Origin of the sequence: Shimia sp. Alg240-R146 (assembly GCF_947331465.1) — a bacterium.
In the GTDB taxonomy this organism is placed as follows: Bacteria; Pseudomonadota; Alphaproteobacteria; order Rhodobacterales; family Rhodobacteraceae; genus Shimia.
Genome location: NZ_CAMZOK010000001.1, coordinates 568,831 through 626,501 on the forward strand (window position 1 = coordinate 568,831; position 57,671 = coordinate 626,501).

At 57.8% G+C, this 57,671-nt stretch carries 51 protein-coding genes (2 of these 51 only partly in view); 30 read left to right on the forward strand and 21 right to left on the reverse strand.

Going from position 1 to position 57,671, the window contains the following annotated elements; genetic code table 11:
* From PG871_RS02720 to PG871_RS02750, 7 genes are all read left to right on the forward strand, one after another.
* Positions 1–816: the 3' portion of a hypothetical protein gene (locus PG871_RS02720; RefSeq protein ID WP_270725706.1), read on the forward strand. Its footprint begins 306 nt before the window's first position; the window shows 816 of its 1,122 coding nt (coding positions 307–1,122); the start codon falls outside the window, past its left edge; the stop codon is at positions 814–816.
* Positions 817–899: 83 nt separating this feature from the next.
* Positions 900–2,837 (forward strand): AAA family ATPase, encoded by a 1,938-nt coding sequence (locus PG871_RS02725; protein ID WP_270725708.1) that lies wholly within the window; start codon positions 900–902, stop codon positions 2,835–2,837.
* Positions 2,838–3,218, forward strand: a complete 381-nt coding sequence (locus PG871_RS02730) for a hypothetical protein (RefSeq protein ID WP_270725709.1) — start codon at positions 2,838–2,840, stop codon at positions 3,216–3,218. It begins immediately after the preceding gene.
* Between the two features lie 55 nt (positions 3,219–3,273).
* Entirely contained in the window at positions 3,274–4,125 is an 852-nt protein-coding gene (locus PG871_RS02735; protein WP_270725710.1) for a putative phage abortive infection protein, read from the forward strand.
* The gene (locus PG871_RS02740) at positions 4,122–5,471 is read left to right on the forward strand and encodes a DUF6638 family protein (RefSeq protein ID WP_270725712.1); all 1,350 of its coding nucleotides are present in this window, start codon (positions 4,122–4,124) and stop codon (positions 5,469–5,471) included. The genes PG871_RS02735 and PG871_RS02740 overlap by 4 nt, the downstream gene beginning before the upstream one ends.
* 2 nt (positions 5,472–5,473) lie before the next feature.
* Entirely contained in the window at positions 5,474–5,740 is a 267-nt protein-coding gene (locus PG871_RS02745) for a hypothetical protein (protein WP_270725713.1), read from the forward strand.
* A 13-nt stretch (positions 5,741–5,753) separates the two neighbouring features.
* Positions 5,754–6,404 (forward strand): DUF1523 family protein, encoded by a 651-nt coding sequence (locus tag PG871_RS02750; protein ID WP_270725715.1) that lies wholly within the window; start codon positions 5,754–5,756, stop codon positions 6,402–6,404.
* On the opposite strand, the gene PG871_RS02755 is transcribed toward PG871_RS02750, so the two are convergent.
* The 4 genes from PG871_RS02755 to PG871_RS02770 form a co-directional block, all read right to left on the reverse strand.
* Positions 6,405–7,277 carry a dimethyl sulfoxide reductase anchor subunit family protein gene (locus PG871_RS02755; protein ID WP_270725716.1) on the reverse strand — a complete coding sequence of 291 codons (873 nt, stop codon included), beginning with the start codon at positions 7,275–7,277 and terminating at the stop codon, positions 6,405–6,407.
* The gene (locus PG871_RS02760) at positions 7,277–8,038 is read right to left on the reverse strand and encodes a 4Fe-4S dicluster domain-containing protein (protein ID WP_270725717.1); all 762 of its coding nucleotides are present in this window, start codon (positions 8,036–8,038) and stop codon (positions 7,277–7,279) included. The genes PG871_RS02755 and PG871_RS02760 overlap by 1 nt, the downstream gene beginning before the upstream one ends.
* A 151-nt stretch (positions 8,039–8,189) precedes the next feature.
* Positions 8,190–11,000 carry a molybdopterin oxidoreductase family protein gene (locus tag PG871_RS02765; protein ID WP_270725718.1) on the reverse strand — a complete coding sequence of 937 codons (2,811 nt, stop codon included), beginning with the start codon at positions 10,998–11,000 and terminating at the stop codon, positions 8,190–8,192.
* A gap of 81 nt (positions 11,001–11,081) precedes the next feature.
* Entirely contained in the window at positions 11,082–12,215 is a 1,134-nt protein-coding gene (locus tag PG871_RS02770) for a citrate/2-methylcitrate synthase (RefSeq protein WP_270725720.1), read from the reverse strand.
* 33 nt (positions 12,216–12,248) lie between these two features.
* Here PG871_RS02770 and PG871_RS02775 point away from each other — a divergent pair, with 33 nt between their 5' ends.
* Positions 12,249–13,100 (forward strand): phosphate acyltransferase, encoded by an 852-nt coding sequence (locus tag PG871_RS02775; RefSeq protein WP_270725722.1) that lies wholly within the window; start codon positions 12,249–12,251, stop codon positions 13,098–13,100.
* A 198-nt stretch (positions 13,101–13,298) separates the two neighbouring features.
* Here PG871_RS02775 and xsc read toward each other — a convergent pair whose 3' ends face one another.
* The 3 genes from xsc to PG871_RS02790 form a co-directional block, all read right to left on the reverse strand.
* Positions 13,299–15,080, reverse strand: a complete 1,782-nt coding sequence (gene xsc / locus PG871_RS02780) for a sulfoacetaldehyde acetyltransferase (protein WP_270725724.1) — start codon at positions 15,078–15,080, stop codon at positions 13,299–13,301.
* 114 nt (positions 15,081–15,194) lie between these two features.
* Positions 15,195–16,655 carry a MocR-like pyridoxine biosynthesis transcription factor PdxR gene (gene pdxR, locus PG871_RS02785; protein ID WP_270725726.1) on the reverse strand — a complete coding sequence of 487 codons (1,461 nt, stop codon included), beginning with the start codon at positions 16,653–16,655 and terminating at the stop codon, positions 15,195–15,197.
* A 90-nt stretch (positions 16,656–16,745) separates the two neighbouring features.
* Positions 16,746–18,146, reverse strand: coding sequence for an aminotransferase family protein (locus PG871_RS02790; protein WP_270725728.1), 1,401 nt, complete (start codon positions 18,144–18,146; stop codon positions 16,746–16,748).
* 403 nt (positions 18,147–18,549) lie between these two features.
* On the opposite strand from PG871_RS02790, the gene PG871_RS02795 reads away from it, so the two are divergent.
* The 3 genes from PG871_RS02795 (at position 18,550) to PG871_RS02805 (ending at position 21,812) form a co-directional block, all read left to right on the forward strand.
* Positions 18,550–19,545: a taurine ABC transporter substrate-binding protein gene (locus PG871_RS02795; protein ID WP_270725729.1), complete on the forward strand. Its 996-nt coding sequence runs from the start codon at positions 18,550–18,552 to the stop codon at positions 19,543–19,545.
* 121 nt (positions 19,546–19,666) lie between these two features.
* A complete protein-coding gene (locus tag PG871_RS02800; protein WP_270725730.1) occupies positions 19,667–20,473 on the forward strand; it encodes a taurine ABC transporter ATP-binding protein in 807 nt (268 codons plus the stop codon).
* Position 20,474: 1 nt separating this feature from the next.
* Entirely contained in the window at positions 20,475–21,812 is a 1,338-nt protein-coding gene (locus PG871_RS02805; protein WP_443020458.1) for an ABC transporter permease subunit, read from the forward strand.
* 90 nt (positions 21,813–21,902) lie between these two features.
* Here the strand turns inward: PG871_RS02805 and PG871_RS02810 are convergent, their stop codons facing one another.
* Positions 21,903–23,330, reverse strand: coding sequence for an aldehyde dehydrogenase family protein (locus tag PG871_RS02810; RefSeq protein ID WP_270725732.1), 1,428 nt, complete (start codon positions 23,328–23,330; stop codon positions 21,903–21,905).
* A 254-nt stretch (positions 23,331–23,584) separates the two neighbouring features.
* Between PG871_RS02810 and PG871_RS02815 the strand changes: the two genes are divergently transcribed.
* The 3 genes from PG871_RS02815 (at position 23,585) to PG871_RS02825 (ending at position 26,250) form a co-directional block, all read left to right on the forward strand.
* Entirely contained in the window at positions 23,585–24,232 is a 648-nt protein-coding gene (locus PG871_RS02815) for a peroxiredoxin (RefSeq protein ID WP_270725733.1), read from the forward strand.
* 141 nt (positions 24,233–24,373) lie between these two features.
* Entirely contained in the window at positions 24,374–24,685 is a 312-nt protein-coding gene (locus tag PG871_RS02820) for a hypothetical protein (protein WP_270725735.1), read from the forward strand.
* Positions 24,682–26,250, forward strand: coding sequence for a methyl-accepting chemotaxis protein (locus PG871_RS02825; RefSeq protein ID WP_270725737.1), 1,569 nt, complete (start codon positions 24,682–24,684; stop codon positions 26,248–26,250). Before PG871_RS02820 ends, PG871_RS02825 begins: the two co-directional genes overlap by 4 nt.
* Positions 26,251–26,497: 247 nt before the next feature.
* Here PG871_RS02825 and PG871_RS02830 read toward each other — a convergent pair whose 3' ends face one another.
* Positions 26,498–27,043 carry a hypothetical protein gene (locus PG871_RS02830; RefSeq protein WP_270725739.1) on the reverse strand — a complete coding sequence of 182 codons (546 nt, stop codon included), beginning with the start codon at positions 27,041–27,043 and terminating at the stop codon, positions 26,498–26,500.
* 969 nt (positions 27,044–28,012) lie between these two features.
* A complete protein-coding gene (gene pnp, locus PG871_RS02835) occupies positions 28,013–30,145 on the reverse strand; it encodes a polyribonucleotide nucleotidyltransferase (RefSeq protein ID WP_270725741.1) in 2,133 nt (710 codons plus the stop codon).
* Positions 30,146–30,504: 359 nt separating this feature from the next.
* Between pnp and PG871_RS02840 the strand changes: the two genes are divergently transcribed.
* A complete protein-coding gene (locus PG871_RS02840) occupies positions 30,505–31,296 on the forward strand; it encodes an SGNH/GDSL hydrolase family protein (RefSeq protein WP_270725742.1) in 792 nt (263 codons plus the stop codon).
* 19 nt (positions 31,297–31,315) lie between these two features.
* On the opposite strand, the gene PG871_RS02845 is transcribed toward PG871_RS02840, so the two are convergent.
* Entirely contained in the window at positions 31,316–31,537 is a 222-nt protein-coding gene (locus PG871_RS02845) for a hypothetical protein (RefSeq protein WP_270725744.1), read from the reverse strand.
* 33 nt (positions 31,538–31,570) lie between these two features.
* Here PG871_RS02845 and PG871_RS02850 point away from each other — a divergent pair, with 33 nt between their 5' ends.
* Complete coding sequence (locus tag PG871_RS02850) at positions 31,571–31,837, forward strand: glycine zipper domain-containing protein (RefSeq protein WP_270725746.1); 267 nt, start codon at positions 31,571–31,573, stop codon at positions 31,835–31,837.
* Positions 31,838–31,947: 110 nt separating this feature from the next.
* On the opposite strand, the gene PG871_RS02855 is transcribed toward PG871_RS02850, so the two are convergent.
* The 5 genes from PG871_RS02855 to truB form a co-directional block, all read right to left on the reverse strand.
* Entirely contained in the window at positions 31,948–33,003 is a 1,056-nt protein-coding gene (locus PG871_RS02855; protein ID WP_270725748.1) for an AraC family transcriptional regulator, read from the reverse strand.
* Positions 33,004–33,161: 158 nt separating this feature from the next.
* Complete coding sequence (rpsO, locus tag PG871_RS02860) at positions 33,162–33,431, reverse strand: 30S ribosomal protein S15 (RefSeq protein ID WP_270725750.1); 270 nt, start codon at positions 33,429–33,431, stop codon at positions 33,162–33,164.
* Between the two features lie 138 nt (positions 33,432–33,569).
* Positions 33,570–34,556: a calcium-binding protein gene (locus tag PG871_RS02865; RefSeq protein ID WP_270725752.1), complete on the reverse strand. Its 987-nt coding sequence runs from the start codon at positions 34,554–34,556 to the stop codon at positions 33,570–33,572.
* A gap of 113 nt (positions 34,557–34,669) precedes the next feature.
* A complete protein-coding gene (locus tag PG871_RS02870; RefSeq protein ID WP_270725754.1) occupies positions 34,670–35,179 on the reverse strand; it encodes a DUF1643 domain-containing protein in 510 nt (169 codons plus the stop codon).
* Positions 35,176–36,090 (reverse strand): tRNA pseudouridine(55) synthase TruB, encoded by a 915-nt coding sequence (truB, locus tag PG871_RS02875; RefSeq protein WP_270725756.1) that lies wholly within the window; start codon positions 36,088–36,090, stop codon positions 35,176–35,178. The genes PG871_RS02870 and truB overlap by 4 nt, the downstream gene beginning before the upstream one ends.
* A 137-nt stretch (positions 36,091–36,227) precedes the next feature.
* Between truB and PG871_RS02880 the strand changes: the two genes are divergently transcribed.
* A complete protein-coding gene (locus PG871_RS02880; protein WP_270725758.1) occupies positions 36,228–37,133 on the forward strand; it encodes a heparin lyase I family protein in 906 nt (301 codons plus the stop codon).
* A gap of 3 nt (positions 37,134–37,136) precedes the next feature.
* On the opposite strand, the gene PG871_RS02885 is transcribed toward PG871_RS02880, so the two are convergent.
* The gene (locus PG871_RS02885; protein ID WP_270725760.1) at positions 37,137–37,862 is read right to left on the reverse strand and encodes a phosphodiester glycosidase family protein; all 726 of its coding nucleotides are present in this window, start codon (positions 37,860–37,862) and stop codon (positions 37,137–37,139) included.
* A complete protein-coding gene (gene rbfA / locus PG871_RS02890; RefSeq protein ID WP_270725762.1) occupies positions 37,859–38,281 on the reverse strand; it encodes a 30S ribosome-binding factor RbfA in 423 nt (140 codons plus the stop codon). The genes PG871_RS02885 and rbfA overlap by 4 nt, the downstream gene beginning before the upstream one ends.
* An 83-nt stretch (positions 38,282–38,364) precedes the next feature.
* Between rbfA and dapB the strand changes: the two genes are divergently transcribed.
* From dapB to PG871_RS02910, 4 genes are all read left to right on the forward strand, one after another.
* Positions 38,365–39,174, forward strand: coding sequence for a 4-hydroxy-tetrahydrodipicolinate reductase (dapB, locus tag PG871_RS02895; RefSeq protein WP_270725763.1), 810 nt, complete (start codon positions 38,365–38,367; stop codon positions 39,172–39,174).
* Positions 39,175–39,362: 188 nt separating this feature from the next.
* A complete protein-coding gene (locus PG871_RS02900; protein WP_443020463.1) occupies positions 39,363–40,325 on the forward strand; it encodes an ABC transporter substrate-binding protein in 963 nt (320 codons plus the stop codon).
* Between the two features lie 6 nt (positions 40,326–40,331).
* The gene (locus tag PG871_RS02905) at positions 40,332–41,402 is read left to right on the forward strand and encodes a quaternary amine ABC transporter ATP-binding protein (protein WP_270725764.1); all 1,071 of its coding nucleotides are present in this window, start codon (positions 40,332–40,334) and stop codon (positions 41,400–41,402) included.
* Positions 41,399–43,465 carry an ABC transporter permease gene (locus PG871_RS02910; protein ID WP_270725766.1) on the forward strand — a complete coding sequence of 689 codons (2,067 nt, stop codon included), beginning with the start codon at positions 41,399–41,401 and terminating at the stop codon, positions 43,463–43,465. Before PG871_RS02905 ends, PG871_RS02910 begins: the two co-directional genes overlap by 4 nt.
* Positions 43,466–43,547: 82 nt before the next feature.
* Here PG871_RS02910 and PG871_RS02915 read toward each other — a convergent pair whose 3' ends face one another.
* A complete protein-coding gene (locus tag PG871_RS02915; protein ID WP_270725768.1) occupies positions 43,548–43,727 on the reverse strand; it encodes a DUF1674 domain-containing protein in 180 nt (59 codons plus the stop codon).
* 116 nt (positions 43,728–43,843) lie between these two features.
* Between PG871_RS02915 and PG871_RS02920 the strand changes: the two genes are divergently transcribed.
* From PG871_RS02920 to PG871_RS02950, 7 genes are all read left to right on the forward strand, one after another.
* A complete protein-coding gene (locus PG871_RS02920) occupies positions 43,844–45,112 on the forward strand; it encodes an RsmB/NOP family class I SAM-dependent RNA methyltransferase (protein ID WP_270725771.1) in 1,269 nt (422 codons plus the stop codon).
* A gap of 155 nt (positions 45,113–45,267) precedes the next feature.
* The gene (locus tag PG871_RS02925) at positions 45,268–47,004 is read left to right on the forward strand and encodes a heparinase II/III family protein (RefSeq protein ID WP_270725772.1); all 1,737 of its coding nucleotides are present in this window, start codon (positions 45,268–45,270) and stop codon (positions 47,002–47,004) included.
* A 26-nt stretch (positions 47,005–47,030) separates the two neighbouring features.
* Positions 47,031–48,620: a bifunctional phosphoribosylaminoimidazolecarboxamide formyltransferase/IMP cyclohydrolase gene (purH, locus tag PG871_RS02930; RefSeq protein ID WP_270725774.1), complete on the forward strand. Its 1,590-nt coding sequence runs from the start codon at positions 47,031–47,033 to the stop codon at positions 48,618–48,620.
* Between the two features lie 147 nt (positions 48,621–48,767).
* Complete coding sequence (lspA, locus tag PG871_RS02935; RefSeq protein WP_270725776.1) at positions 48,768–49,238, forward strand: signal peptidase II; 471 nt, start codon at positions 48,768–48,770, stop codon at positions 49,236–49,238.
* A gap of 52 nt (positions 49,239–49,290) precedes the next feature.
* Positions 49,291–49,806: a DUF3035 domain-containing protein gene (locus PG871_RS02940; protein WP_270725777.1), complete on the forward strand. Its 516-nt coding sequence runs from the start codon at positions 49,291–49,293 to the stop codon at positions 49,804–49,806.
* A 118-nt stretch (positions 49,807–49,924) separates the two neighbouring features.
* Positions 49,925–51,259 (forward strand): M16 family metallopeptidase, encoded by a 1,335-nt coding sequence (locus PG871_RS02945; protein WP_270725779.1) that lies wholly within the window; start codon positions 49,925–49,927, stop codon positions 51,257–51,259.
* Positions 51,256–52,554 carry a M16 family metallopeptidase gene (locus PG871_RS02950; RefSeq protein ID WP_270725781.1) on the forward strand — a complete coding sequence of 433 codons (1,299 nt, stop codon included), beginning with the start codon at positions 51,256–51,258 and terminating at the stop codon, positions 52,552–52,554. Before PG871_RS02945 ends, PG871_RS02950 begins: the two co-directional genes overlap by 4 nt.
* A 114-nt stretch (positions 52,555–52,668) precedes the next feature.
* Here PG871_RS02950 and PG871_RS02955 read toward each other — a convergent pair whose 3' ends face one another.
* Both PG871_RS02955 and deoC read right to left on the reverse strand, forming a co-directional pair.
* Complete coding sequence (locus tag PG871_RS02955; protein ID WP_270725783.1) at positions 52,669–55,014, reverse strand: aldehyde dehydrogenase family protein; 2,346 nt, start codon at positions 55,012–55,014, stop codon at positions 52,669–52,671.
* A 13-nt stretch (positions 55,015–55,027) separates the two neighbouring features.
* The gene (gene deoC / locus PG871_RS02960; protein WP_270725784.1) at positions 55,028–56,020 is read right to left on the reverse strand and encodes a deoxyribose-phosphate aldolase; all 993 of its coding nucleotides are present in this window, start codon (positions 56,018–56,020) and stop codon (positions 55,028–55,030) included.
* Between the two features lie 188 nt (positions 56,021–56,208).
* Between deoC and PG871_RS02965 the strand changes: the two genes are divergently transcribed.
* Positions 56,209–57,180: a metal ABC transporter solute-binding protein, Zn/Mn family gene (locus PG871_RS02965; RefSeq protein ID WP_443020464.1), complete on the forward strand. Its 972-nt coding sequence runs from the start codon at positions 56,209–56,211 to the stop codon at positions 57,178–57,180.
* A gap of 10 nt (positions 57,181–57,190) precedes the next feature.
* On the forward strand, positions 57,191–57,671 hold the 5' portion of the coding sequence (locus PG871_RS02970) for a metal ABC transporter ATP-binding protein (protein WP_270725786.1). The gene runs 326 nt beyond the window's last position; the window shows 481 of its 807 coding nt (coding positions 1–481); its start codon is at positions 57,191–57,193; its stop codon lies beyond the right edge, outside the window.

A 57,671-nucleotide genomic window follows, 5' to 3' on the forward strand; every position in this document is an offset into this window, starting at 1 on the left:
GCCAATGACGCGCAGCAGGCCGAGAGCCATTTGCGCAATATGCCGGACACAGAAACGCTCAAAGATGAGATGCTACGCGTGATTGTGGGGGAGCAGGAAATTCCCACAAAGTTGCAATTCGCGCTGAGCCAGCGGCTGTATTACGAGGAGTTGCTGAAGGGACATTTGTTCTGGGCGCAAAACCATCCCGAAGTGCAATGGCAGGGCAACCTGTCAGAGCGGCGGCGGCAGTACATGATCCATTGGGCGGTCTATGACAGTCAAAACAACCTGCCGACGATTTATCTGATGGATGTGGAGGACACCGGACGGCGGGCCTTGCCCAAGGATGAGCGACGCTGGCCAGAAGTGCAGGCGCACCTGATGGCACAGGCGGTGGGCGGGTTGAAGCTCGTGACCATTGCCAAGGGGTTTGACGAGAGTTTTGACGATCTGCACCCCAAGCGGCTGCGGCGCATTCATGTGGGGCCGATGTATTCCAGTGCCTTTACCCGTCAAAGCGGGCCGATCCGTGAAGTTCTGGAAGCGGCGCGTGCGCCGGAAGGCGAGGATTGGACGCTGGCCTGGACCACCGAGGATTTGCACTCCGAGCAGGTTAAGGACGAGCGGTCCGGCTGGTTTGGCACCGTGGAGCGGCAGGTGTTTGCGCTTGATCCATTCTCAGGGCGGGGCGCGGATTTGGGCGCGACCAGCATGGAACGGTCGATCATTCTGCCACAGCGGCCGTTTCAGGCGCTGGAGGAGCTGAACCCGCGGGGGTTTGGCTCGGTTACGAAATATGTGGTGAGCCCGCAGGGGCGGGTGTTGAGGTATTAAGTCGGCTGCAAGTGATCGGCCCCTTGGGCCAAGCCTGCGGCGCGGATATTTGAAGCAAGAGGAAAATTGAGGGTGTGGAATAGATGAGCGTGACCGGTGATTTGATGGAGCTGCGCGAAGAGGATATTCGCAAGCATTATGAGGCGGCTGTTGGGATGCTCGACGGCTTTGATCATACGCCTCGGATTGCGAAAGGGCGAGAGGTCGCCGCGGCGCCGGAACGGTCCAGCGGGATTGGCACGCGGAGGCGGTTTCGCAGCACCACGCCGGGCTTGGTGACACGCTCAACTGCGCGGCCCGAAGGCGTACATCTGGTTGAGCGGATTGAGGGCGCGGGCGGGGACGATCCGTTGGTGTCGCCGACGCAGGCCAATGTGCAGCATGCTCTGCGGCGGGCTTTGGCGATTGCGCTGGCGGTGGGTGAGAATTTCGCCGAAGCGTCGGGACTGGCCGCGTTGAAGCGGGACAATCTGGCGGGCGCGCTGGGCGCGGATAAAAAGGCGTCGTTTTCCGAGCTGTTGGCGGCTGAGGCTTTGGCCGTGAGCTATGTCTTTGCCAATGCCACGTCGTTTCTGTTGGCGCCTTTGTTGGGTGAGACACAGGTTGAGGTTGGCGAGGTTGAGGAGGTCCTGACGGACAATGCGCAGCTTGCGTTGCATGGCGCGCTTTGGGAGTTGGATCAGGATATCGCAGCCTTGGTGACTGACGAGGATCGGCTTGTGGCTTGCGTTTGTGCCTTTGCTGAGCAGTTGATGGAGAAGGTGGCGTTGCGGGCGCAAAATGCGCCGCAGTTGGCGGCATTTGTGGGCGCGAGTTGGAAGGTTGAGGCGGATGATCTGACGATCAATGGCTTTACGCCAGCGCGGGCGGCCAAGGGCAGCACACTGACCATGCAGTTCAAAAAGCCCAACGAAGTGGTCGGCAACCATATCGCTAAATATCAGGCCATGAAGCTGGCGAAGATGCTGATGGCCTATGATTTTGATCGACGGCTCAATCCATTTGCCGAGTTGGGCGGGTTCATCTTTACCTTCATGGGGGATGGCGCGCCGGGGACGGGAAAAACCACGCTTATTCAGATGATGGCGGGCTTGGTGAATGACTATTGTCAGGTGGCGGGCTATCCGTTCCGGTATCAGAACTTTGGCATCGACAATATCGACAGCTATCAGGGCAAGTCGGGACAGAATGCCAAAGCTTTTGTGCAGAATGTGCTGGACCCGCAGGTGATCGGTTTTGGCACGATTGATGACATCGACCAGATCGCGGGCAAGCGCGGGGATCGGCAGAGTTCAGCGGGTCAGCAGGAGGTCACGGCGGTCTTTATGGAGGCCTTTGCGGGCGCCAATACGGTGGTGCGCGGCAACTGTACGTTTGGCATGTTTTCGAACTATCCCGAGAACGTGGACGACGCGCTGCGCCAGCGGGCAGGGGCGCGGTTCTTGGTGGACGGGCCACAGACGCGGGAGGATTACATCGACATCCTTGCGCTGTTGATGGGCAAGAACCATGACATTGCGCTGGGCGCGCATGAGCTGTTTGAAGCGCAGATGATCCAGAAGGCTGTGGCGGCCTCGTTTGAGAGCCACAACAAGCCGCATGAGGCGGGGTTGCTGAACGTGTTTGATCGCGTGCATGGGCAGGTTGGCGATCTGGACACCATTGCCAAGATGGGCACGTACCTGAAGGCAATTCAAGAGGCTGATCCTCGGTTCACGGGGCGGGCGATCAAGAACATCACGGATGCCGTGAAGGTGCGGGCGATGGACTTTGAATTGCCGGACGCGTGGATGGAGCAGCCAGAGCTGTTTTTGCAGAAAGATTACGACACCAAGAAAGACATGATTGGCGAGCTGCGGGTGCCGATTACCACAGAGATGGTGGTGCAGGAGATCAACCGCTATGCGGATTCAGAATTCCGGTATGCCGACAAATCCGATGAGGTCGCGATTGAGAATATGGTGCGGGATATGCAGCGGTCTGAGGCGGCGAAGCGGCGATATTTGGAGGGGAAAGCTTAGGTGTTTGTGCTCGACAGCATTGGGTTTGTGAACACGGGGTTACCGTTGATTGTGCTTGGCGTGCTCGCGGTGATGATCCCGCGTTTTGTGGTGGATCACGAGACGCGGTCGCACGGCAAAGTGATGCTGGGGATTGCTGTGTCGGCGGTGATCCTGTTTGGCGTCGGCTACGGGATCTCCGTGGTTTTGACCAACGCACGCGGTGTGCACGCTATGGCGCTGGGGTCGAGGCCGGAGCTTGGCACAGCACTTTGGATGCATTCACGGCTGTCGCTGATGGCGGCGATTGTCTGGGCGCCGATCTTGGGACTGGTTTGGTTTGGCCAAGCGCAGGGCGTGGAAGCGCGGCGCGGACGGGATTTGGCCTTGGAGGGGCAGTGATGATGGCGATGAGGGTCGCGCCCGACCTGGTGGGCGCTTTGAAATGAGGATAAATATGCGAAATACCCCCCCCAAACACGTTTGGAAGTCAGGACCGATGGTCTTGGGATACGTTTTGACAATCTTAATTGGATTGTTCTGGGCCTTTTCGTTTGTGCACATTGGATCTTCTGACAGTGAATGCGCTTCCAATTTCTGTGTTCTATGGAACTCGGCGCCAAACGAGATAGGCGACTCCTTTGCAGGGCTTTTTGGGTCTTTGGCGTTTGTTTGGATAGTTGTGACTGTTCTGATTCAAAGTTTAGAACTGCGGGAGCAAAGGTTAGAGTTTTCGAATATGACCTCCCAAATGGAGTTGCAGAGATTTGATAATACTTTTTTTGCTGCCTTGGATGGAATCGAAACGGCAATCCGTGACATCGATCTAAATTCCGCAAAACATGGACAGACGGTGGGAAGAGATTGTTTCCGCGTGTTCTACACGCGCTTCAAGAAAGATTTTCGCGAACGTCAATCGAAAGGCCATAAACCTGATTTGGCATTGGAGTTGGCCTACAGGTCGTTTTGGAACTCCCACCAGTTGGAACTAAGTCAATACTTCCGTGTGCTGGAAAGTGTATTGAAACTTGTCGCCGAACAAAGAAGCGAGCACAGGAAAATTTACTTTGACATCATTCGGTTCAGGCTGTCCGATCAAGAGTTGTTGTTGACGTTTTACCACGTCATTTCTGGACAATCCGCAGATTTAAAAGTGCTTTGCGAGCAAGCTGTGTTCTTTGAACATCTGCCGACTGTTCGACTTCTTGAATATGATCACTACAAAAAAGTTGATTCGAAAGCATTCGGCAACAATCCCCTAAAGGACGCAAGTGACTTTAAAAATCCGGCGAACAAGGTGAAAACATGAAACGACTCATTGAGCGCGGTTTGATGTTTGGCAACTTGATCGAGGTGGCCTCGCCGGTATTAGTGGAGCGCTATAATCGCGCGCTCAAACATCTGACGGGCAAGACCACCAACCTCACCGATTTTCACATCGATATTTCGGGCTATTCCCCCGAGGTGGGCGATGAGCTGGACGATCATCTCTACCTCAACCACGGGGGTTGTAATCGGCAGTTCATCCTGCTGACCACGGATCAAAAATCCGCGCCTTTGTTGAATGCGAAGTTCTCCAACAGCCGCGACATTCTGCGGCACTTCATTGAAGAGAACGAGCCGCAGCTGTTTGCCTTAACCGCGCGGGATTCTGTGGCGGGGGAGTTGGTGAATTCGGTGTTTTCCGTGCAAGACCCCGTGCGGCTGTTTGATATTCGCAAGGTCACGGTTGAGGCCGACACGACTGAGGGTACGCTGCGGGATGCCGAAAAGCTGGGCACTTTGGCGGATCGGTTCAAGCAGGACGAGGATGGCTGGTTTGATGATGTGCTGATTGCCGACATGATCACGCTGGCAAAACGCACGGGCGATGTGACGCGCAATCCGGTGACGCTGCGCCATATGGCGTTTGATCAGGAGGATTTCTGGACGGCGCATTTTGGTGGGGTTTATATCTTTCGCGGCGTTGGGCATCCGGCGGCGATCACCAGTGGGATCAAGGGCGATTTGGGTAAGCTGCCGATCAAATACACGTTTGATTTCAAAGACAGAAACCAAATTGCGAAGTTCTTTGACTACAACGATCTGGTGGAGCCGATTGTCAAAGCGCGCGGCATCGATGCGAGTGCGATCCTGCGCCAGAAGATGGATTTCATTGTTGTGGACGCGGCACAAGATGCGGGGGTTGACCTGACAGGGGCAACGCGGCGCGATATCCGACGGTTGGCGCGAAATCACGCGGATCAGTTGCCGCCAGAATACCATGGGCTGCGCGAGATGGTGGATTGGGCGGAAAACGAAGGCAAATGGCCGCGTATTTCCAGTGATCATCCGGCGTATTTCTATACCCTGCGGGCGACGGATACGGATCAGGCGGACTTGGTGAATATGCTGCTGGCGGAACTGGCGCCCAAAGATATCCGGCAGCTGTTCATTTGCCACAAAGAGGTGTTTTACCACCTTTATCGGGGCTGGACTGACACCAAAAAGAGCTTTGTTGCTGATTTCCTTGAGCGGGAATATCAGGTGGACAAAGCCGGCGCGCGGGCCGCGCTGTTTGGTCATGATGCACCGTTGGAAATGCCACGGGTGCGCCGGCGGGCAAGTGACGATATGATCGACCGCGTGGGACCTTGGGGCGCGGTGAGGAGATAGGGATGTTTGCACTGGCAAGATTGGCCGTTGTCGGCTTTGTGGTTCTGACCATCATCTACTTTTGTTTGTCGTGGTATTCGCGCGGTGTGCGGCGGGACAAGCTGGAAGCTGAGTGGGACGAAGAAGGCATGACGGGAGATCGTGAGGCCTTTGTCGACGAAGGTTTGCGCGATTATGACGGCAGCTTGCGTCGCAAGTTGATCTGGGGTGTCTATATCATTCCGGTGACAGCGGTTATTACGCTGATCTATTTTATGAATTTCCACTAGGGGGACCCGAGTGATGGTCTATGTAAAATGGGGTTTCTGGGGGCTGTTCTGGCTGCTGGTGGCAGCGTTCTTTCACTATACATTGCCGCAGAATGACATTGTGCGCGTCACGGATACCTATGAAAAGCGGATCGATTTTGGCGAGAACTCGATTTTCTGGGCAAAATCCGATGCGGGTAATGCGGAAACGACCGTGAACCGCGATATTTTCTTCATTCAGACCAAGTTTCCGAACGACAAGGTAATGGTCTATCGCAATGAAGACACGTCGGCTGGGTGGCCTCCGTATTTCAAGTTCGACACATCAAATTTGCAGGCTGAAGCCGCGGATTTGAAATCGACTGCGGAGGCGCCGCAATGGGCCGCCATCAAGCATTATGGTTGGCGCAACGAGTTCTTGTCGATTTATCCCAATGCGGTTGGCGTTAAAGCTGTGGACAGCCCGGATGTGACGTTCATTCCGTGGTTGAATATCGCCATCCTGATTGTGTTTTTTGCCTTTGTTTGGGCCATCTGGGTGCGATGGAGGCGGTTCCGCGAAGCACGCATTGATCCGGTGCTTGAGGACATGGGCGACAGCTTTGAAGCGGCCGGAGACAACATCGCAGAAAAGCGCGGACGGTTCCGCGCGTGGCTTGATACCTTCAAGGGTAAGGCGCGGTAATCAGCGCATGCCGTAGTAGAGGCCGACCACGTGTTCGGCCTCTGCGAAAAACAGCCAGCGCGAGGTTGCGACGCCTGCGATATGGCTGAGCACCGCCAAGGCCGCGAAGATGTGGCTAAAGGGCAGAAGCAGCAGGATCAGCGGCAACGCGAAGGTAAGGCCAAAGGCAATAACGCGCAGTTTCATCGCGTGTTTGCGGCCTATCACATAGACGAATTCTTTCATCAGATAGTTGGGCGACGTGTGGGGATGCGCAATGGAACGGACCGTGCCGCGGTCGCCCAAACCGGTTGCTGTGCCGAGGTCCGTGCCGCTGTTGGCGAGTGCTTTGTCGCCGCGTTGCCACCACGCGAGTTGTACGGCGGCGGCAAAGAGCAGGAGCGCGATTGCGATGGTGGTGCGGCCCGACAACAGCGCACCGCCAGCAAGTGAAAAAGTCAGGTAAAGCGCTGGCGTTAATGGGGTTTTCCAGCGTGGTACGGTGGCGAGTTGGCCGTAGATCATGGACGTCGTGAAAACGGTTGCCACCGAAAGCGCGGCCCCGATCCAGCCTAGGAAGGCGATGTGGATGTTCAGGAAAACAAGGGCGGCGGCGTAGAGGCCAAGGATGCAAAGCGCGCCGACGGCGCAGACACCTTCGCGCGATAGCCAACTGGTGCGCCATTGGCTGAAAGCGCGCCAGGCGCGTTCAGGGTGGCCGAGGTGAAAGGTGGAGGACAACAGCCCTCCCACCGCGAGGGCATAGGCAATGGCAAAGAAGATGAAGCCGGTCATGCCTGTGGGTGGCGACGGATCGATGCCAAGCCAAAAGAGCAGGCCAAAGCCGAGGCCCGAGAGGGTCGAAAAGATGATAACTGACGGGGCGGGATGCATCAGGCGGACCCTCCGGGAATTTTGTCCAGCGTTTTGTCGAGCCAACTCAGGAAGCCGCGCGACTCGTCGGCGACGGGTTCGAGCATGGGAGCGAGGAGGGATTGATCATCCCATGAATCCTTGAGTCGCGGCGGAAGGTATTTGTTCACCGGCTTGGTGCCCATTTCCGGCATCAGGTCAAAACCGCCTCTGGATTCAACCAGTTGGCTGACGTCTGAGTTGGGATCACCTAGGTCGCCAAAGTGGCGGGCACCCGCAGGGCAGGTACGCACACAAGAGGGGATTTGATCCTCTTCGGGCAGATTTTCGTTGTAGATGCGGTCAACACATAGCGTGCATTTTTTCATCACACCTTCGGCCTGATCAAGTTCACGAGCGCCGTAGGGACAGGCCCATGCGCAGAGGCCGCAGCCGATGCAGCTGTCCTCGTTGACCAAGACAATGCCGTCTTCGACCCGCTTGTAGCTGGCGCCGGTGGGGCAGACGGTGACGCAGGGGGCGTCCTCGCAATGCAGGCAGGATTTGGGGAAGTGCACGGTCTGGGCGGATCCGGCTTCGGGCTGCACTTCGTAGCTGTGGACGCGATTGAGAAAAGTGCCCATCGGTTCAGTGCCATAGGGGCGTTGATCCGACAAAGGCGCGCCGTAGTTTTCGGTGTTCCAACCTTTGCAGGAGATCACGCAGGCGTGGCAACCGACGCAAGTGTCGAGATCGATCACAAGGCCGAGTTTGCGGTCGGTGGAGGTGGGAAGGGTGGTCATGAGAGGGCCTCCAGATGGGGGGCTGTATCGCGTCGGTATCGCGTCGGTATCGCGACTGTGCGGTTTCTGGGTCCTGGCATGGGGGCGCTGCCCCTTGCCGCAGCACAGCTGCGACCTCCCCGGGATATTTTGGGCAAGAGGAAAGAGTGTGTCATTTGCCCACCTTCCATTTGAGATCAGCCGGACCTTGGGCGACCGGAGATTTGATCGGGTCGAAGGTCGGTTGGCTTTCCGATGGCGCGTCGGCCTTTTCGATTTTCACCCGCAGGTCGAACCATGCGGCCTGGCCGGTGATCGGGTCGGAGTTGGCCCAGCGGAGGCCGTCGCCTTTGGGCGGCAGCAGCTCGTGGATCAGGTGGTTGAGCAGGAAGCCTTTGTTGGATTCTGGCGCGTCCTCGGAGAGCGCCCAGGTGCCTTTGCGTTTGCCGATGGCGTTCCATGTCCAAACAGTGTTTTCGTTGAGCGCCGCCTGATGCGCGACCGGCACGGTGATTTCGCCATGCACGGAGGTCACGCGGGCCCAGTCGCCCTCGGCGAAGCCGTGTTTCTGCCAGAGCTTGGTGGGCAGATAGAGGGGGTTTTCGCCGTGCAGCTGACGCAACCATGCGTTTTGGGTACCCCAGCTGTGATACATCGCCATTGGGCGTTGCGTTAAAGCGTGCACGTCGAACTCGTCGGCGTCGACGCTGGCGTCCTCTAGTGGCGGATACCAGATTGGCAGAGGGTCCATGACCTCTTTGAGGCGGTCCCGTAAGTGTTCCGGTGGTTGGCGATCCCCGTGGCCTTCGGCGGCGCGTTGGAATTTGCGCATCGGTTCCACGTAAAGTTGGAATAGGAAAGGCTGTGGCGCGTCAAACAGGCCGATTTCCACCGCCCAGTCCTGATAGTCCTGATTCCACGGTTTCATGTAGCGCGCAGCATCTGGCACATGTTGGATGGCGAAGCCGCCGTTTTCGATGTAGCGGTCCAATTGGTCCGGATTGACTTCGCCTCGTCCGAACTGGTCGCCGTCTTCACCCCGAAAACCCGCGAGAGGTCCTACGCCGGGGCGTCGTTCGTGGTTCACGATGTAGTCGGCGTAGTCTTTCCATTTGGGCGTGCCATCCTCGTTGAGGAAATGCGGCAAGCCGATGCGGGCGCCAAGTTCAATGAGCACCGACTGAAAACCCCGTACGTCGCGGTCCGGTTCGACCACGGGCCAGCGGATAGCATCGGCGGCACCGTCGGCCTCGCAGATAGGGCGGTCCAGCAGCGAGATACAATCGTGGCGTTCCAGATAGGTGGTGTCGGGCAGGATCAGGTCGGCGTAGGCGACCATTTCTGAGCTATACGCATCGGAATAGATGATACGCGGGATCTTGTAGCGGCCGTCCTCGTTGCGGTCGGTCAGCATTTTGATCACACCCGATGTGTTCATCGAGGAGTTCCACGACATGTTGGCCATATACATGAACAGCGTGTCGATCGGATAAGGGTCACCGGCGTGCGCGTTGGAGATCACCATATGCATCAAGCCGTGCACCGACATGGGGTTTTCCCATGTGAAAGCTTTGTCGATGCGGCAAGCGGTGCCGTCGTCATTGATCTGCAAGTCTTCGGGGCCGCGTGGAAAGCCCAAGTGAGGCCCGGCAAGCGGTTTTCCCGGGCGGCCGTAGCCGTGGGGAGTCGGGTGCGCTTCGACCGGTTTTGGGTAGGGTGGTTTGAAACGGAAACCACCGGGGACTTCGACGGTGCCCAGAAGGATTTGCAGCACGTGCAGCGCGCGGCAGGTCTGAAATCCGTTGGAGTGGGCCGAGATGCCACGCATGGCGTGGAAGCTGACGGGACGGCCGGTCATGGTTTTGTGGGTTTCGCCGCGGAAATCGGTCCATTCCTGCTCCAGCTCGAAGGCTTCGTCAAAGGCCACACGCGCAAGTTCGGCTGCGATGGTTTTGATCTTGGCTGCAGAGATGCCGGTTTTTTCGGCGACGTTTTCAGGCGCGTATTGCGGGTCGAGGTATTTCTCGGCCATCAGGTGCATGACGGTTTTGTGGGTCACACCTGCGTGGCGGTATTGGGCCGAAAGGTCCGGCTGCACGCCTTTTTGGTCAAACGGTGTGAGCTTGCCGGTGGTGCGGTCAATGACCAGTTGTTTGCCATCCTCATCGCGCATCAGCAGACCGGTTTCGCCGTCCACAAGCACAGGCGCATTGGTGTATTGTGCAAGATAGTGCAGGTCGATTTTGCCGGCCTTCATCAATTCATGCACCAGAGCGAGCACAAACAACCCGTCGGTACCGGGGGTGATGCCGACCCATTCATCCGCCACGGCGTTGTAGCCGGAGCGTACAGGATTCACACCAATGACCTTGGCACCGCGCGCTTTGATCTTGCCGATGCCCGCTTTGATCGGGTTGCTATCGTGATCCTCAGCCACGCCAAAAATCATAAAGAGTTTGGTGTGATCCCAATCGGGCTGACCAAACTCCCAGAATGCGCCACCCATCGTATAGATGCCCGCCGCCGCCATGTTGACGGAGCAGAAGCCGCCGTGGGCGGCGTAGTTTGGGGTGCCAAAATGCTGCGCCCAGAAAGATGTGAAGGACTGCGATTGGTCGCGTCCGGTGAAAAAGGCCAGCTTGTGAGGCGCAGTTTCGTGCAGTTCGGTCAACCAGCCCACGGCCGTTGAGATCGCCTCTTCCCACTCGATCTCGACATATTCGCCGGAGCCGCGTGGGCCGACGCGTTTGAGGGGTTTTTTCAGGCGGGAGGGCGCGTTGACCTGCATGATGCCTGCTGAGCCTTTGGCGCAGAGCACGCCTTTGTTGACGGGGTGGTCACGGTTGCCCTCGATATAGGCGACTTTGCCGTCTTTCATGTGCACGTTGATTCCACAGCGGCAGGCGCACATGTAGCAGGTGGTCTGGCGCACCTCGTCTGAGACTTTGGGCGAGGTGTCGAGCTTGGGCTGCTGAAAGGTCATGCTTGGTCTTTCGGTCAGGGTGTTCCGGAACTGATACCTTTGCGGGAATTGTGTTCCAGCGCAAAGGAAATTCTTGGGATTTTATCGGTCCTGCAGCGCTGTGTAAGGGCGCATGTCAGGGCCGTTGTAGAGCGTCAGCGGGCGGATCAGGATGTTGCTTTCCTGTTGGTCCATACATTGGATGATCCAACCGGGCATGCGGCCAATGGCAAAGATAGGCACGTACAGATCCATTGGGATGCCGTGCAGCTGGTAGATCACACCCGAGTAGAAATCGACATTCACGTTGAGGCCGTGGCGGGCGTAGGGCTTCATCGCCTCGACCACGCCTTGCAGGATTTCATACCATTCAGGAGCGCCCATTTCTTCGCCAAGTTTCTTGACGCCGTCACGCATGTGGCGCGCACGGGGATCTTCGGCGCGGTAGACGCGGTGGCCAAAGCCGGTCACAGCCTCGCGGTTTTTACGCTTGGCTTTGACATAGTCCGCGGCGTTGTCAGGCGTGCCAATTTCGGTGACCATTTTCATCACGTCTTCGGCAGCACCACCATGTGCGGGGCCAGCGAGAGTCGACAGGGCCGTCACAATGCCGCCGTGCAGGTTGGTGTCGGTGCCTATGGTGACGCGGGCCGCAAACGATGACGCGTTGGCGCCGTGTTCGGCGTGCAGGATGAAATCGACGTCGGCCAGTTTGGCGGCATCCTCGGACGGCTTTTCGCCCTTGAGCATCCAGAGCCAGTTGGCGGCATGGCTGAGCGTTTTGTCAGCCGCCACAGGGTCGCGTCCGTTGCGGATGTGTTCATGCGCGGCGATGATCATGGGCACTTGCGAGGTCAGGCGCAGTCCGTTGGCCAAGAATGCCTCGGGGCCGGTGGTCTGGCTGTCAGCTTCGAGCGCGGCGAGGGCCGACACGGCGGTGCGCAGCACGTCCATCGGGTGGCCGTCTTTGGTGGCGCGGATGATGTCATAGACTTGAGCGGGCAATTCGCGGTCTGCTTTGAGGGTGGCGTCAAAAGCGGTCAGTTCGGCGGTCGTGGGCAGCTCGCCATGGATCAGCAGATAACAGACTTCTTCGAATGTGGATTTGGTGGCGAGATCGTGGATGGAATAGCCGCGATAGGACAATTCGCCCTTGGCGCCGTCGATGTGAGACACGCCGGAACGTTCGAAGTAGATGCCTTTGAGGCCGCGGTTGATCTTGACGTTTTCGGTCACGGATGTCTCCTTTGAGGAAAATTGGGAGGTGTCATGTCAGCACTTGAGAAAGCCATCGAAGGCGCAAAGTCGCGCGATGCACGGGTTGTGATGCCCGAAATGGAAGACGCGCGGATTGCAGCAGCGGCTAAGCAACTGCGGGCTGACGGGATTTGCGAGCCGGTCGGGTTGGGCGACAACATGGATGCGTATGTTGCAGCCTTGGTCGAGGCTCGCGGTGTGAAAGAAGCTTTGGCACGGCGGATGTTATCGCGGCCGTTGTTTCGGGCGGCTGCGATGGTGGCTGTGGGCGAAGCGGACGCTATGGTGGCGGGCGCTGTGGCCTCCACCAAGAAGGTGATCGAGGCGGCGAGCATCGGCATCGGCTTGGCCGAAGGTGTGTCGGTGGCCAGTTCGTTTTTCCTGATGCGGTTTCCGGACGGGCGCGAAGTGATTTTTTCGGACTGCGGATTGAACGTTGATCCCAACGCGGAGGATCTGGCCGCGATTGCGCAGGCGTCCGAACGCAGCGGTGCGGCGTTGCTGGGCGACGCGCGTGTTGCGCTGTTGTCGTTCTCGACCGGAGCGTCGGGCACAGGGCCAAGCGTGGACAAAGTGCGCGAAGCGGCGGAGGCGACAGGGTATGTCGGGCCGGTGCAAGGCGATGCGGCGCTAAGCCCAGACGTGGCCGCGAAAAAGGGGCTGGGCAATGGTGATGCGAACGTCTTGGTGTTCCCGTCGCTTGACGCGGGCAACATTGCATACAAGTTGGCGCAGGAATTGGCCGGTGCACAGGCGCTGGGGCCGATCTTGCAGGGCTTCCGCAAGCCGGTGTGTGATCTGAGCCGCGGCGCCACGGTGCGCGATATTGTGGATGCAACTGCGGTGTCGTTGGCGTTGGGGTAGCGTGTTTTTGAACGGTTTGCCCGGCCGGTAAGTCGGGCTGCGCCTGCCTGCCCCTTTGGCAGGCGCATACGCGCCCGCCCAGTCAGGCGCAGCCCTAAGTTCGGGATAGAAAACGGGTCCACAGGGGAGTGGTCAAGCGCGCAGACCGACCTTGCGGTCGGTCGCAACAGTGTTGTTTTTCTCCCCCCTTGCAAGGCCTTAGCTGGCCTTTTGCGGGACCATGTCGGCAGGATCGATGCCCGCGACAGACACCGGTTTCTTCATCGCGTCACGGCGGAACGGTTCGCCCAATTCCTGATTGATCATAGCTTCGATCAAGGTGGTTTTGCCGTGGTTCATCTGATCGTCGATCGCCTTGTTCAGCGCGGCGGTCAGCTCGTCCATGGTGCGTGCGACGACGCCCTGAAGCCCACAGGCCTGTGCGATGCCTGCGTAAGACACAGAGGTGTCCAATTCGGTGCCAACAAAGTTGTCGTCAAACCATAGTGTCGAGTTCCGTTTCTCGGCGCCCCACTGGTAGTTGCGGAACACAATCTGCGTCACCGCAGGCCATTCGCCGCGACCGATGGCGGTCAGCTCGTTGACCGCGATGCCGAACGCGCCGTCGCCTGCAAAGCCGCAGACCGGTACGTCGGGTTGGCCGATCTTGGCGCCAACAATGGCGGGAAGGCCGTAACCGCAGGGGCCAAACAGGCCCGGGGCGAGGTATTTGCGGCCTTCTTCAAACGACGGGTAGGCGTTGCCGATGGCGCAGTTGTTGCCGATGTCGGAGCTGATGATTGCCTCACGCGGCAGGGCGGATTGGATCGCGCGCCACGCCATGCGGGGGCTCATCCAATCGGGTTTGTCAGCACGCGCGCGTTCGTTCCAGCTGGTGCCCGGATCGTCGTCTTCGTGGTCCATTGACGACAGCTGTTGTGCCCATGCAGATTTGGTTTTTGCGATGGTGGCCTTGCGGTCGGCGCGGCCCGCGTCGCCTGCGTCGTCGCTAAGCTGTTCGAGAATGCCCGTGGCAACCTTGGCCGCGTCCCCAACGATGCCGACTTCGACTTTTTTGGTCAGGCCAATGCGGTTCGGGTTGATGTCGACTTGAATGATTTTCGCATCCGCCGGCCAGTATTCCATGCCATAGCCGGGCAGTGTGGAGAACGGGTTCAGGCGCGTGCCGAGCGCCAGCACGACGTCGGCATTTTTGATCAACTCCATGCCTGCCTTGGAGCCGTTGTAGCCCAAAGGACCGGCAAACAGCGGGTGGTTTCCAGGGAAAGCGTCGTTGTGCTGGTAGCCGACGCATACCGGCGCATCGAGACGCTCGGCGAGCGCGATGGAGGCGGGGATCCCGCCCTCGGACAGCACCGTTCCTGCGCCGTTCAGGATGACGGGGTTTTTGGCAGATGACAGCAGCGCCGCGGCGTCGGCCACAGAGGAGGTGCCACCGGATGAGGCCTCAAATTCAATGGGGTCGGGGATGTCGATGTCGACCACCTGGGTCCAGAAATCGCGCGGGATGTTGATCTGGGCCGGGCCGCAAAGGCGCTTGGCTTGCGAGATCACACGGGTGAGGACTTCGGCGACACGGGACGGATCACGAACTTCTTCCTGATAGGCGACCATGTCCTGAAACAGGGCCATCTGTTCGACTTCCTGAAAGCCGCCCTGACCGATGGTTTTGTTGGCAGCTTGCGGTGTCACCAACAAAAGTGGAGTGTGGTTCCAATAGGCAGTTTTGACGGCGGTCACAAAGTTGGTGATGCCGGGGCCGTTTTGCGCGATCATCATCGACATCTTGCCGGTGGCGCGGGTGTAGCCGTCGCTCATCATGCCGGCGGAGCCTTCGTGCGCGCAGTCCCAGAACATGATGCCCGCCTTGGGGAACAGGTCAGAGATCGGCATCATGGCCGAGCCGATGATGCCAAAGGCGTGTTCGATGCCTTGGCGTTGCAGGACTTTTACGAACGCCTCTTCGGTGGTCATTTTCATTGGAGATCTCCTGAATCGCGAAAAGCGCACGTCGCGCGCGCGGGTTTTGAGGTGAAATTACGGGTCAGACGTCAAAGGCGTTAGGGCCAGATGTTTTCTCAACATAGCGCCAGATTAGAGAGTTTTCTCGATTTTGGCGATACGGGCGATGCCTTCGGGGATGCGCTCAGCCGGAATGGAGGAATAGCCAAGACGGTAGAAGTTTTGTGGCGGGTTTTCTGTGGCAAAGAAGGATTGGCCCGGTTCGATCAAAACGCTTTCACTTTGCAGCCTAGAGGCGAGTTCGTGTGAGTCGAGGTTTCGGTCTGCTTGCATCCAGAAAGAAGAGCCGCCGAAAGCGTCAGCGCCTGCGATGGTCAGGCCACAATCCTGAATGGCTTGCTTCATCACTGCGCGGCGGTGTTTGAGGGTTTTACGAAGACGTCGGATCAGGGCATCGTAGTGGCCTAGGGATAGAAAATAGGCGGCCGTGCGTTGGATGTGCCCGGGCGGATGACGCAGCACGGAGGCGCGCAGGGCACGGGCCTCGCGGATGAACGATTCGGAACCGACCAGATACCCGAGCCTTAGGCCTGGAAACAGCGATTTGGAAAAGCTGCCGACATAGATTACGCGCCCCTCGGTGTCCAAAGATTTGAGAGCGGGAGAGGGTGAGTCGGCGAAGGACATTTCGAACTCGTAGTCGTCTTCGACGATGAGCGCGTCGATGTCGCGGGCACGTTCCAGAAGGGCCTTGCGACGTGCAATCGGCATGGTCGCCGTGGTTGGGCATTGGTGACTGGGCGTTGCGAAAATAACGTCGGTTTCCGCAGAAATATCCGCGGGGTCAAGGCCGTCATTATCAACGTTTACAGGCTCCACATGGCATCGAGATTGGTTCAGGATGTCGCGCAGGGCGTGATAGCAGGGGTTCTCAATTGTCGCTGTGCGGCGTTGGGTCAAAAGGATCTGAGCAGCAATCCAGAGTGCATTCTGAGCGCCAAGGGTGATCAGGATTTCTTCGGGTCGGGCGATGATGCCACGACGTGGCAAGGTGTTGCGCGCGATGAACTCGACCAGACGCGGATCGTCCTGGTCGTAGTAGTCCGAGGTCAGCGCAGTGAAGTCTTTTTGTCCCAAGGCCTGTAGCGCACAGAGGCGCCAGTTGGCGTGGTCAAACAGCGATGGGTCGGTTTGGCCGTAAACAAAGGGAAAGCGATAGGACGCCCAGTCTTGCGGTTTTTCCGGCGTGTCGCCACCGGTGAAGCGGCGGCCAAGCGCACGAGTCCAGTCGATGCTGTCTTCGCGGTGCTTGGGCGGGGTGAAGCGGGGCGGTACAGGGGCATTGTCGGAGACGTAATATCCGGAGCGTCCGCGGGAGGTGAGGTAGTCGTTGGCGAGAAGTTCGGTGTAGGCGAGCGTCACGGTGATCCGGCTGACGTTGAGGTGGGTGGCGAGCTTGCGCGACGAGGGCAGTTTTTCGCCACGACGAAAACGGCCGGAAAGAATACCTTCGGCGATGAGCTGCTGAATTTGGGCTTGCAGGGTGCCCTGCGAGTCCGGAGAGAGAAAGAAGGTTTGAACTGAAATCGCCATGACCAGGATCGTATGCTGGACTTATGGCGAGTGCAAACTGGATTTATTCGGATCAGGCGAGGTGCGCGGAGATCGCGCACCCCCTTAGGATCAGCCGAACACTTTGGTCAGGGCGTTGTCGACCGCTGTGGTGATGGCGTCGATATCGGCTGCGGTGACAATCAGCGCGGGTGAGAAGGCGATCACATTGTTGCGGCCGGGCACAGAGCGGTTTGCCGCGCCGATGATCACGCCTTGCGCGCCGCAATCGGCAACCACGGCGCCAATGTCAGCTTCGTCCACCGGCTCTTTGGTTTCCCGGTCCTTGACCAGTTCGCAGCCGATGAACAAACCTTTGCCGCGCACGTCGCCGATAACGTCGTGTTTTTCCATCAGGGCGTTGAGGTTGTCCATCATGCGCGCGCCCATGGCGGTGCAGTTTTCAAGCAGGCCTTCCTCTTCGATGATCGCCATGTTTTCCAGCGCCGCCGTTGGGCCTGCAGTGCAGCCGCCGAACGTGGAGATGTCGCGGAAATGGTCGAGCTTGTCGGATGCGTTGGACTTGAACAGGTCAAAGACCTCTTCAGTGGTGACCATGCAAGCAATCGCGGCGTAACCGGAGGCCACACCTTTGGCCATGGTCACGAAGTCTGGCTTGATGCCGTAGTGCTGATAGCCGAACCATTCGGTACCGGTGCGCCCTACGCCGCAGACAACTTCGTCGATGTGAAGCAGAATGTCATATTGGGTGCAGATTTCCTGTACGCGTTCCCAATAGCCTTCGGGCGGCGTGATAACGCCACCACCGGCGGTGACCGGTTCAAGGCAGAGGCTGCCGACGGTCTCGGGGCCTTCGCGCAGAATCACGTCTTCGATCTGGTTGGCGGCCGCAATGCCGAAGTCGCGGCCGGACAGGTGACCAAGGCCAAGCTCGTCTTTGCGGTATTCCATGCAATGCGGCACGCGCACAAAGTCCGGCGCGAAGGGGCCGTATTGCATGTTGCGTTCGTCCTGACCGCCCGCTGACATCGCCGCAAGGGTTGAGCCGTGGTAGTCACGGTCGCGGTAGAGGATCTTGGTTTTCTTGCCGCCATACTTTTTGTGCGCAATCTGGCGCACCATTTTGAAGGCCTTCTCATTCGCCTCGGATCCCGAATTCGTGTAATATACGCGGCTCATGCCAGGCATCTTTTCGATCAGCTTTTCCGCGTAAAGCGCGCCGGGGATCGAGCCAGCGGCCTGTGCGAAATAAGGCATCCGGACCAACTGATCGCGCACGGCATCGGCAATTCGAGTGCGGCCGTAGCCAACGTTCACGGTCCAGACCGCGCCGGACACGGCGTCGATGTATTCTTTGCCGTTCTGATCCCAGACACGCATGCCTTTGCCTTCGATAATGATGCGGGGATCACTGGTTTCGAAGGGCTTGTGCTGCACCAAATGGTGCCATACGTGGGCCTTGTCGGCGCTCACCACGTGGCTCAGGTCGTTTTCTTTTAGTGTGCCGTCCATGGTGGACCCTCCTATTACTGATCTGCGGAGACGTTGGAAGTGTCGGACTGCGCAGGCGAAGTCCGAGCATTAGTTGCAGTCCATCCTCGCGAGATTTTCAAGCGAGTTTATAGGGCCAGTTGGTTTGGCAATGTATGTCCAAAAAAGGGATTTGGATGTCGTTGAGTCACACGCAATCAAATCTAACCAATTGATTAAAAAATAAAAAATGATAGCATGAGGCAGGGTTGCCGTGACTTTGGGCAGTAAAATAACTGTGACAAAGGTGCAAAAAAACATTGATCGGTGGTGCGATTTCCGCTCGGATTAAAGGCGGCGCGTTGGGACGGAATGATTGAGCTGGGCGAAAAGACCCTACAACCAGTTCCAGACGACACCAAAATGACAACGGGAGAAATAAAACATGACATTGAAACAGACTTTGACCGGGGCTGTGGCTGCGGCAGCCATGATGGCTGGCGCTCAAGCAGCGCACGCGGACATCACCGTGGCCTACTTCCTCGAGTGGCCGATGCCATTCCAATATGCCAAGCAGATGGGCACCTATGACGAAGCCCTGGGCACCAAGGTCAACTGGGTCAGCTTTGACACAGGTACTGCCATGAGCGCCGCAATGGCGTCGGGTGACGTACAGATTTCGGTCAGCCAAGGTGTACCACCTTTCGTGGTTGCTGCATCCGCCGGTCAGGACATCCAGATCGTCGACGTGGCTGTGAGCTACTCTGACAACGACAACTGTGTCGTGGCGTCCGGTCTTGAGATCGACAAAATGAGCGCAGGCGAGCTGGCTGGCAAGAAAGTGGCTGTGCCACTGGGTACCGCTGCACACTATGGTTTCCTGAGCCAGATGAACCACTTTGGCGTGGACGTCGCCAGCATGGAAGTTGTGGACATGGCCCCTGCAGAAGGCGCAGCAGCGCTGGCGCAAGGCTCGCTGGACATGGCTTGTGGCTGGGGTGGCGCGCTGCGTCGCATGATGGAGCACGGCAACATCCTTTTGACCGGTGCGGAAAAAGAAGAGCTGGGCATTCTGGTGTTTGACGCGACAACTGCGCCTGCATCGTTCATCGCTGAAGAAGGCGATATGCTGGCGAAGTTCCTGAAGGTGACTGCAGACGCCAACGCAATGTGGGCTGATGAGGCCAACCACGCGAAAATGCTGCCAGTGATCGCCAAGGACGCGGGCATGGACGAAGAAGGCACAGCTGCAACGCTGGCGACCTTTAAGTTCCCGACCATTGACGAACAGCTGAGCGGCGCCTGGTTTGGCGGCACAGCGCAGGAGTTTATGGGCGGCGTTGCTGGTGTATTTGTAGGCGCGGGTTCTATCCCGAGCGCACTGGACAGCTATGACGGTGCTGTGAACACAGGTCCGCTGGAATCCGCAAAAGGCATGTAAGTGCCGCGATGAAAGTTGGGCCGGGCGCGTACGACGTGCCCGGCCTTTTTGAAATCAATCCAAAGAACAGGCGGAGCAACCGTCGCGCCCGCAGAGATGGGCGGAAAGACCGATAGGGACCATGACCGGATTAACCATAAATAGCCTGTCCATGCGATTTGATCTGCCCGGCGGCGGGCATGTTCAAGCGCTCAAGGACGTGAGCCTCGACTTGAAGCAGGGCGAGTTGCTGAGTGTGCTGGGGCCATCGGGCTGTGGCAAAACCACGCTTCTGAATATTGTGGCGGGGTTTCTTGCGCCCACCGAAGGCCAGATCGAGATGAACGGCCACACCGTGCAGGGACCGGACGCCGAGCGCGGCATGGTGTTCCAGCAAGGTGCGCTGTTTGAATGGATGAGTGTCCGCGAAAACGTGAGTTTCGGGCCGGACATGAAAGGCATGCCAAAGGCGGAAAGCGCGGAGATCGTCGATCATCTGCTGGACGTTGTGGGTCTGCAGGATTTCAAGGAAAAGATGGTATACGAACTGTCGGGCGGGATGCAGCAGCGTGTGGCATTGGCCCGCTGTCTGGCGAATGATCCCGACGTGATCTTGATGGATGAACCGCTGGGCGCGCTTGATGCTTTGACGCGGGAAAAGATGCAAAGCCTTGTGCTGAAGCTTTGGAAAGAGACCGGCAAGACGATCATTCTGATCACCCACTCGGTCGAAGAGGCGCTGCTGTTGGGGGAGAGGTTGATCGTGATGGCGCCGCGTCCCGGGCGCATTCACAAGGAATACCGTCTGCCATTTGCCGATTTGGGCGTTGGCGCCGATCTGCGCGAGGTCAAGAAACATCCGGAATATGCGCCAACCCGCGAAGAGATCCTCAATATGATTTGGAACATGGAAGAAGAGATCATGGGCCGCACCGAGGAGACCGCATAAGATGGGACAGACTTTTGCAGATCTTGGTGGTGAGTTGCTCACCCTAATAATCGCGGTGGTTTCGGCTTTGCCGTATCTGGCGATCTATATTGGCGTCATTCTGGGTGCCTTTTTCATTTTTCACCTGATCAAACGCCAGTTGACGCCGGTGCATGATTACACATCCCTCAAGACAGTGACATTTGGCGACGAAAGCGCCGTGGTGTCCAACAAGGCCGCTTCGGTGATCTCTGTTGTTCTGATCTTTGTGTTCTGGGGCAGTTTTACCGGATCGGAATGGTTGCCGCGTTTCTTGCACGCGCCCGGACCGTTTGTCGGCGAGGCGAGCTTTACCTACACATTGGAGACCGAGGACGGCGCCACGGACGATGCCACAGTGACCGTTGTGGTGCATCCAGCGGGCGAAAAGCCGGACACGCCAGAAATCGCGCCTGGTGAAGGTCTGGCCAAAGACGATGTCGTCGTCGTGCAGAGTTATCGCAGCAAGCTGTTGCGGTGGGACAGCAATGACGAGGTGACCCGAAATGACGGCGCAAAAATTGTTGCCGTGGACGGGCAGTCGATCAGCCGGGCCAAAAATGTCGACGTCGGGTTCGGCTCTGTTGCGCTGACCGACAAGGGCACTTTGAACTTTGCGCCTGCGACGGGAATGCAGATGGAAGATATCTGGTTGCCCGCGCCGGAAAGTGTGTGGCGTCGCCTGATATCGGTAAGCCGCGAGGGCTATCAGAATGTGAAGCTGTCCGAGCACCTGAGCTATTCTCTGTTCCGGGTGATCGTGGGCTTCGCGCTGGGCGCTATGGTGGGAATTCCACTGGGCTATGCCATGGGACTGAGCGATTGGGCGCGCGGTTGGTTTGATCCAATCGTCGAGTTCATGCGTCCTGTGCCGCCATTGGCGTTGATCCCGCTGGTGATCATCTGGGCCGGCATTGGTGAGCAGGGTAAGATCATCCTGCTGTTCCTCGCCGCCTTGTGGATCATGGCGATTGGTGCGCGATCCGGTGTGTCGGGTGTGAACATCACCAAGGTGCATGCGGCCTATTCGTTGGGCGCCAGCAAGCGGCAGATCCTGCGCCACGTGATCATTCCGAACTCGTTGCCTGAGATATTCACAGCCGCGCGGGTGGCGATGGGCGTCTGTTGGGGCACGGTTGTCGCCGCAGAGCTTGTGGCGGCTGAAAAAGGTGTCGGTAAGATGATCGTGGCTGCGTCCAAATTTCAGGACACAGATATCGTTCTGATGGGGATCATCCTGATCGGGATCATCGGCTTTGGCATCGATATGTTGATGCGCTGGGTCGAGAAGTATCTCGTGCCTTGGAAAGGCAAAGCCTGATCCGGGCGGGGTAAGAAAAACCCGTGATGAGAAAAAGAAACGCCGGAGGATGAACCCTCCGGCGTTATTCGTTTTAGCAGGTTCTGTCGTTTAGCCCATTGGCACGCCGGAGATCGATTTGACCTCGCAGAATTCGTCCAGACCCCAAGTGCCGCCTTCGCGGCCGTTGCCGGACTGGCCGTAGCCGCCAAAGGGCGAGCCGTTCACACGGCTGACGCCGTTGGTTTCCACCATGCCGGAGCGCAGTTGACGGGCGACGCGCAGGCGTTTCTCGTCGTCTTGGGTTTGCACATAGTTGGTCAGGCCGTAGACCGTATCGTTGGCCATTTCGACCGCCTGATCTTCGGTTTCAAACGGCGTGATCGCCAGCACGGGGCCGAAGATTTCCTCGCGGTAAATGGTCATGTCGGGCGTCACATCCGCAAATACCGTCGGGCGCACGTAGAAGCCTTTGTTCACGCCTTCGGGACGGCCGAGGCCGCCGGCGACAAGTGTGGCGCCTTCTTTGATGCCGGTTTCGATCAGGCCCTGAATTTTGTTGAATTGCAGTTCACTGACGACGGGACCGATATGGCGGCCCGACTCGGTTGTGGCGCCGACCTGAGTGGCCTCGGCTGTGGCTTTGGCTTGGTCCACGGCGTCGGCATAGCGGTTGCTTTCGACCATCATGCGGGTTGGGGCGTTACAAGACTGACCGGAGTTCTGCATGCAGTGGATCACGCCGCGTTTGACGGCCTTTTCGTCGGCATCGGCAAAGATCAGGTTGGCGCCCTTGCCGCCAAGTTCGAGGCTGACGCGCTTGAGCGAGTCCGCTGCCGCTTTGGAGATTGCGATGCCTGCGCGGGTGGAGCCGGTGAAGGACACCATGTCCACGTCAGGATGCGCCGAGAGCTGCGAACCTACGCCGGCACCGTCGCCGTTGACCATGTTGAAGACGCCAGCAGGGAAGCCGGCTTCGTCTATCATTTCGGCGAAAACGATGGAGGACAGTGGCGCGATTTCGGATGGTTTGAGCACCATAGTGCAGCCCACCAAAAGCGCCGGGATCGCCTTCAGGAAAACCTGATTCATCGGCCAGTTCCAAGGGGTGATCATCGCGCAAACGCCGATGGGCTCCTTGCGCATGCGGTCCGCGCCCATGGCGTATTCAAACTCAAAATCTTCGAGCGCCTCAAGGAAACCGTCCAGATGCCAGGTGCCAGAACCCCACTGGCCGGATTTGGCCAGATCGATAGGCGCACCCATTTCGGCGCGCATGGCTTCGGCCATATCGGCGCGGCGGGCCATGTAGATTTCACGCAGCTTTTTGACCAGCGCAACGCGCTCTTCCAGCGGGGTTGCGGCCCAAGCCGGGAAAGCGACGCGCGCTGCGGCAACTGCAGCGTCGGTGTCGGCTTGATCGCCAATGGAAATCACCGCACAGGCGTCTTCGGTAGCGGGGTCGATGACGGTCATGTCGTTGGCCGTTGCCGGCGCGACCCATTGGCCGTTGATGTAAAATTCGCGTTTCTCGATCATGGGGTCTCTCCTTATCGATCTTTGCAGGCACCTTGCCCGTGCAAATCGAGGCCCGCAAGGGAAAGAGACGCGCGGTCACGAAGGATATGATCAAATTATTGAATGCATCTTGGGGTGGTGTTCAAATTCGACGGATGTAGTCTGTGCGAGGTCGCAAAGCGACCAATCATTGTTTTTTGGATAGCAGATCGTCTGAGCCTTTTTTGACCGGTGCTGACGACTTTGTATCCCCGATCACAGAAAGCGAGCGAGACATGGGTCTTCGAATCAACGACACAGTTCCGAATTTCACAGCAGAAACGGATCAGGGCACGATTGCCTTCCATGACTGGATTGGCGACAGCTGGGCGATCCTGTTTTCGCACCCCAAAGATTTTACACCGGTTTGCACCACCGAATTTGGCGCCGTGGCGCAGTTGGCTGACGAATGGGCGGCGCGCAACACCAAGGTGATCGGAGTCTCGGTGGACGGTGTTGAGGAGCACAAAGGCTGGAAGAAGGACATCGAAAGCTTTGCTGGCACAGAGGCAGGTTTCCCGATCATCGCAGATGAAGGTCTGGCTGTGTCCAAAGCGTTCGATATGCTGCCCGCCGAAGCATATATGCCGGACGGACGCACCCCGGCAGACAGTGCCACCGTGCGGGCGGTGTTCATCATCGGGCCTGACAAACAACTAAAGTTGTCGATGACTTATCCGATGAACGTGGGTCGCAATTTTGCCGAAGTGCTGCGCGCGCTGGACGGATTGCAGACCGCCACCAAGGAAAACGTGGCCACGCCAGCCAACTGGACGCCAGGCGGCGACGTGGTGATCCCTGTGGCCGTCAGCGACGCGGATGCGACGGCGAAATACGGCAGTTTCAAAACGCATTTCCCATATTTGCGCACCACAAAACTGTAGACACGATCAACCTGACTTATTCAGGACGAAACAAGAAAGCGCGCCAAGTGAGGCGCGCTTTTTTTGTGCCCTCAACTGGATTGCCGAAGCGGCGATGAGCGTTAATCCGCTGGCAAGGACTCTCTGCCATGTGTCAGTTTGATGAAACAAGGTTTGGCATATCTCCCAACTGTTTTGGCGCTGGCGCTTTGTGTGCTGCTGGTGCCGATTCTGGCCGTTGCAACCGGCCCCGTCGATGTGTCGAAGCCGGTTGTTGTTGTGGCGAGACCGGGGGCGGACCTTGTGCAGATCATAGAAATTTCCGGTGGCGCGGTCATCGGGTTGGAAAACGCACCCTTGGGGGCTTTGGGGTACTCGGATGACCCGAAGTTCGCACAAAACCTGAGAGCAAATGGCGCGTGGGCTGTATGGGATGGCCGCACGATCGCCGAACTCTGTGGAGTGAAGACATGAACGATATGAATGACCTTGCTAGTATTCGCAAAAAAGGCGTGACCATTCTGTTGGTGGCGAACCTAATACTGGGGATCGTTGCGGTAGGTGTGGCGGGGCTGCTTGCCAAAAGTGTGATACCTTTTGCGATCCTTTCGGTTGTCTTTTTGGCCCTGGGGTTTTGGGCGAACAGGGGCGGATCAGGTCTGCATCACCGGATGGCCGCAACTGTGGCCGGTGCTGGGCAGGTGACGTTGATCGTGGCAGCTTTTGCCGGCCATCCTTGGCAGATCGACGCGCATATGATCTTTTTTGCGTATATCCCGATCACGGCCGCAATGTTGTGCCCGATTTCGATCTTTACGGCTGCGGTGGTCGCGTTGGTTCACCATCTCGGGCTGACGTTCCTTATGCCCGCCATGGTGTATCCGTCGCTGGATTTGGTTGAGAATATCATGCGGTCGTTGTTCCACGGCGTCGTGGTGATTGCGGAAACCGGAGCGCTGTATTTCGGGGTCAAACGCAATGTGATGCGAATGGAAGACCTCAGCAAAGAGCAAGAGCGGCTTTCGGAAGTCATGGCAACATTGTCCGACGAAAAGGCGATCATTGAGTCCAAAGAAAAAGCCGCAAACGAAGTGGTAGAGCGGCTGCACGTTGGCCTCTCCAAGGTTGCCAAAGGCAATCTGGTTGCGCGTATCGATGAGCCATTTGCCACCGAATACGAAGATCTGCGGGTGAGTTTCAATGCAGCCATTGAATCGCTGAGCGGCATCATCAGTTCGGTGACCACCGTGTCTCACCAGATCGGAATTGATTCCACAGAACTGGCCGAAGTTTCGGCAAGCGTGGCCACCAGTACGGAAAAACAGGCAGACGCTCTGAGCAGGGTAACCGAGTCGGTGGAAGTAATCGCAGATGGCATGCAGGTGGCCGTCGGCAAAGCAGAAGAAATGCAGGTCCGCTTTGACAGCACTCGCGGAGTGACGGAGACCGGCACAGACGTAGTGCGCCGCGCAGTGGAAACGATGGACGAGATCGAGCAATCCTCCAGCCAGATCGACCATGTTGTTGCGTTGATTGAAGACATCGCGTTTCAAACCAACCTATTGGCCCTGAACGCCGGGGTCGAAGCCGCCCGCGCGGGCGAAGCTGGTGCTGGTTTCGCCATCGTTGCATCGGAAGTGCGCGGGTTGGCGCATCGGTCTGCGGAAGCAGCGCAGAACATCAACCAGCTGATTACCCAGAGCAATCAACATGTTGGTGTCGGCGTGTCGCTGGTACGCGAGGTTGGTACGGCGTTGGAGACGATCTTGGGCGAAGTGAATGAGGTGAATGACTACATCACCGAGATCGCACAAATCTCCGGCCAACAAGCCGATTCGGTTAAAGATATTCGCGGATCTATGCAGACGCTGGGCATGGAAACCCAAGGCAATGCAGCGCGGTCCGAGGAGGCCTCGGCATCCACGGCCAGCTTGGATGCGTCGGTAGAGAAATTGGTGGATGGGCTGAGCGGATTTGTCGTTGAAAAAGGCGGCGCGCAGCCTGCGAAATCCGGTTTCCGGACAACACGCGCTGCGTGACTGTCGCGGTGTCTGCTGCTGGAACAGGTGATCGTTGAGAGGCGTGATCTTGCGTAGAGAGTATAAAGATTGACGCCGCCGGAGGGAATCTCCGGCGGCGCTTTTTCTGGGTAGAAGAGGTCGGCGGTCCCGATCTCTTGAGGTGGGCGACCGCATATGAGAGCGGCGGGTTTGAGCCCAAAATGCATTTTTTTTCGCCGCGAAGGTCAGGTTTAAGATAGCGGATGGGACTATCTGCAGGCGTCGATCAGGCGTAGGCACGATTCCTTTTGAACGCCCAAGAGCAGACACCAAGCACAACCATCAAGACAACAGTCGTCGTTAATCCCGATTTCACAATGGAAGCGGCACTTGCCCCCAAGACAGTGTTGGCTGATATTTCTGGCCAACTCAGGATCATGAGGCAGATACCAGCGTTCTCTAGATAGTCAGCGATGGCTGCCGCAACAGCGAACCAAGTTCCAACTTGGACAAGTGTTTGACTTACGTCTCGTGAACCAAGCCATTTGAACAATGATATTAGGGTCAGCGCCATCAGCGCGGGATAGATTAGATCAAGTGGAATTTGTCGCGTGAGATAGTACCACCTTCCAGAGGATCCCAAGGCGTCGATCAGCGAATTTGCCAGTTCAGCCGAATATCCGCCGGGGCGCATGTCAAAAGGGCGCAAGCCGGACAAAGTCTCGATGTGCGCCAGAGTGCCAAAGATCATCAGTAGATAGACTGCGGCGGCAGCGAGACCGAAGAGTGCCGCTTGCCGGCCGTACTGGTTGGTTGATATCGTCATTTTCATAGGTTGTTCTCCTTACCATTCGCACTGTCGTACCGAGGGCGAGCAAAGCTGGCATTATCGTTTGATAAGGAATTCTCGATTTGGACCTTTTGACTTATCTGACATGTCCCCCGAACGCTTTGGAAAAAGTTACCGCGCGAAAGTTCGCGGCAGCATGGAATGTTGAATATGTAGAAAAGGGACGTCGCATTGCGGCGCAAGGCGAACCAGATCCATATGAACACATCATTCTTGATGGGCGCGCCACGAGCCAAATCACCGATACCGAAGGCCGGGCCGTTTGCGTTGGCTTCCACGCTGGTCCATGCGTGGTCGCACCAAATGTCGCGAGAACCAGAAATGGTGCCTCGCTCGTTTCAATAGACGTGAATGCAGATGCACTGGTTGCGCAAATGGACAGCCGCGCTTTGACTGAGCTTATGTTGGCATCGGAGCCAATTCGAGAATGGGCAAACGGCATTTTGCAACAAGAGTTGGCCCGCAAAGTTGACCGAGAGTGGTGCCTTGCCGCACTTGGCGGCGCAGATCGCCTTGCCTGGTTTCGCAAAAATTTTCCGCGCTACGAAGAGCTATTTGGTCACTATTTTATAGCATCGTTTCTCGGGATCACACCAGTCACACTCAGTCGGCTTCGCAGTGCGGAGCGAGACACAGCCGTTGATTAAAGGTTCGATTGCAGAAACCTCAGCCAATATAGCGACCTTGGTGACAACCGCAGCGAGATGGCGCAAAGTCTCGCAGAGCAGACAATCAATGTGGCCAGAACAATCAAGAGTTCCCTTATCGCTAGAGCTTTGCCTTGGCAGCGCTCGACCTGCCCTCCAAACGGGGCGAACGCCTCGCTGCACGTTCTACGGGTCGGGCGCGGTTGCTTCCTTTGAAGTTTCAACGCCGATTCTTCTGCCCCTTAGAACAACAAAAAGCCCCGGCGTTTCCACCGGGGCTTTCTGAAATTGATGTCAGAAGAGATTAGTCTTCTTTTTTCTCAGCAACGACTTCTTCGCCGGTTTCCTGATCAACGACTTTCATCGACAGGCGTACCTTGCCGCGGTCGTCAAAGCCCAAGAGTTTGACTTTCACTTCCTGGCCTTCCTTCAGAACGTCCGAAGGGTGGTTCAGGCGGCGGTTTTCGATCTGGGATACGTGCACCAGACCGTCGCGTTTGCCGAAGAAGTTCACGAAGGCACCGAAGTCGACGATTTTGACAACTTTACCGGTGTAAACTGCGCCTTCTTCTGGCTCGGCCACGATCGAGTGGATCATGTCGTAGGCTTTTTTGATGGCTTCGCCGTTTGGCGATGCAATCTTGATCACGCCTTCGTCGTTGATGTCGACTTTGGCGCCGGACACTTCAACGATTTCACGGATGACCTTACCGCCGGACCCGATGACTTCACGGATTTTGTCGGTTGGGATGTTCATGGTCTCGATGCGAGGCGCGTGTACTGAGAATTCAGCGGCACCTGTGATCGATTTGTTCATCTCACCAAGGATGTGCATGCGGCCGTCTTTGGCTTGAGCAAGCGCTTTTTCCATGATTTCAGGTGTGATGCCTGCGACTTTGATGTCCATCTGCAGCGATGTGATACCGTTTTCGGTACCAGCCACTTTGAAGTCCATATCGCCGAGGTGGTCTTCGTCACCCAAGATGTCGGACAGGATCGCGTAAGAGCCGTCGTCTTCGAGGATCAGACCCATGGCAACACCGGCAACCGCGTTCTTCAGCGGAACACCTGCGTCCATCATCGACAGCGAGCCACCACATACGGACGCCATGGAGGACGAGCCGTTGGATTCGGTGATCTCGGAAACGATGCGCACTGTGTATGGGAAATCGGTGGCAGCTGGCAGAACGGCCTGAAGGGCGCGCCATGCGAGTTTACCGTGACCGATTTCGCGACGGCCGGGAGGGCCCACGCGACCAGCTTCACCAACCGAGTAGGGAGGGAAATTGTAGTGCAGCAGGAAGTTGGATTTGAAGTTGCCGTGCAGGGCGTCGATGAATTGCTCATCATCGCCGGTGCCCAGAGTGGTGACAACCAGACCCTGTGTTTCACCACGGGTGAACAGAGCCGAACCGTGGGTCCGTGGCAGTAGGCCAGTTTGGCATACGATGTCACGGATCTCGTCCGTCTTGCGACCGTCGATACGTGTGCCGGTTTTGACAACGTCACCGCGCAGGATGCCGCCTTCGAGTTTCTTGAGAGCCGAACCGAGGTTGGCGTCTGCAAGTTGCTCTTCAGTCAAGGCTGCTTTGATCGCGTCACGCGCAGCGGCAACAGCGGCGGTGCGCTCCTGCTTGTCGGTGATCGCGAAGGCTGCGCGCATCTGGTCTTCACCAGCGGCTTTCACGGCCTCATAGAGATCGCTGTAGTCAGGCGCTTGGAAGTCAAACGGCTCTTTGGCGGCATCTTCGGCCAGATCAATGATCAGGTCGATGACAGGCTGAATTGCATCGTGAGCAAATTTCACCGCACCGAGCATTTCTGCCTCAGAGAGTTCGTATGCTTCGGATTCAACCATCATGACGGCGTCTTTGGTGCCGGCCACAACAAGGTCGAGACGCTGCTCTGGCTTGGTGCGCAGGTCCTGCATGTCGTCAACAGTTGGGTTGAGGATGTAGTCGCCATCTTCAAAGCCAACACGTGCCGCAGCAACTGGGCCCATGAACGGTGCGCCAGAGATGGTCAGAGCCGCGGAAGCTGCGATCATCGCAACCATGTCGGGGTCGTTGACCAGATCGTGGCTCAGCACGGTGCACATCACCAGAACTTCGTGTTTGAAGCCGGGGACGAACAGGGGGCGAATTGGGCGGTCGATCAAACGAGCAGTCAGCGTCTCTTTTTCAGTGGGACGTGCTTCGCGTTTGAAGAAGCCACCAGGTACTTTACCGGCGGCATAGTATTTTTCTTGGTAGTGGACGGTCAGAGGAAAGAAGTCCTGACCGGGTTTTGGTGCCTTTGCAAAGGTCACAGCGGCCATAACGGATGTTTCGCCCAGAGTGGCGATGACACAGCCGTCAGCCTGACGGGCAATTTTGCCCGTTTCCAGTGTGAGCGTTTCTTCGCCCCACTGCATGGATTTTGTCGATACGTCGAACATTTACGATTCCTAGCTGGGAGCACTCCCAGGCGTATCCCGGGTCTCCCGTTTGAAATGGCGGCCCCATTGCCGCCGACCCCTCTATCCTTGATTTGCAGCGCCGGGGTCGGGACGCAACGTCTCAGATGGAGCGCGCATACCGGAAAACAAGGCGTTTGGAAACCAAATTTGTTGAGGGGTTGCGGCCAAAGTGGCGGATTTCAGCGGCGGATTCCAGCTAGCGAACACATTGTTTCCCAATCAGAGGTAGATTTGGGGCGCAAAAAAGGCGAATGTGTGGCGGTGATCGTGTGGCGGTGGGGGCTGGCTGCGCGGAGATATTGGTGCGCCAGAAAAGGCGCTATGCTGCGAGTATTATTATGAAAGTTCCCGCTGTCCGTATTCCCGGTACGTTGATTCTCGCGCTTTTGATGGGCGCGTTTTTGTTTATCGCAGGGTGTTCTGAACCTGTAACACGTAACACAATTGAAGACATTCCTGTGGCGACGCCGGCCGCAACGCCGGTTGTTGAACCCGAAGTGAGCCGCAACGCATCACCGCGTATTCTCGCGATGGGAGACAGTCTAATGGCGTGGCATAATGTGTCGGGCCGGTCGATCGCGCACCATGTCGGCAAATCGCTAGAAGAGCCGGTGGCAAACCACGCGATAAGCGGTGCCCGCATTATCTACAAATTGCCGGTGTCCGGGGCGATGGGGATGAAAATCGCCAACCAGTATCGCAAAGGTGACTGGGATTGGGTGGTGTTGAACGGCGGCGGCAATGATTTGTGGATGGGCTGCGGCTGTGGTGCCTGCGAGAACCGCATGAACAAGATGATATCAGAGGATGGCCGCAAAGGCGCGATCCCGCATCTGGTCGACAGCTTGCGTGGCACGGGTGCCAAGGTCGTCTATGTCGGCTATTTGCGCAGCCCGGGCGCGTGGTCGCCGATTGAGGGCTGCAAACCTGCAGGCGATCGCCTTGAGGCACGTATTGCCAAGCTGGCACAGATCATGCCGGAAATGCACTTTGTCTCGCTTGAAGATTTGGTCCCGCACGGGGATCGGAGCTATCACGCGGTCGATATGATCCACCCGTCGCTCAAGGCAAGCCGCGAGATCGGGCAACGTGTGGCGGCAGTGATCCAAGAGGTCGAAACCGGAAGCTGACGGCAAGCGCTTTGGGGTTTCAATTTTTGACGGCGGCTGCGTGGGCGGGCGCCGTTTTTCTGTGTGACCGGTCGTGGTAATGCCAATTATGCCCGCTGCCCTTCAAATGCTGGCGTTTGCCCGAAAATCGTCGGGAATTATCCCCGATTGTTTGGATTGGCACGCGTTCAAAAGTTGGTGGCATAAAAGCGCAAGTGCTGGTTTGCAAAGTTCCCATTTCCTTTTCATCGAAGGCAGCCAAGGCGGTTGCCAAAGTCAGAAAAGGTTGGACCCCATGACACACACATTCAAATCCACTGCCATCGCCGCAATCGTCGCCTCTTTGGCACTGACCGCCCCCATGTCTGCTCAGGCAGGTAGCATTGGTAAAAAGGCCATCAAAGGGGCCGTTGCAGGCGCGGTCATTTCCGAGATCACCGGAGGGGATGCAAAAGACGGCGCGAAGATCGGGGCTGCTGCTGGCGCGTTGAGTGGCGTGGTTGACAAGAACCGCAACAATGACCGCCGTTCCAACAATAAACACAAAGCCAAAAACCGCTAATTTACGAAGAGAATTTGCTCGAAAGGGTATTCCTTTCCAACCGATGTCGGAGGCCTTCGACATTCTGCTTCAAAGCCGGTGGGCGCTTCGCCTGCCGGCTTTGTTGCATTTTAGCTTTGGGGTGTTGTTTTGCCAGATAGTGGCGTGCCTTCGCTCCGTTTTCGAAAATCTCGCGGTGTGGTGCCGAACCACCGGCGAAAGGCGGCGCTGAAGCTGCTGGCCTCGTTGTATCCAAGAAGGAACGCGATTTCGGTCAGTGGGAGGTCGCTGTTGAGCAAGTAGTCGCGCGCCAATGCCTTTCGGAGGTCACTTACAAGTTTTGCGAATGTGGTGCCTTCTTCAGACAGCCTGCGTGCCATGGTGCGAACGCTCATCCCGATTTCACGGGAGATTTTTTCTTGAGTGGCCATCCCTGAGGCAAGGTGTTCTGAGACCAGTTGTTCGATCTTGCGCGCAATGCTGTCGGGAGACCGTGGCAGTTGGGCGATTGTGGTTTCACAGATCGCCAAGAGTGTCCGTTGGAGGTTGTCGTCTGCGGTTGTGAGCGGCACGTCCAAGTCAGTGGACTTGAATGCGATGACATTTTCCCGCTGCCTGAACAGGACATCGCAACCGAAGAACATTTCAAACGATTTGGTGTTTGAGTTCCGCGCATGGGCGAAGTGCACATAACGAGGGGACAGTTGACGGTTGGCGAAGTCGCGCAAGGCGAACAAGGTGCCGACGGCGCCGAACTCTGCATATTGGCTGGTTGGGTTCGATGTGGACACGTCATAGCGCCAGCGCAGAAAGGATGTCTCAGGGCCTTCTTCCAAGGTTGATTTGCTGGCGTCTCCGAGCACTCGTTGAAAGCGGGTGATGTTTCTTAGGTATCCGCCAATGGTGGGGGCAGAAACGCCGACATATGCCAAAAGCCCGGCCTTTTTGACGATGTCAGGTGACTGGGCAAGGTCAAATCCAAACAGGTCGTTTTGGGTCAGGGTGCAGGCTCTGCGAAACAGAGTCAGTGTCTTGTCAAACGACCAACGCGTGTCGGGATCATTGAACTGGCTCGGACTGACACCCAACCCTTTCAGAGCGTCACGTTCTGAAACGCCTTCCTGAACAAGCTTTTGCAGCAGGACCTGTGCCCAAACCACATTGTGTGTTGGCGTATCAGATTTCATGTCGCCTCGAAGGACTGCGTTTCGATTGTCTTTGAGTATGGACGACTGCGCCGTTGATTTCTATGCCTGTGACAGGGGCGTCGGAATTGGGCAGTGCAACAAAAAAAACGCCCGCTCCGGAGAGCAGGCGTTTCGTGTATTCCGAATGATCGGGCGTCTTAGCGGCGGATGCCGAGACGTTTGATCAGGTCCTGATAGCGTGCATCGTCTTTGCCCTTGGTGTAGTCCAGCAGCTTACGGCGCTGAGCAACCATTTTCAAAAGGCCACGGCGACCGTGGTTGTCTTTTTTGTGGGTTTTGAAGTGCTCGGTCAGGGTGTTGATGCGCGAGGTGAGGATGGCAACCTGAACTTCGGGCGAACCGGTGTCGCCTTCTTTGGTTGCGAATTCCTTCATCAGGCGGGCTTTTTCTTCAACTGTGATCGACATCGGGGTCTCCTAATCTAAAGGTTTCGGGCGCAAGCCGGGATGTCGTCCAGCAAGGTCCATAGAGGTCTGCACAGAGATTCCCTGTGCAGACAGGCGATATAGGCCGGTTTTGTCAGAAAGAAAAGGGGTTTGTGTCGTTTAGCCAATGGCCGTTTGTGCAATCAGGGTGATGTCGCTGACCTCCAACGAGGCGCCGCCGTGCACGATCGCGAGCGCTTCTCCGTCGACGATGACCTCGATCATATCGGGATCGCTGGCGATGGGGCGAATTTCCACGTCCGGTGCATCGGCTTGATTGGGATAGAGCAGAACGAGATTGTCCTCGGCCTCATCGAAATCCATGACCGTGATTGGAGCCTCGGCGGTGCCATCCAGCATGAAAGTGTCGGCATCCTCTCCGCCGGTCAGAATATCGTCTGTGCCACCGATCAACGTGTCGTCCCCGCCGCCGCCATTGAGGTAGTCGACGTCGGGATCAGCGGGGCTGGTGTTGCCAACCACCAAGTCATCGCCCGCGCCACCAAACAGCGTGTCCGCACCAGCACCGCCGTCAAGCTGATCGTCTTCATAGCCGCCATGCAGCGCATCGTCGCCCGCGCCACCAAGCAGCGTGTCATCGCCAAAGCCACCCACCAAGGAATCTGATCCAGCGTCGCCGGATAAGTGGTCGTTGTCACCGTGGCCAAACAGCGTGTCGTTGCCGTCCCCTCCGGTCAGGCTGTCGTCGCCATGTTCACCATGCAAGATGTCATTATCCGCGCCGCCTGACAGCGCATCATCGCCGTCGGCACCATGCAGTATATCGACGCCTTCGCCACCCGAGAGAGTGTCATCGCCCGCATATCCGTTGATTTGATCGTCGCCTGCGCCACCGCTGATGATGTCCTCATCAGGCGTGCCCGACAGAATGTCATAATCACCGCTGCCGATGATGACGTTTGGTTCGGACACATCGGGCGGTACCGACGTGTCCGTTGTATCGTCCCCCGGAATATCCGAAGTGACAGGCGTTTCTTCTTCCAGATCATCTGCTTCGGTGTCGAGACCGGCGTCGTCACCGTCGTCAATTCCAACAAACACAGCAGCGCCGGCTATTGCAGCCAGCAAACTCGCAAACATGAGCATCACACAACTCCACTCACCCCGTAGCCATTAGGCCATACATCGGGCGGTTTTCAAAACGCGGATTGGAGAGGTGGTTAATCTGTGGTTTTTGCCAGTTTGGCATGCCGTTATCGTCAGATATCCCAACGTTCAGGCTGGCAGGCATAGGCAATATACAGAGGGTGGCGCGGGTGGCCGTGTTTGGTCAGACCCAAGTGGTGGATCTGACGGGCGGTCTCACGCAGCACATCGCGCATTTGAAATCCCCGGTCCAGATGGTCGCCATGCGCGCCCCATGCCGCGATGATCACATCGGCCCAGTCACAGCTTTGCGCCACCACGACGTCGTTGTCTGGACCTGCCGGTGCGGGGTGTTTGCGCAGCAGTTTAGGGTCGGTTTCGCGCAAGCCGAAAATGTTGACCGCCCGAAAGCCACCAAAGCCAAGCGCGCGGGCGCGACGTTCGCAGCGTTCGATTGTTGGGTCGTTTTGCCGTTCCGTGGCCTTGGACGGGTTGAGCATGATGAACAGAACGCGTTTGCGGCTGTCATCCCAAACCCGCGTGAGGGCATAGCGGTACGTTTCGCAGTCAGAATAGATTGCGGAGGAGGCCGCGTCGTCCTTCTGGAAGTCGCGGGTGATCATGTTTGTGGGCGCACAAAGACCCGGCTTGGGTGCAGCTCACCTGCCTTAAAGATACCGACAGCGACGGCTTCACCGTCAAAGCTGGCCCAGCACTCTTCGCCGTATTCGACATCAGAGGCGATCACCATGCCGGGATTGCCGTTGCGCAGACGGGTGGTGCCCTCGGACGTTGCTTTGACCTCCGGCAGGTCGGCAAGGCCTTCTTCGAGTGGGCGCAGGTATTGGTCGAGCTCCGGCTGTTTGGCCATATCTTCGATTTGGGCGAGCGTCAGGCCGTCCCCGGCATCAAACGGGCCGGACCAGATGCGACGCAGTTCGCGCACATGACCGAAACAGCCAAGAACGGCGCCAAGATCGCGGGCGATGGAGCGAACATAACCGCCCTTGCCGCAGGTCATTTCCAACGTCACGTGATCGGCGTCTTCGCGGTCGGTCAACACCAGTTCTTCGACCCAAAGTGGTCGGGCGGCGATCTCGACGTCTTCGCCGTCACGCGCCAGTTTGTAGGCGCGTTGTCCGTCGATTTTTACGGCTGAGAATTTCGGTGGCACCTGCATGATGTCGCCGACAAACTGACCCAACGCGGCTTTGATGGTGTCGTCGTCTGGACGCAGATCAGATTGTGCGATGACCTCGCCTTCGGCGTCGTCAGTATTGGTGGCCTGACCAAGACGCACGGTGAAGGTGTAGGCTTTGAGCGCATCGGTGATGTAGGGCACGGTTTTTGTGGCTTCGCCCAGAGCGACGGCCAGAACGCCAGTGGCGTCGGGATCCAGCGTGCCGGCATGGCCCGCTTTTTTGGCATCAAACGCCCAGCGGACTTTATTGACAACTGAGGTCGAGGTCATGCCTGCGGGCTTGTCGACGACGAGCCAACCGGAAATGTCGCGGCCTTTGCGTTTGCGTGCCATAATCAGTGCCCTTTGAAGTCTGGTAAGGGCGGCGGCGTATCGGATTGATTACGGGCTGTCAAATTCTGTTGTCATCGCGCCAGGGCGATGATTAGTTCGACGACATTGTTTTCAAAACTTTTGGAGAGAGACCTTTGATGAAGGCCATTTGGATTTGTGTGTGTTTGAGCGTGGCTCTGATTGGAACGCAGGGTGAGGCGCAATCAAAGAAGTTGCGTAATTCGGTGGTGAAAAAGGTCAAGATTGAGGATCTGTCGCATAAAGGGAAATACAGGTTTGGCTATGTGACATCGCCAACCCGACGGGGCGACAAGGCACAGAGATTTGAAATTCGTCATGGGGATTGCGGGCGATCGAGCGGGTGGAACGATTGCGAAAGCGACCGCGGGCGCGTGGAAATGAAAGAACGCCCGAAGAATGCCATGTCCAAGCCGGGCAAGGGTATTTGGTACGGCTATTCTGTCTACATTCCAGCGGATTTTGTCAGCCTTGGTAGGGCCAACACAATCTTGTCTCAGGCCAAGGTTGAGAAAAACAACATGCCGTTGTGGGCATTGACGTTCAACGACTCCCCTTATTTGCTGTATTCTGACGGGACACATTGCAAGATTGGCAGTCTTTCAAGTTGGCGGGGGCGTTGGAATGACATTGTTGTTTTTGCCAACTATGCGACCTCAGGGCAGGCCGTGTATTTCCAGCTTTTCAAGGACAACAAGCTGATTTGCCAGCGCACAGCCCCGATCATGCCGCCCAGCTATGCCAACAAACAACAGAAGATCGGGATCAAGTACGGGATATATAGCAGCTTTGTGAGCCGGTATTTGGCTAAACACGGCACGATGCCTGCGGCCGCGAAAGCCTATCAGCAAACCCACTCCACAGGATCATCCTCCAAAAGCCCGTCGCCGACTCCGTTCAAATACGATTGGGGGGTAAAGTTGCCGACGCATGTTATTTACTATGACGAGATGCGGTATGGATCGCGGCGCGAAGATGTGGATGTTCGCATGTTGGAAGCGCGAGGCGTGCCTCCTGTGGACTAGGCCTTAGTTCACCACGCCAACAATCGGGCCCAGCAAGAAACCTGGGTCGTTGCGGTTGATCTGGGGGGCGTAGAGCCGGCTGATCTTGCCGTCAAAAAAGAGCGCGTTAGGGGTTTCTAGCACGTCGCGGAAATAGCGGCCAAATTCATGGAACGTCACCGCATTGCGCGAAATGACGAAATACGCCGTTTTTCCATCGGCTGACGTGCCAACGCCGTTGCGGCGAAATCTGGACGTGCTGTCGACAAGAAAACGCGGGTGCAATGCGCCGTCGATCACCAGCATCGGTCCGGATTGGGTGGCGTGGTTACAGCTTGGGTTGCTGCGCGCAAATGCCAACGTTTCGATCACGTCGGCGCGGGTGTCGTTGATGCAAAAGACGCCGTTGGGCAGCAGGCCAAAATTGCCTTTGGACGCGCCGGTCAGGAGGCGCATCTCTTCGACTCCGTTTTCGACATAGTGGCCGACGGGGCTGCGATCCGCGTGATACATACCTGCGTTCATGCCGAAGATCAGGGTTTCACCGTCACTCAGGTTTGTTTCGACATCGCGGAACTGACCCAGAATGGCGCCTTGATCGTCGCGCAAAAAGAGGCGCAGGTTTTCCTTGGCGACATCAACGGTGCACACGGTATAGCGGTTGGCCTCGTAAGAGGTGTCCTCACAGGTGACGGCCGCTGCAAGACCGGGCAGCGCCAGCAGTGCCAGGGTGAGGAGGGCGCGTATCACGTGCCGTCGGTCTCGGGGCTGTCTGGTTTTTCGATGTCTTGGCGTACACGTTCGTCATCCAGCATGGCGCGGGTGGCTTCCATCTGGTCGTAGGTTTTGTCGATGCGGAATCGCAGATCGGGAGCGTGTTTCAACCCAGCTTTTCGACCAATCACACGACGCAGCTCACCTTTGTTGCGCGCAAGATAGGCGATGGCCTCTTCCTGTTGGCCGCCCCCAAGCGGCAGTACGTAGGCGGTGGCGATGGTCAAATCCGGGCTAACGCGCACCTCGCCTACGGTGATCGACAGACGGTTCAGGTCCGGATCATGAATGTCGCCCTTCATCAGGACTTCGGACAGGGTCCGGCGAATAAGTTCGCCGACGCGCAGCATCCGCTGGGAGGGGCCACGGCCCTCGGAATCTCTGTGTTTTGCCATGTCTCTCCACTTAGGCGCTTTGCAGGGCTTTGCCAAGCGGGCAGGCGTTCGTTATGCAGAGGCGGACAGTTATGGAGACCAATATGCAAGACTTGCCTGGAATCGTGATCACCGGGGCCTCTGGCCGGATGGGACAGATGTTGATCAAGACCGTGATCGGCAGCGACAAGGTGCGTTTGGTTGGAGTCGTGGAGCGCGAAGGCCATGACTGGGTCGGCCGTGATGTTGGTGAGGCGATGGGCGGCGCGGCGTTGGGCGTGACCGTGACGGATCAGCCGCTGGATGCTTTTGCCAAAGCGCAGGCTGTGATTGACTTTACAACCCCCGCGGCAACTGTGCAGTTTGCCAAGCTGGCGGCACAAGCCCGTGCGGTACATGTGATCGGCACGACTGGCATGACCGAGGATGACATTGCGCAATTGGGCCCTTGTGCGCGCCATGCAGTGATTGTGCGGGCAGGCAACATGAGCCTTGGCGTTAATTTGCTGACGGTTCTGACCAAAAAGGTCGCCGCTGCGTTGGACGCCGATTTCGACATTGAAGTTATTGAGGCGCACCATCGTCACAAGGTAGACGCACCAAGCGGCACTGCGCTGATGCTCGGCGAGGCGGCGGCCGAGGGCCGCGGTGTGTCCTTGGCGGATGTGTCTGATCGTGGGCGTGATGGCATCACCGGAGCACGCAAACTTGGAGACATCGGTTTTACTGCCATTCGTGGCGGCGATATTATCGGTGAGCACGACGTTATGTTTGCGGCGGATGGCGAACAGATTGTTCTGCGCCACAAGGCCACGGACCGCAGCCTGTTTGCTAAAGGTGCCTTGAAGGCGGCACTTTGGGGTCAGGATCAGAAGCCGGGCGAATACGATATGCTGGATGTATTGGGGTTGTGAAAACAGCCTGACCTGACGGGAAATGGTTTGAAAATAGGCGTTTAGGTCTGCTGCGTCAGTGGTTCTTGGCGTCGAGAAACGTTTTTGTTGGCAGGTCGTCGGACTTGTGGTTTTATGCGGCCAGTCAAAAAATTAAATGATCATTCAAGAAAATGAGTGAATCAAAATCTAAAAATAGGGAGATGACAATGAAAACTCTGATGAAATCCGGTCTGTCGGCGTTGGCGCTGACAGCAATGGCAAGCGGCGCATTTGCGGCGGATCTGGGCGCGACAGACGAGCCGATCAAGCTGGCGCTGAACGAATGGACTGGCCAGCATGTGACCACCCGTGTCGCAGGCGAAATGCTGAAGGCTGCCGGCTATGAAGTGGAATACGTCACCGCAGGCATGTTGAACCAGTTTCAGGCGATTGCGGATGGCGACATCCACGCGACGCTGGAAATCTGGTCGTCCAACGTGTCCGACCAATACGCTGTTCTGAAAGATGCAGGCCAGCTGGAAGAGCTGTCCGATCTGGGTCTGAACGCACGTGAGGGCATCGCGTATCCTGCGCACGTCGCGGATCTGTGCCCCGGCCTGCCTGCTTGGGAAGCGCTGCAAGAGTGTGCGATGAACTTCGCAACCGCGGAAACCCTGCCAATGGGTCGTCTGGTGGATTACCCTGCCGACTGGGGCACACCGGGTGCCGACCGGATGGCGGGTCTGGAGCTGCCGTTCAAAGCGATTCCGGCTGGCTCTGAGGGCGCGCTGATTGCCGAATTGCGCGCCTCCACCGAGAAGAAATCTCCGCTTCTGATCACTTTCTGGCAGCCACACTGGGCGATGTCGGCCTATGAGGTGCAGTTTGTTGACCTGCCTGCTGGCGAAGATGCCTGTTTCACAGATCCGGCATGGGGCCCGAACCCGAACGCGATCAACGACTGTGACTTTGCCGCGAGCCGCATTTTCAAAGCAGGTTGGCCCGGTCTGAAAGACAAATGGCCAGCCGCGCACGAAATCCTTGTGAACTACACTTTGGCGGTCGAAGACCAGCAGCCAATGATGGGTGCCGTGGATGTAAGCGGCGAAGCGGTTGAAGACGTTGTGTCCGCATGGATGGGCGCCAATGAAGACAAGTGGAAGTCGGTTGTCGACGCCGCAATCAAGTAAGTCTGCATGACCGAACAAAACAGCACCGCTCCGGCGATTGCCGTCGAAGACCTCTGGCAGGTCTTCGGCGAAAACGCCGCCTCTGCCTTGCGTGACGCACGTGGGGCCGGAGACGATCTCGCCGTCGTAGAGACGCTCAAAGGAAAGCACCTGATCCCCGCCGTCCGTGCGGCGAATTTTGAGGTGAAGTCCGGCGAACTCTTTGTGATCATGGGCCTTTCGGGTTCAGGCAAATCGACTTTGATCCGCTGCATTTCGCGGTTGATCGAGCCGACGGCCGGGTCGGTGCATATTGATGGCGAAGATATTCTGAAGGCGAGCGAAAAGCGCCTGATCGATCTGCGTCGCAACAAGCTGGGCATGGTGTTTCAGCACTTTGGCCTCTTTCCGCATATGACTGTGGCCGACAACGTTGGCTTTCCCTTGAAAATGCAGGGCGCGGGCAAAGCGGAACGTCGCAAGCGGGCCTTTGAGGTCTTGGACCTTGTCGGGCTGACAGGGCGTGAAGACGCCTATCCCCGCAACCTGTCGGGCGGTCAGCGTCAGCGTGTCGGGATCGCCCGTTCGCTTGCTGTGAACCCCGATATCTGGTTTCTGGACGAGCCATTTTCAGCGCTTGATCCACTTATCCGTCGCCAATTGCAGGACGAATTCCTGAACATTCAGGCGACTTTGAAAAAATCGATTGTGTTCATTACTCACGACATCCAAGAGGCGCTGAAACTGGCGGACCGCATTGCGATCATGCGCGACGGTGAGGTTGTGCAGATCGGTACGCCCGAAGATATCGTGCTGCGTCCGGTGGATGATTACGTGCGTGAATTTACCCGCGACGTGCCAAAAGGGCGACATGCCTGCGTAGAATCCGTGATGCTGGATCAGGTACCGGAGACGATGCCGGACGATCCCAAGCTGCGGGTTGGGATGACGCTTAGCACGGCGCTTGAGAAATGCATGGACCTTTATGAGCCGGTGCCGGTTTGGGATGCGGCGGGTAATATGGTTGGTGCAGTGCATCCGGCAGAGCTCGCAGCGGCCTTGCACGTGGACGATGGTACCGGAACGGATTGCGAATGACGTCTTTGCCGCAGGAAGAAACCGGGCCGTGGCGCACGTTGAGCCGTGGCGCCAAAGCTGCGTTGCTGGTTCTGGCGGTGGGCATCACCTGCCGCCTTTTGGGCGCACAGTTTGACTGGCTGGTGGGGTGGCCCGACGCGCTGACGGTTCCGATGACCGACTGGGTTGGCGCTACAGTGGGCTGGTTCCTGAGTGTTTTCAAGCCGTTGGCGCGGGCGTTTTCTCAGTTGTTGAGTTACCCGATGGAATGGGTGGGCGCCGCGTTGCGGAGTGCACCCTGGCCATTGGTGGTTGGTGCAGTGACGGCGATTGGTTGGCTAATCGGTGGTTTGAGGCTTGCGGCACTGGGGTTTTTTGGCCTCGGGTTTGTCGTGATCTCCGGCTATTGGGTCGAAGGCATGAACACTTTGGCGCTGGTTACGGTATCGGTGCCATTGGCGGCGTTTCTGGGCATGGCGATCGGCATTCTGGCCTTTGAAGTGCCACGTCTTAAAGGGGCCGTGAACGGCCTTTTGGACGTCATGCAGACTGTGCCGGCCTTTGCATATCTCACACCTTTGATCGTGCTTTTTGGATTTGGCCCAGTGGTGGGTTTGATCGCATCCGCGATCTATGCCGCGCCACCAATGGCGCGCAACGTTTTGCTAGGGCTGGAGCGAGTGGACGAAGAAATCCGCGAGGCAGCGGTTATGTCGGGTGGCACACGCCGCCAGCAGTTGTTTTTGATAGAAATTCCTGCGGCCAGCCAACAGATCATGGTGGGTTTCAACCAATGCCTGATGGCGGCTTTGTCGATGGTGATCATTGCTGCCGTGATTGGCGGATTTGAGGACATCGGTTGGGAAGTGCTGCTGACCATGCGCAAGGCGCAGTTTGGTCCGGCATTTTTGGCGGGGTCTGTGATTGTGGTCTTTGCTGTGGTGATCGACCGCATGTCGGCAGCTTTGGCTGAACAGAGGGTGGCACAGAGCAAACGCGTGGCGCTTGCGATATTTGCCGTTGGCGCTGCTGTGGCCTTGTGGTCAGTGCTTGCGAATTGGAATCCAAGTGGCGTTGCCATGTTGGATGGTCTTGCACAAACCGTCGACACTGGTGTCGGAACGTTTACGGCCAGCAATGGTGCGACGCTTGACGCGGTCAAAAACACCTCGATGTTTTACGGGTTGCTGCCTTTGCGCATCGGGTTGGCTGATGCGGTTTTGCCATTCACTTGGGGGTTCAAATGGACCGCCGTGCATACCATGGTGTTCTTTGCTGTGGCCGCCGTGATTGGTGGCGGATTGGCGCTGCGCGGACAGGTGACGGCAGGAGTCGTTGTTGTGATTGCGGCGTTGTTTCTGGAAATCGGTGTTGCTCAAGCGCCTTGGCCGTTGGTCGTGATCGGTGCTGCCGCGTTGGGCTGGGTTGCGAGTGGCTGGTCGCTGGTGCGTTTGGTGGTGGTTTTGCTGGGTTTGATCCTTTTGTCCGGTTTGTGGGAGCGCGCATTGCTGTCGCTTTATTTGAGCGGTGCCTCTGTGGCGGCCTGTGCAGTAGTGGGCGGCGTCCTTGGGTTCCTCAGCGCGACGAGCGCGCGGGTCTGGGCGGTTGTGCGCCCGATCTGCGACATGCTGCAGACGATTCCGATGTTTGTCTTCCTGATACCGGTATTAATGTTCTTTCAAATCGGCGAGTTCTCGGCCTTTTTGGCGATCTGCATGTATGCCGTAGTGCCGATGATCCGCTACACGCGGCAGGGTCTGATTTCGACGCCGGAAGATATGATCGAGGCGGCCACGGCCAGCGGTGCGGGCAAGTGGCAGACAATGTTTGAAGTGCGCGCGCCCTATGCGGCACCGACGATCCTGCTGGGCCTGAACCAGACGATTCTTTATGCGTTTGCGATGTTGGTGATTGCTGCGCTGATCGGCACGACGGGGCTGGGTCAGTCTATCTATCTGGCGCTTGGTCAGGCGGATGTGGGTCTTGGGGTCACTGCAGGGGCGGCTATGGCGATTCTCGCGCTGGTGGCTGACCGGCTTGTGCAAGGTTTTGCCGAGGAGCGGCGCAAGGCGCTTGGGTTGTAACAGATCAAAGGCGCGCGCTCCTGCCCCAATGCTTTGTGGCGCGCGTCAGCGGGTCTCAAAGGCACGGGAGCGCCCTGTGCGCCTAGAAATCGATTGCGAGGCCTTTTTTCTCCCAGTCGCCGTAGCGAACGGGTTCTGGCCCGTCGCGGCCGCCGAGTTCGGTGGGGAGGTCAGGGGCTTTTGCCTTGGCGCGGCGTTCTTCGGCCTCGGCCAGCGCGCGTTTGGCGGCTTCGGGAATATCCTTGGTCTCTTCGCTGCTCATGGCCGCTCCTGCTGCGTGGGCTTTCATTTGCGATATGGCCTTGTTATACGCCCGGCTTCGGGAACGGCAAGGTGTCCCATTCTCGCATAGCCTGAACCCCACAGGAAAGGTGCTTTATGTCCAAGTCCGGAATGCAAACCCGCCGCAGCGCCGTCTACCTGCTTGACCAAGTGTTGGGTGAAGGACGGTTGTTGTCCGAAGTGATCGGATCCGGTGCGCTTGAGCGGTTGGAACCAGCGGATCGCGCGCGGGCGCAGCGGTTGGCAGTGGACACGTTGCGCGGGCTGGAGCGGGCGGATCGCGTTTTGCAAAAACATTTGAAGAAAACGCCTGCTTTGACTGTGCAGAATGTGCTGCGGGTTGGAACAATTGAATTGTGTCAAGGCGGCGCGGCGCATGGCGTTGTGAATGACGCGGTTGAGATCGTTGCGAAAAACAAACACACAGCGGGCATGAAGGGGCTTGTGAACGCGGTGTTGCGCAAAGTGGACGCCAGCGGGCAAGCCGAATGGGACAAGCTGCGTATTCCGCGCCTGCCAAAGTGGCTGCGCAAACCTTTGACGCAGGCCTATGACAGCGAGATCATGTTGGGCATTGAGGCCGCACATTACGGCGGCGCGCCGTTGGATTTGACCCCAAAATCGAACGGTGCGGCTTTGGCTGAGGCCGTGGGTGGCGCGCTTTTGCCAACCGGCTCGGTGCGCGTGCCATCGGGGCAACAAGTGTCAGCGTTGCCGGGGTATTCGGCCGGCGATTGGTGGGTGCAGGATGCGGCGGCGGCCTTACCTGCGAAAATCCTCGACGTGCAGCCAGGAGAAAAAGTGCTGGATCTGTGCGCGGCACCCGGCGGCAAGACCATGCAGATGGCGGCGGCTGGCGCGAACGTGACGGCAGTGGATGACAACCCGTCGCGGATGGCGCGGGTTGAAGAGAATCTCAAGAGAACCGGCCTTAGCGCGACGTTGGTGGTCGGCGATGCAATGGCGCAGCAAGGCGAATATGACGCCATTTTGCTGGATGCACCGTGTTCTGCGACTGGCACAATGCGGCGCCACCCCGACTTGCCGTTTGCCAAAGATGGCAGCGAGTTTGGCGACTTGATCGGGATGCAGGAGGTGTTTCTGGATCACGCCTTGGGGCTTTTGAAACCCGGCGGGCGGTTGGTGTTTTGCACTTGCTCGTTGTTGCCTGATGAGGGCGAAGTACAGGTCGAGGAGGCCGTCGCACGCTGGACAGGCGTTCAGGTGGATCGTGAGGCCGTCCTGGTTGACGGCGTTGATCCGGCGTGGGTGACCGAAGAAGGTGGTTTGCGGTTGCGGCCTGATTTTTGGGCAGATCGCGGCGGCATGGACGGATTCTATATGGCGTTGTTGCGCAAGGCCTAAAGCTGCGCAGCGGGTCGGGTGTTTGTCTGTTGGTCAGACCATTCCTTTAACCCAAACTGGGTTACACTCGGTTCACCCTATTTGAATCGGTGACTCGCGCGGATAACCCCGTTACACTCTGCGCAAACGCCAAAGAGCGTAGAGGCAGAGAGTGGATGTCCAACCCTAACGGAATACCGGCGCGGTATACGCGGCTGATGCACCGCGTTCATGCGCGGATCAGTACGATGGCCAGTCCGGCCACCGGTTTCACATCTATGCCGGAACCGCGCACCATTGGGCTATTTGCCCGTGGCAAACAGCTTGTGGCTGGCAATTTTTTGTTTGCAGGACATCTGTTAACCGCACCCAAGACAGCAATGTGGGATCTGACACCACCGGATGACGTGTTTGCCCAAGAGCTGCATGGTTTTGCTTGGTTGGATGATCTTGCGGCTGTTGGGGATGGCGTGGCGCGGGATAAGGCGCAGGAGTGGGTCTGGGGCTGGATTGAACAATCCGGTCGCGGAAGCGGTCCCGGTTGGACGCCGGATTTGACCGGCCGCAGGTTGATCAGATGGATTAGCCACGCGATTTTTCTGCTGCGGGCCCGGGATTCGGATGATTCCGAAGCGTTCTTTCAATCATTGGCGCAACAGACCATTTTCCTTAGCCGCCGCTGGCGCCAGAGTCTGCCTGGGCTGGAGCGGTTTGAGGCCCTGACGGGGCTGATCTATGCAGGGTTGGCTCTGGAAGGGATGTCACAACACGTGGCACCGGCGGTCAAAGCGTTGGACAAAGAATGCCGTGCTCAGGTTGACGCGCAGGGCGGCATTTCCACGCGCAATCCTGAAGAGTTGCTTGAGGTCTTTACCCTTCTCACATGGGCGGCAACCGCGTTGACGGAGGCTGGTCATTCGCCATCGGACGCGCATGTCGAGGCGATCGAACGGGTGGCACCCACTTTGCGCACATTGCGTCACGCTGACGGCGGTTTGGCGCGGTTTCATGGCGGTGGTCGCGGCATCGACGGGCGGCTGGATCATGCGCTGGCCGAAAGTCGGGTGAAAACTCGTCAAGCGGACGGTTTGGCGATGGGATATGCGCGGCTGAGCGCAGGACGCACCAGTGTGGTTGTGGATGCGAGTTTGCCACCCGCAGGAGAAAGCTCGATCAATGCGCACGCGTCCACATTGGCGTTTGAGTTGACCAGTGGCCGGCGGCCGGTTGTCGTGAATTGCGGCTCAGGTGCCAGCCTTGGCGAAGACTGGCGACGGTTCGGTCGCGCGACACCTTCACACTCGGCCCTGACGCTGGATGAGCTGTCGAGCTCCCGGTTGGGCAAGTTGGGCAAGGGGTGGCGCGAGGAGCAATTGGTTGAAGGCCCTACAGATGTCCCCATCGAGGTGACGCAAGTGCAGGACGGGATCAAGTTTCAGGGCGGGCACGACGGGTATCGCGAGACGCATGGTTTGACTCATGCGCGCACCCTTGAGCTGACGTTTGACGGTCGCGGCATGGCTGGCGAGGATCTGATTGTTGCGCTGGAGGACGGTGACAAACGCAAGTTTGACCGGATGATGGATCAGAAGGCGCTGCAAGGCATACCCTATGACATCGCCTTTCACCTGCATCCGGAGGCGGATGCGTCGCTTGATATGGGCGGCGCGGCTGTGTCGATCGCTCTCAAAAGTGGTGAAGTTTGGGTGTTTCGGCACGATGGCGCCGCCAAAATGGAGCTTGTGGCCAGTGTTTTTCTGGAAAAAGGCCGCATAAAGCCGCGCGCGACAAAACAGATCGTTCTATCTGGCGCCGCAATGCAGTATGGGACGCGCATCCGGTGGTCTTTGAGCAAAGCGCATGAGACTGGTGTGGCGATCAGGGATCTGAACCGGGATGAGATGGATTTATAACCTAAGCCCGAGGACCTCTGCGCCCCATGACCGATCTGCACCCCATTCGCCGCGCCCTGATTTCTGTATCTGACAAGACTGGATTGATCGACCTCGCCAAAGCGCTGAGCGCGCGTGGTGTCGAACTCCTGTCAACTGGCGGGAGCGCAAAGGCGATGCGCGACGCGGGTCTTGAAGTCAAAGACGTCTCCGAAGTCACCGGCTTTCCCGAAATGATGGACGGCCGCGTTAAGACGCTGCACCCCAAGGTGCATGGCGGTTTACTGGCGCTGCGTGACAATGATGACCACGTAGCCGCGATGAATGAACATGACATTGCCGGCATCGATTTGTTGGTGGTGAACCTTTACCCGTTTGAGGCCACAGTGGCCGCAGGCGCAGATTATGACACCTGCATCGAGAACATCGACATTGGCGGTCCTGCGATGATCCGAGCGGCGTCCAAGAACGCGGCCTTTGTGAACGTGATAGTAGACGTTGAGGATTACGACAAGCTGTTGGGCGATATGGAGCAGCACGACGGCGCGACCTGCCCGAAATTCCGCCGCAAGCTGAGCCAAAAAGCCTATGCCCGCACAGCGGCCTATGACGCTGCTGTATCCACATGGATGGCCGAGCAGCTTGAACTGGAAGCGCCCAAGCGCCGTGCCTTTGCTGGCGAGTTGAAACAGACATTGCGTTATGGTGAGAACAGCCACCAGAAAGCGGCGTTTTATACAGATGGTTCCGGTCGGGCGGGTGTGGCCACGGCAACGCAGCTTCAGGGCAAAGAGCTGTCTTACAACAACATCAACGACACCGATGCGGCGTTCGAACTGGTCAGCGAGTTTGCCCCCGAAAACGGCCCTGCCGTTGCGATTATCAAACACGCCAACCCCTGTGGTGTGGCAGTGGGCGCGACCTTGGTCGAAGCCTATCAGAAAGCGTTTGATTGCGACCGCACCTCTGCCTTTGGTGGCATTGTTGCGCTGAACCAACCGCTGGATGCCGAAACCGCCAGCAAGATTGTCGAGATCTTCACCGAGGTTGTCATCGCGCCGGGTGCATCCGAGGAAGCCAAAGAAATTTTTGCGGGCAAGAAAAACCTGCGCCTTCTGTTGACCGATGGTCTGCCTGATCCGCGTGCGCCGATCACGGCCTATAAGCAAGTCGCTGGTGGGTTGCTGGTGCAGGACAAAGACGTCGGCACCGTAGCGCTGGACGAGTTGAAGGTTGTGACGAAGGTTGCGCCGACAGACGAACAGATGGCCGATCTGTTGTTTGCTTGGAAGGTCGCGAAACACGTCAAATCCAACGCGATTGTCTATGTCAAAGGTGGTGCGACAGTGGGCGTTGGTGCCGGTCAGATGAGCCGTTTGGACAGCGCCAATGTGGCTGCATCCAAGGCGCAACGCATGGCGGACGCGCTGGAGCTGGATGAAAGCCCCGCGAAAGGGTCCGCTGTGGCGTCGGATGCGTTCTTCCCCTTCGCTGACGGTTTGCTCGAAGCCGCAGCAGCGGGTGGCACTTGTGTGATCCAGCCGGGCGGCTCGATGCGTGACGAAGAGGTCATCAAGGCTGCGGATGAGGCTGGATTGGCGATGGTCTTTACCGGTATGCGTCACTTCCGCCACTAAGACGGCATGTGATTATCAAAGGCCTTCGCGGCAACAACCTTGTTGCGAAGGTCATAAGCGCTTACGATGGCGCCAACAACGACTGCGATAATCGCGAAAACGCGAGGCGCAGCACCGAGGCAGTTGGGCAGACGAAGGAGACGCGCTATGCGTCTGGTATTTTGGGCAGGCTTTTGGGCCTTTATCACCGATCAAGCGAGCAAATATGCCGTTGTGCATATGTTGAACCTGCGTGAAGTGGTGGCCATCGACGTTTTCCCGCCACTGTTGCGGTTTCACATGGCGTGGAACGATGGCATCAATTTTGGCCTGTTTTCTGGGAGCCCCGAAGCTGCGCGTTGGATTTTGATCGCTGTGGCTGCGGCGATTTCCGTTTTTATTCTGCTCTGGGTGAAGCGTGAGCCACCGGGAAAATGGGGTCTGATCAGTGCAGGCCTCTTGATCGGTGGCGCAGTTGGTAATGTGGTTGATCGGCTGATTTACGGGGCCGTTGCGGACTTTTTGAACATGTCCTGTTGCGGCATAGACAATCCTTTTGCTTTTAATCTCGCGGATGTCTGGATTTTCGCAGGGGCCATCGGGTTGGTGATTTTTGGTGGCGCCAAAAGAGAGGCGTGACGTTGGAGATTGAATGCGCTAAACCTTGGCGCATTATTGTTGGAGGTGTGCGATGCACGTGTCGCGTCTGATCATTTTGGGTTTGGTTGTGAGCCTTGCGGCCTGTGGCAGCAATAAGCCGTTGCGCACCATGGGCACAGACTCCAATGGGCCTGATGAATTCAGCATATTGCCCGGCAAAGAACTGACCCAACCCAGCGAGTATTCCACGCTACCGACGCCTGTGCCAAATGGCGTGAACCGCACGGATCTCAATCCGATTGGTGACGCGGTTGTCGCATTGGGGGGGCGTGCGGAGCCGTTGACGAACAATCCGACAATTGGATCTGGCGACGCAGCGCTGGTGAGTTATGCGTCGCGCAACGGGCGCACCGCCGATATTCGGCAAACGGCGCGTGTCGAAGATGAGGCGTTCCGCAAGAAGCGTGGTCGCCTGACGCGCATTCGTCTTGTGAAGCATGACATTTATGAAAAGGTCTATGAATCCCAAGACCTTGGAGAATTCGACGAATGGTGGCGCTGGCGCCGGGCCGGTGCGCGCACACCGGCTGCACCGCAGCAGCCCTGACATCAGCGCACTGCGCATTTTTGCGCTGAACGCCTGTCACAATCCCGTTTGATCACTTGAAGCTGCGCCGGTGGCGCGTAACTATTTACCCAAGCGGTTTTTAACGGAGTTTTCTCGCATGGTGCGACTCTTAGCATTGGCTCTCGGTGTGGCATCTTTTGCTGTGCCGGTGCAGGCCAACGATCTTGTCACCGACTACACTTTGGACAATGGCATGCAGGTTGTGGTGGTGGAAGATCACCGCGCGCCCGTGGTCATGCACATGGTGTGGTACAAAGCCGGGTCTGCAGATGAGCAGCCGGGCGTGTCGGGCGTGGCGCATTTCCTTGAACACTTGTTGTTCAAAAGCACGGACAACATGGAGTCGGGAGAGTTTTCCGCCACTGTTGCCGCCAATGGCGGACGTGACAATGCGTTCACCAGTTACGACATGACGGCTTATCATCAGCGGGTTGCCAGCGACCGGCTGGAGTTGATGATGCGCATGGAAAGCGATCGGATGGTGAACTTGCGTTTGCAAGAGCATGAGGTGGCCACTGAGCGCGAAGTGATCATTGAAGAGCGCAACCAACGGGTTGAAAACAACCCCGGTGCGCTGTTTCGCGAACAGCTAAGCGCGGCGCAGTATCAGAACCACCGTTATGGTGTGCCGGTCATCGGTTGGCGCCATGAAATGGAAGCGCTGTCGCTTCAGGATGCGCGGTCATTTTATGACACGTTCTACGCGCCGAACAATGCGATCTTGTTGGTGGCAGGAGATGTCGAGCCGCTGGCGGTCAAGGCTCTGGCTGAGCAATATTATGGTGTGTTGCCAGCCAATCCGGATCTTCCGGAGCGCGCGCGCCCACAAGAGCCGCCGCAGATCAGCCCGCGCCGAATGACGTATAACGATCCGCGCGTAGCACAGCCTTATGTGACCCGGTCTTATCTCGCGCCTGAGCGCAATCCGGGGGATCAGGAAACGGCGGCGGCGTTGACCTTGCTGGCGGAAATCCTTGGCGGTGGTCAGACCTCTGTGTTGAGCCAGAAGTTGCAGTTTGAGCAGAAAAAAGTGGTCTATGCCGCAAGCTGGTACAATGGCACGTCGCTGGACGCGACCACGTTTGACTTTGTGGTGGTGCCGGTGCCCGGCGTATCTTTGCAAGAGGTCGAGGACGCGATGGATGCGGTGGTGGCTGAGTTCATCGAAACCGGTGTCGATGCGGAGCAGTTGGCACGCATCAAAATGCAGCTGCGCGCATCCGAAATTTATGAACGGGACAATGTGAGCAGTCTGGCAAATCGTTATGGGCGGGCCCTAACTGCCGGACTTACGATTGCCGACATTCAGGCTTGGTCCGATACTTTGCAAGCGGTGTCTGAGGAGGACATCATCGCCGCTGCAGAGCAGGTTTTTGACAAACGCCGGTCGGTGACCGGTTGGCTAATGGGCCAAGAGGAGGTCACGCAATGATCCGGTATGTGATTGCATTTGTTTCCGTGTTTGCGGCCTTGCCAGCCTGGGCTGAGATCAACATCAAAGAGGTCACGTCGCCTGGCGGTATTAAGGCTTGGTTGGTGGAAGAGCCTTCCATTCCCTTTGTCGCGGTGGAGCTAAGGTTTCGTGGCGGCACTTCGCTGGACGCAGAAGGCAAGCGCGGGGCCACTAATTTGATGGTTGGTCTTCTTGAGGAAGGTGCTGGCGATCTGGATGCACAAGGGTTCGCGCGGCAAAGCGAAGAGTTGGCGGCGCAGTTTGGCTATGACAGCCATGCGGATGCGGTGTCGATTTCGGCACGGTTTTTGACAGAGAACCGGGACGAGGCGCTGGCGTTGTTGCGGCTGTCCTTGGTTGAGCCGTCCTTTCCCGAAGTCGCCGTTGAGCGGGTGCGGGGGCAGGTGTTGTCGGGACTGCGCAGCAGTCTGAAAGACCCTGACAAAATCGCTGGTAAACGCATGAGCGCGCTGACATATGGGGCGCATCCCTATGCCACGGCCGGAGAAGGCACAATTGAAAGTGTTAGTGCGTTGACGCGCGATGACATCGTGGCCGCGCACCAAGGCGCTTTGTCTAAGGACCGGCTGTATGTTGGCGTGGTGGGCGACATCACTGCCGAAGAGTTGGGCCCTATGTTGGATCAGCTGTTGGGTGCTTTGCCGGAGACAGGGGCGTCTTTGCCGGGCGAGGCGGACCTGACATTTGGCGGCGGTATCGACGTGGTGGATTTTGACACGCCGCAATCGGTGGCGGTGTTTGCGCAGCCCGGTATTCACCGCAACGACGAGGACTTTTTCCCGGCTTATGTGTTGAACGTGGTGCTTGGTGGTGGCGGCTTTGAAAGCCGTTTGATGACCGAGGTGCGCCAGAAGCGTGGCCTGACCTATGGTGTCTATTCCTATCTGGTCCTGCGCGATCAGGCGAACGTGTACATGGGCTCCGTTTCCAGCGCGAATGATCGCGTGGCGGAGGCTATTGACGTGATCCGCGCGGAATGGGCGAAGATGGCCGATACTGGCGCAACACCGGACGAGGTTGAGAAAGCCAAAGCTCTGTTAACCGGCGCGTATCCGCTGCGGTTTGATGGCAACGGGTCGATTGCCAGAATTATGGTGGGTATGCAGATGGACGGCATGCCGGTCGACTACATCGTGAACCGCAATGATTTGGTGAATGCGGTGACGGTTGAGGATGTGAATCGCGTGGCGAAGGAATTTCTGGACCCTGACCTGCTGACATTTGTCGTCGTAGGGAAACCGGACGGGGTTTGAGGGGCTTTGCCCCTGCGCCAGCAAACTGGCGCTACCCCAGGGTGTTTTGGCCAGAAAGAAGAAGGGCGGCCCGATTGGGGCCGCCCTCTTTGGTTTCCGTGGGAGCTGCGTGGCTTATTCGCCGTAAGGCACCCAGATGTTTTTGACCTCGGTGGCGGCCTGCAGGAAGGTGCGGCCTTCGCCTTCGGTCCCCATCCAGTCGCAGGCCATGCCGTTGTTGACCCATGTGCGTTTCAGGTTGCCAGCGCTTTCGCGCTCAATCTCAGCTGAGACGTCGGCGCCGGAGAAAGACCAGACAGCGTCCACGTCCATGTGACCCGCGAGGGGTTTGGCAAGCTCAGCATGGCTGCCGGTGAGAATGTTCACCACGCCAGCGGGCAGATCAGAGGTTTCGAGCACCTGATAGAAATCGGTCGCCGCCAACGGAAAGGCTTGCGAGGCCGCGAGAACAACGCGGTTGCCCATGGCAATCGCGGGCGCCATCGCCGAGATCAGACCCAGCAGGGGGGTGTCGTCGGGGCAAAGGGCGCCGATCACGCCAACCGGTTCTTTCATCGCCAGCGCCACGCCGCGGATTGGCACGCCATGCGCCTGACCATCGTATTTGTCGGCCCATGCTGCATAGGTAAACAGGCGGCGGATTGAGACTTCGACCTCTTTGTCGCCCGTTTTGCCGCCCTTAAGCGTGTTGATGCGGTTTGCAAATTCTTCACGGCGGGCAGAGAGGTTTTCCGCGATGAAGTAAAGGATTTGCGCGCGCAGGTGGCCGGTGGTGCCGGACCAGCCTTTGGCCGCGTGCGCAGCCTCAACCGCGTTGCGCACGTCTTTGCGGTTGGCAATGGGGACCTGTCCCAAAAGCGCGCCGCTTTTGCCAAAGACGTTCTGGCTGTAGCCACTGTCAGGCCGCGCTTGTTTGCCGCCGATATACAGCTTGGGCGTACGATCCAGCGGATCGAGTGGACCTTTGTCGCCGCCGAACGCTTCGACGGGCTTGATCGCTTTGGCGCTGCTTTTGGGTTTGGTGTAGGCCGACAGGCCTTCCCAACCGCCCTCGCGGCCATAACCGCTTTCGCGCACGCCGCCAAAACCGGCAGCGGCGTCAAACAGATTGGTCGCGTTGATCCAGACCACACCCGCGACCAATTTGGGCGCGATATCAAGCGCGAGGTTCACGTTTTCAGTCCAGAGCGTCGCTGCAAGGCCGTAACGCGTGTTGTTGGCGAGTGCGACGACCTCGGACGGGGTACGGAAGGTTGTCGATACCAGAACGGGGCCAAAAATCTCTTCCTGCATCAGTTTGGAGGACGGCGCGAGGCCGGTGATCAGGGTCGGTGGATAGAAGCAACCTTCGGCCGGCATTTCGAGGGCGGGTTGATAAGTTTCACCGTCGCTATTGCCATCCACCAAATCGGTGATTGTTTTTAGCTGAACGGGATCCACAATCGCGCCGACGTCGATGCATTTATCAAGCGGGTTGCCGATGCGCAGGCCGTCCATGCGTGCCTTGAGCTTGCGGTGGAACGTGTTAGCAATTCCTTCTTGCACCAGAAGGCGCGAGCCTGCGCAGCAGACCTGTCCTTGGTTGAACCAGATCGCGTCAACCAGACCTTCAATGGCGCTGTCGATGTCGGCGTCGTCAAACACGATGTAGGGCGACTTGCCCCCCAGCTCCAGCGTCAGCGATTTTCCGGAGCCAGCGGTGGCGTGGCGGATGCGTTTGCCGACGTCGGTGGATCCGGTGAAGGCGACCTTGTTGACGTCTTCATGCGCGGTGATCATTTCGCCCACGGCGCCGTCGCCGGTGACAATGTTTACAACCCCCGCAGGCAGGCCAGCCTGTTGGCAGATGTCGGCAAAGAGCAGCGCGGTCAGCGACGTGTATTCGGCTGGTTTGAGCACAACTGTGTTGCCCATTGCCAGCGCCGGCGCGACTTTCCACGCAAGCATCAGAAGCGGGAAGTTCCATGGGATGATCTGGCCGCAGACACCCAAGGCTTGTGCGTCGGGCAGCTCGGCCTCCATCAGCTGGGCCATGCCAGCGTGATAATAGAAGTGGCGCTGAACAAGCGGGATGTCGATGTCGCGGCTTTCACGGATCGGCTTGCCGTTGTCGAGCGTTTCCAGAACCGCAAAAAGGCGGCTGTGCTTTTGCAGCAGGCGCGCGATTGCATAGAGGTACTTTGCGCGACCGTGACCGCCGAGGCCTTCCCACTTGGACTGGGCCTTGCGGGCTGCGGCGACGGCGGCGTTGATCTCATCCTGGGAGGCTTGGGTCAGATCGGCCAAGGTTTCGCCGTTGGCGGGGTTCTTGGACTGGAAGTCTTTGCGCGGTTCTGTCCAGTCACCGTCGATGAACTGGCCAAACGCGGCGCCTTGGTCGACGATCCAAGCCAGCGCATCGCCAGCTCTTTCGGGGGCGGGGCCGTAGTTCATGGTCTCGAAAATCTCTTTTACGGTCATTGTGATAGTCCCCTTACGCCATCGCGTGGCGGTAGCTGGCCGAGTAATGACCGGTGACGTGGTGTTCGAGTTGGCGTTCGATGTCGCCCAGCAGCGAGGAGGCGCCAAAGCGGAAGAGGTCGGGTTGCAGCCAGCGGTCGCCGAGTTCGTCTTTGATCAAAGACAGATACACCAGCGCATCCTTGGCTTTGGAAATGCCGCCAGCGGGTTTGTAGCCGACGCGGTATCCGGTGCGGTCGTAATAATCGCGAATGGCGCGGATCATCACAAGCGAGACGGGAAGGGTGGCGTTCACACTTTCCTTGCCGGTCGATGTCTTGATGAAATCGGCGCCTGCCATCATGCACACCAGAGAGGCGCGGGCGACATTGCGCAGCGTACCAAGTTCGCCCGTGGCGAGGATGGCCTTGATGTGGGCGTCACCGCAGGCGGCGCGCATCTCGGCCATCTCGTCATAAAGCGCCTTCCAGTTGCCCTGAAGCACGTGGCGACGGGTGATGACGATGTCGATTTCTTCGGCACCGGCTTTGACGCTTTCGCCGATTTCAGCGATGCGCAGGTGGTAGGGCGAGAGACCCGCCGGAAATCCGGTGGAGACGGCGGCCACGGGAATGCCGGTGCCCTTGAGAGCGGACACGGCTGTCTCGATCATGTCGTGATAGACGCAAACAGCGCCGGTGGTCAGGCCGGTCATGTCGAGCGCGTCCAAGATGTCAGCGCGCACCGGTTGAGCGGCTTTGGCGCAGAGACGTTCAACGCGGCCTTCGCTGTCATCACCGGACAGGGTCGTGAGGTCAATCAGCGAGATTGCCTTGCACAGCCACGCGGCCTGATAATCCTTCTTGACCGAGCGGCGGCCCGGAAGCGTTTTGGCACGGCGTTCGATGGCCGACGTATTGGCCTGTGCGGTGCGGACCCAATCAAGGTCTAGCGCCATGCCGGGATTGCGCGGTTCGATCGCCGTCGGCAATTGGTGCCCTTCGGCGGAAATGGTGGGCGTTTGCATCGATCCATCCTGTTGCGGAAAACAGGTCCAAAATGCCTCAGGTTACGTAGGCATTGCAAGACAACAGACAGGATGAAATGCATATTTTTTACCCAATGGTCAGAAAAAAGATGAGAATAAGTCGCAATTGCGTTGACACTTTTGCGAATGGTTCTCATATTCAATCTCAAGCAAAGCAAAGGTGATACGTGCGATTCTCCCGCAGACAGTTCGTTTTAGGTACATTGGCCGGTTTGGCGGCCCCCGCATTGGTGCCACAAAGCGCTTTGGCAGCGGATAAGCTAAGCGTTGTTGCGACAACGGGTATGATCGCAGACGCCGTGCGCCGGATTGGTGGCGCTGCGGTTGAGGTTCGCGGCCTTATGGGGCCAGGCGTGGACCCGCATGGCTACCGCCAAACGCGGACCGATATCGTTGCGATGACTCGCGCCGATATTGTGTTTTGGCATGGCCTTTACCTTGAAGCGCAGATGGAAGGGTTCTTCCATAAGCTGGAAAAACGCGGGTCGGTTATTGCGGTCACGGATCAGTTGCCGCGCGATCTGTTGCGTGGTCATGACGATTATGACGACAAATTTGACCCACATGTTTGGATGGACCCCAATCTGTGGGTTTTGGTGGCCGACCGGGTTCGTGATGCATTGATTGAGAAGCGGCCTGAGAACCGTGAGATGTTTGAGGCCAATGCTGCCGCGTTCACCGAAGAGCTGCGCGTTTTGGCAGGTTATGCCGATCGCACTTTGGCAACGGTTAACCCAGAGTCCCGAGTGCTGCTGACGGCGCATGACGCGTTTGGCTATTTCGGCGAGGCCTATGACTTCGAAGTTCTTGGCATTCAGGGCATCTCCACGGAATCCGAGGCGGGATTGAACCGGATCAGCATGTTGGTGGACATGCTGGTGACGCGCAAAATCAGTGCCGTCTTTGTGGAAAGCTCGGTGTCAGACAGGTCGATGCGGGCGGTGATCGAAGGCGCAGCCGCAAAAGGCCATGACGTCAAAATCGGTGGAGAGTTGTTTTCCGACGCGATGGGCGCTGAAGGCACTTATGAAGGCACTTATGTGGGCATGATTGACCACAACGTAACAGTGATCGCGAGCGCGCTTGGCGGTGAAGCACCGGCGCGTGGGCTAAATGGCCGTTTGTCGGCAGGATCTTGAGGGCGCCAGAATGAGCTTGGAACTTGCAGCAAATGACGGCGTGATCCCGACAGGGCATGCGCTTGCGCAAAGCCCGCTGGCCGTGCGCGGCATGACCGTAAGCTATGGGCAGACGCCGGTGGTGTTTTCGGTCGACATGACTGTGGCGGAAGGCGCGATGACAGCGATCATCGGCCCGAATGGCGCGGGCAAATCCACATTGTTGAAGGCCGCACTGGGCATTGTAAAACCGTTGGCAGGCCAGGTTTCGGTGTTTGGAAAACCGTTGGCAGGGGAACGTCACCGTATCGCCTATGTGCCGCAGCGCGCCAGCGTGGATTGGGACTTCCCGACGCGGGTGATTGATGTTGTTTTGATGGGGCTTTACCGCGAACTGGGCCTGTTGCGCCGCATTCGCGGTCAACACCGCGCCAAGGCGATGGCCTGTTTAGAGCGTGTTGGCATGGTGGACTTTGCGGACCGCCAGATCGGGCAGCTTTCGGGGGGGCAAC

Coding starts and splice junctions, on each gene's coding strand:
- PG871_RS02880 (WP_270725758.1), top strand. CDS start 36,228: ATGAAGGCCATTTGGATTTGTGTGTGTTTGAGCGTGGCTCTGATTGGA.
- pnp (WP_270725741.1), bottom strand. CDS start 30,145: ATGTTCGACGTATCGACAAAATCCATGCAGTGGGGCGAAGAAACGCTC.
- rbfA (WP_270725762.1), bottom strand. CDS start 38,281: ATGGCAAAACACAGAGATTCCGAGGGCCGTGGCCCCTCCCAGCGGATG.
- PG871_RS02940 (WP_270725777.1), top strand. CDS start 49,291: ATGCACGTGTCGCGTCTGATCATTTTGGGTTTGGTTGTGAGCCTTGCG.
- PG871_RS02955 (WP_270725783.1), bottom strand. CDS start 55,014: ATGACCGTAAAAGAGATTTTCGAGACCATGAACTACGGCCCCGCCCCC.
- PG871_RS02870 (WP_270725754.1), bottom strand. CDS start 35,179: ATGATCACCCGCGACTTCCAGAAGGACGACGCGGCCTCCTCCGCAATC.
- xsc (WP_270725724.1), bottom strand. CDS start 15,080: ATGAAAATGACCACCGAAGAGGCGTTCGTAAAAGTCCTGCAACGCCAA.
- PG871_RS02820 (WP_270725735.1), top strand. CDS start 24,374: ATGAAACAAGGTTTGGCATATCTCCCAACTGTTTTGGCGCTGGCGCTT.
- PG871_RS02850 (WP_270725746.1), top strand. CDS start 31,571: ATGACACACACATTCAAATCCACTGCCATCGCCGCAATCGTCGCCTCT.
- lspA (WP_270725776.1), top strand. CDS start 48,768: ATGCGTCTGGTATTTTGGGCAGGCTTTTGGGCCTTTATCACCGATCAA.
- rpsO (WP_270725750.1), bottom strand. CDS start 33,431: ATGTCGATCACAGTTGAAGAAAAAGCCCGCCTGATGAAGGAATTCGCA.
- PG871_RS02830 (WP_270725739.1), bottom strand. CDS start 27,043: ATGAAAATGACGATATCAACCAACCAGTACGGCCGGCAAGCGGCACTC.
- PG871_RS02810 (WP_270725732.1), bottom strand. CDS start 23,330: ATGATCGAGAAACGCGAATTTTACATCAACGGCCAATGGGTCGCGCCG.
- PG871_RS02950 (WP_270725781.1), top strand. CDS start 51,256: ATGATCCGGTATGTGATTGCATTTGTTTCCGTGTTTGCGGCCTTGCCA.
- PG871_RS02865 (WP_270725752.1), bottom strand. CDS start 34,556: ATGCTCATGTTTGCGAGTTTGCTGGCTGCAATAGCCGGCGCTGCTGTG.
- PG871_RS02925 (WP_270725772.1), top strand. CDS start 45,268: ATGTCCAACCCTAACGGAATACCGGCGCGGTATACGCGGCTGATGCAC.
- pdxR (WP_270725726.1), bottom strand. CDS start 16,655: ATGGCGATTTCAGTTCAAACCTTCTTTCTCTCTCCGGACTCGCAGGGC.
- PG871_RS02910 (WP_270725766.1), top strand. CDS start 41,399: ATGACGTCTTTGCCGCAGGAAGAAACCGGGCCGTGGCGCACGTTGAGC.
- purH (WP_270725774.1), top strand. CDS start 47,031: ATGACCGATCTGCACCCCATTCGCCGCGCCCTGATTTCTGTATCTGAC.
- PG871_RS02750 (WP_270725715.1), top strand. CDS start 5,754: ATGGTCTATGTAAAATGGGGTTTCTGGGGGCTGTTCTGGCTGCTGGTG.
- PG871_RS02775 (WP_270725722.1), top strand. CDS start 12,249: ATGTCAGCACTTGAGAAAGCCATCGAAGGCGCAAAGTCGCGCGATGCA.
- PG871_RS02900 (WP_443020463.1), top strand. CDS start 39,363: ATGAAAACTCTGATGAAATCCGGTCTGTCGGCGTTGGCGCTGACAGCA.
- PG871_RS02740 (WP_270725712.1), top strand. CDS start 4,122: ATGAAACGACTCATTGAGCGCGGTTTGATGTTTGGCAACTTGATCGAG.
- PG871_RS02855 (WP_270725748.1), bottom strand. CDS start 33,003: ATGAAATCTGATACGCCAACACACAATGTGGTTTGGGCACAGGTCCTG.
- PG871_RS02735 (WP_270725710.1), top strand. CDS start 3,274: ATGCGAAATACCCCCCCCAAACACGTTTGGAAGTCAGGACCGATGGTC.
- truB (WP_270725756.1), bottom strand. CDS start 36,090: ATGGCACGCAAACGCAAAGGCCGCGACATTTCCGGTTGGCTCGTCGTC.
- PG871_RS02745 (WP_270725713.1), top strand. CDS start 5,474: ATGTTTGCACTGGCAAGATTGGCCGTTGTCGGCTTTGTGGTTCTGACC.
- PG871_RS02825 (WP_270725737.1), top strand. CDS start 24,682: ATGAACGATATGAATGACCTTGCTAGTATTCGCAAAAAAGGCGTGACC.
- dapB (WP_270725763.1), top strand. CDS start 38,365: ATGCAAGACTTGCCTGGAATCGTGATCACCGGGGCCTCTGGCCGGATG.
- PG871_RS02815 (WP_270725733.1), top strand. CDS start 23,585: ATGGGTCTTCGAATCAACGACACAGTTCCGAATTTCACAGCAGAAACG.
- PG871_RS02790 (WP_270725728.1), bottom strand. CDS start 18,146: ATGGACGGCACACTAAAAGAAAACGACCTGAGCCACGTGGTGAGCGCC.
- PG871_RS02840 (WP_270725742.1), top strand. CDS start 30,505: ATGAAAGTTCCCGCTGTCCGTATTCCCGGTACGTTGATTCTCGCGCTT.
- PG871_RS02760 (WP_270725717.1), bottom strand. CDS start 8,038: ATGACCACCCTTCCCACCTCCACCGACCGCAAACTCGGCCTTGTGATC.
- PG871_RS02800 (WP_270725730.1), top strand. CDS start 19,667: ATGACCGGATTAACCATAAATAGCCTGTCCATGCGATTTGATCTGCCC.
- PG871_RS02725 (WP_270725708.1), top strand. CDS start 900: ATGAGCGTGACCGGTGATTTGATGGAGCTGCGCGAAGAGGATATTCGC.
- PG871_RS02805 (WP_443020458.1), top strand. CDS start 20,475: ATGGGACAGACTTTTGCAGATCTTGGTGGTGAGTTGCTCACCCTAATA.
- PG871_RS02945 (WP_270725779.1), top strand. CDS start 49,925: ATGGTGCGACTCTTAGCATTGGCTCTCGGTGTGGCATCTTTTGCTGTG.
- PG871_RS02905 (WP_270725764.1), top strand. CDS start 40,332: ATGACCGAACAAAACAGCACCGCTCCGGCGATTGCCGTCGAAGACCTC.
- deoC (WP_270725784.1), bottom strand. CDS start 56,020: ATGCAAACGCCCACCATTTCCGCCGAAGGGCACCAATTGCCGACGGCG.
- PG871_RS02755 (WP_270725716.1), bottom strand. CDS start 7,277: ATGCATCCCGCCCCGTCAGTTATCATCTTTTCGACCCTCTCGGGCCTC.
- PG871_RS02795 (WP_270725729.1), top strand. CDS start 18,550: ATGACATTGAAACAGACTTTGACCGGGGCTGTGGCTGCGGCAGCCATG.
- PG871_RS02915 (WP_270725768.1), bottom strand. CDS start 43,727: ATGAGCAGCGAAGAGACCAAGGATATTCCCGAAGCCGCCAAACGCGCG.
- PG871_RS02920 (WP_270725771.1), top strand. CDS start 43,844: ATGTCCAAGTCCGGAATGCAAACCCGCCGCAGCGCCGTCTACCTGCTT.
- PG871_RS02765 (WP_270725718.1), bottom strand. CDS start 11,000: ATGACCTTTCAGCAGCCCAAGCTCGACACCTCGCCCAAAGTCTCAGAC.